We start from the raw sequence: 40,433 nt of genomic DNA on the forward strand, positions 1-40,433 counted from the left end.
CCGCTGCACCGTGGGGGAAAGTCCCGCCCGCCCGTCGGTCACGTCCCGCAGGGCCCGTACGATCTCGTCCCCGTCCGCGTCCTTGGTCAGGTACCCGCGCGCCCCGGCCCGCAGCGCGGGGAACAGCGAGTCGTCGTCGGCGTAAGTGGTGAGCACCACGATCTCCGTACCGGGGTGCCGCTCACGGATCCGGCGGGTGGCCTCGACACCGTCGCAACGCGGCATGCGCAGGTCCATCAGGACCACGTCGGGCGCGAGTTCGGCGGTCAGCGCGACCGCCTCCTCCCCGTCCCGGGCGGACCCGACGACCTCGACCCCGGCGAGCAGCCCGAGCAGCATCACGATCCCCTCACGCACCACGGCCTGATCGTCGGCGACCACCACCCGCACCGCCCGAGCCCCCTCCCGGGAATCGACGTCCTCCGGCCGGGACAGACCCACGGCCCTCTCGTCGGCGCTCATGCCGGCACTCGCAGCCGCACGGCGAATCCCGGCCCGTCCGGCCCCGCGTCCAGACTGCCGCCGAGCAGTTCGGCTCGCTCCCTCATCCCGACCAGTCCGTACCCGGAGCCGGACGAGCCGAGCCCGTACCCCTCTCCCCCGCCCTCGGCCGTGGAGGGTGGCCCGGAGTCACATATCTCCAAGGAGATCTCGTCGGTCTCGTAGGCGAACCGAATCCGGGTCCGTGCGCCGGGGGCGTGCTTGCGCACGTTCGTCAGGGCCTCCTGCGCGACCCGCCGCACCGCCTGGGAGGCCTCGGCCGGCAGGCTCCGGCGCTCTCCGCTGACATCGACCTCGGCACGGTCCTGCCGGGCCAGCTCCCGCAGGTACTCCTCGACTGGCACCATGTCACCGCGCAGTGCCGACAGCGCGTGCCGGGTCTCCGCGAGCCCCTCTCTGGCCATGGAGCGGGCCGAGGTGACGAGCTTGAGGACCTCGCTCCGGCCCGCACCCGCCTCGATCTGGAGCCGTGCGACCTCCAGGTGCACCATCTGGGCGGAGAGGCTGTGGGCGAGCACGTCGTGTATCTCGCGGGCGATCCTGGCTCTCTCCGCCAGCGCGGCCGACGCGGCCTCGGCCTCCCGGGCGAGCCGCTCCTGGGCGAGCAGCTGGAAACCGGCCCCGCGGGCGTGGGCGTCGAGCCGGAGCGAGTAGCCCGCGAGCAGCACGGCCCCGGTCGTGAGGCCGGCTCCCAGGATCCCGGTCTCGTCCGCCTCCACGAAGCCGGGGACGAGCACGGCCACGGTGGCCAGGGCGAAGGGCAGCGGCAGCCGTTCCATCGCCATGATCGAGACGACTATCCACATCACGGTCGCGGGCGTGGGCGCCCCGGCCGCGTAGGCCCCGAGGCCGCACAGGGCTATCACCCCGAGCAGCCCCAGCGAGGCCGCGGGCCGGTGGTCGAGGGTCGTGTGGTGGTAGCCGAGCGCCGCCGCCACACAGAGCCCGAAGCCGAGGGGAGGCAGCGGCGCGTACCAGCCGTCGAACCCTCCCGAGGTGTAGCAGCCGGCGAGCACCCAGACGCTCAGGGCCGTGATCATGCTGTAGTCCAGGATGATCCGGCCCCGGGGTACTCCCAGCCGGGTGAGCGCCTCCCGCGAGGGCCAGGAGCTCCAGGAGCCTTCCTGGGCCGTACCGGTCCTCGCGTCCGCCCGCTCGCGCTTCTCGTTCACGCCTGTCCCCCTCCGTCACCTCAATGCTACGGAGAGTCGAAGGGGGTGTGATCGGCCCGTGGGTGGAGCGTGTGGCTCCACCCACGGGTGGAGCGCCTCAGGCGTCGATGCGCGAGCGGTCGAGGGTCGCCGCGGAGCCGGTGATGAACTCCTTGCGGGGCGCCACGTCGTTGCCCATGAGGAGGTCGAAGACCTGCTCCGCCGCGTCCAGGTCGCCGATGTTGATCCGGCGCAGGGTGCGGTGACGCGGGTCCATCGTGGTCTCCGCGAGCTGGTCGGCGTCCATCTCGCCCAGACCCTTGTAGCGCTGGATGGAGTCCTTGTAGCGCACTCCCTTGCGCTGGTACTCCAGCAGGGTCTGGCGCAGCTCGTTGTCCGAGTACGTGTAGACGTACTTGTCCTGGCCCTTCTTGGGCTGGACGAGCTCGATCCGGTGCAGCGGGGGCACGGCGGCGAAGACCCGCCCGGCCTCGACCATCGGCCGCATGTAGCGCTGGAAGAGCGTCAGCAGCAGACAGCGGATGTGGGCGCCGTCGACGTCGGCGTCGACCAGGAGGACGATCTTCCCGTAACGGGCCGCGTCGATGTCGAAGGTGCGACCCGATCCCGCTCCTATGACCTGGATGATCGCCCCGCACTCGGCGTTCTTCAGCATGTCCGAGACGGACGACTTCTGGACGTTGAGAATCTTGCCGCGGATCGGCAGCAGGGCCTGGAACTCGCTGTTGCGGGCGAGCTTGGCCGTACCGAGGGCCGAGTCCCCCTCGACGATGAAGAGCTCGCTGCGCTCCACGTCGTCGCTGCGGCAGTCGGCCAGCTTCGCCGGCAACGAGGAGGACTCCAGCGCGGTCTTCCTGCGCTGCGCCTCCTTGTGCTGGCGGGCGGCGATGCGCGTCCGGGCGGCGGCGACGGCCTTGTCCAGGACGGCACGGGCCTGCGCCTTGGCGTCCCGCTTGGTCGAGGTGAGGAAGGCCTTGAGCTCCTTCGCGACCACGTTCGCCACGATCCGGCGGGCCGCGGACGTACCGAGGACCTCCTTGGTCTGCCCCTCGAACTGCGGCTCGGCGAGGCGGACCGTCACGACCGCCGTGAGGCCCTCCAGGGCGTCGTCCTTGACGATGTCGTCCTCGGCGACGCGCAGCATCTTCGAGGAGCGCAGCACCTCGTTCACGGTCTTGGTGACGGCCTGCTCGAAGCCCGAGACGTGGGTGCCGCCCTTGGGCGTGGCGATGATGTTGACGAAGGACTTGACCGTGCTGTCGTAGCCGGTGCCCCAGCGAAGGGCGACGTCGACGGCGAGCTCACGGGTGACCTCGGTCGGCGTCATGTGGCCACGCTCGTCGAGGACCGGGACGGTCTCCTTGAAGGTGCCCTGGCCGGTCAGGCGCTGGATGTCGCAGACGGCCTTGTCCTGCGCGAGGTACTCGCAGAACTCGCTGATGCCGCCGTCGAAGCGGAAGGTCTCCTCGCTCTTGCCGATCCCCGCGAGGTCCCGCTCGTCGCGGACGACGATGGTGAGGCCGGGCACGAGGAAGGCGGTCTGCCGGGCGCGCTGGTGCAGCGTCTCCAGGGAGAGCTTGGCGTCCTTGAGGAAGATCTGCCGGTCCGCCCAGTAGCGCACGCGCGTGCCGGTGCGGGTCTTGGGGACGCGCTTGCCCTTGCGCAGGCCGTTGCCCGGATCGAAGGGGCTGTCGGGGCCCTGCTCCGTGAAGATGCCCGGCACACCCCGGCGGAAGCTGATCGAGTGCGTGGCACTGTTCCGGTCGACCTCGACGTCGAGGCGGGCCGACAGCGCGTTGACCACGGAGGCGCCGACGCCGTGCAGACCGCCGGACGCGGCGTACGATCCGCCGCCGAACTTTCCGCCGGCGTGCAGCTTGGTCATGACGACCTCGACTCCGGAGAGTCCGGTCTTCGGCTCCACGTCGACCGGGATGCCCCGGCCGTTGTCCTGGACCTCGACGGAGCCGTCGTCGTGGAGGACGACCTCGATGTGGTCGCAATAGCCCCCGAGGGCCTCGTCGACGGAGTTGTCGATGATCTCCCAGATGCAGTGCATCAGGCCGCGGCTGTCGGTGGACCCGATGTACATACCGGGGCGCTTGCGGACCGCTTCGAGCCCTTCGAGTACGAGCAGGTGCCGCGCGGTGTAGTTGGAAGCGTCACGGTCTGCGGTCAGCAGCGCACTGGACGGCACGGACGTTTCGGCGGTCACGCGGTTCGCTCCTCGCTGAATTTGAAATCTGGCCCAGTGGGGGTAAGGCCCGGCGTCGGTCACCCGTCAGAGGGTACCGATGCCTGGTAGAGCCGTTGTTACGCCACCCTCCCCGATTCTTCATGCTAGACCAGCGTCGCATGGGTGTTCGATCCCTCGATGGGGTGACGTGAACATCACGTTCCCTTCCGCGCATGAACCATTTAGGCTCCGGGCACGTCCTCATGAACAACCGGCAACCACGCCGGGGGGACCGACCACCACAAGCAACGCGAAATCCGTAGAGCGACGCAATACGGCTCATTCGCCGCCAACCGGCAGCAGACAGCCACCTGCGAAGAAGTTTGAAGGAAAAGCCGCGAGCGGGAACGTTTTCGGCCTGGTTGGATGTTGACCCTGGTACGACAGCTCGTCGAGCTAGAGAAGAGGCGACGTGACTACTGTTCTGACCCCCGCGAGCCCCCTGACGGCCGCTGACCGTTGCGACCGCTGCGGCGCCCAGGCTTACCTGCGTGTCGTCCTGACCAGCGGAGGTGACTTGCTCTTCTGCGCCCACCACGGACGTAAGTTCGAGCCGGAACTCAAGAAGATCGCCGTTGAGATACAGGATGAGACGGACCGCCTGACGGACGTGCCGGCCCGCACGCAGGGCGACGACCACTGACGTCTCGCATCCACGACGAGCCCAGATCCGGCCAATGACCGGACAACGGGCGGCCACCACCCGCATTCCGAGGGGGTGGCCGCCCGTTCGCGTACCGCCACTGTCCGCCGTGGATCAGAAGCTCTCCGGCAGCACCGCCGAGACGCGGGTGTAGACCCCCGGGTTCTCCGCCTGCCCACAGCCGCTGCCCCAGGACACCAGGCCGACAAGGAGCCCCTTCGCCACGAGCGGGCCTCCGCTGTCGCCCTGGCAGGCGTCCCTGCCGCCGCGCGGGTCGCCCGCGCACAGCATCGTGTCGCCCCGATAGGGGACGCCGAACCCTCCCGGGTACGCGCGCTCGCACGCGCTGTCCGGCAGCACCTGGACCCGCGCCGTCCGCAGCGTGGAGGCGTAGGTCCCGTTGCCGGTCGTGTCGCCCCAGCCGTAGACGTCCGCCTCCGCGCCGGGCGTGTACGCCGCGTCTCCCGTGCGGGCGACGCCGATGACGTACGACTGCGGCAGCGCGCTCACCAGCGTCAGTACCGCGAGGTCGCCCGAGTTCGTCGTCGGGTCGTAGTCGGGATTGACCCAGGTGTCCGAGATCCGCACCTCCTGCCCGCCCTGCCCGCGCAGCGCGGCGCGGCCCGCGATGACCACGAAGTCGCGCACCTCCCACGGCTCGCCGCCGAGGACCTCACGTCCCAGGCAGTGGGCCGCCGTGAGCACCTTGGTCGGCGCCACGAGCACGCCGCCGCAGAACTGCCCCGCGCGCGTACCCCCGAACCGGTCACGGCTGGACAGCGCCACGACCCAGGGCGCTTCAGTGATCTGGGCCTGCCGGCCGCCCACCACGACGCTGTCGGCGGCCACGGGTGCGGCCGTGGCCAGCTGCCCCGCCGCCGCCGCGATCAGGCCCAGAGCACCCGTCAATGCTCGGGTGAGGGAACCACGCATGGAGCCTCCTGACTCTCCGGTGATGTCGCTTCACCCAGAGTCCAGCACACGGCCGCGCGGTGCATCCCGCGCGCAGCCGGAGGGCCCGGCTCCCCCTCGGGGAACCGGGCCCTTCCGCGTACCGCTCCTGACTCGCGTCCGCCACTCTCGCGGACTGCCGAGGTACGGATCAGTCGAGGTAGTCGCGCAGCACCTGCGAGCGCGACGGGTGGCGCAGCTTCGACATGGTCTTCGACTCGATCTGGCGGATCCGCTCGCGGGTCACGCCGTAGACCTTGCCGATCTCGTCCAGCGTCTTCGGCTGACCGTCGGTGAGACCGAAGCGCATCGAGACGACGCCGGCCTCACGCTCGGAGAGCGTGTCCAGCACGGAGTGCAGCTGCTCCTGGAGGAGCGTGAAGCTCACCGCGTCGGCCGGAACGACCGCCTCGGAGTCCTCGATCAGGTCGCCGAACTCGCTGTCGCCGTCCTCACCCAGCGGGGTGTGGAGGGAGATCGGCTCACGACCGTACTTCTGGACCTCGATGACCTTCTCAGGGGTCATGTCGAGCTCCTTCGCCAGCTCCTCCGGGGTGGGCTCACGGCCCAGGTCCTGGAGCATCTGACGCTGCACACGCGCGAGCTTGTTGATGACCTCGACCATGTGCACCGGGATACGGATGGTGCGGGCCTGGTCGGCCATGGCGCGGGTGATCGCCTGACGAATCCACCAGGTGGCGTACGTGGAGAACTTGTAGCCCTTGGTGTAGTCGAACTTCTCGACCGCGCGGATCAGACCCAGGTTGCCCTCCTGGATCAGGTCCAGGAAGAGCATGCCGCGGCCGGTGTAGCGCTTGGCCAGCGAGACCACCAGACGGAGGTTGGCCTCCAGGAGGTGGTTCTTGGCCCGGCGGCCGTCCTCGGCGATGATCTCCAGCTCGCGCTTGAGCTTCGGCGCGAGCTTGTCCGAGTTCGCGAGCTTGTCCTCGGCGAACAGGCCGGCCTCGATGCGCTTGGCGAGCTCGACCTCCTGCTCGGCGTTGAGGAGCGGGACCTTGCCGATCTGCTTCAGGTAGTCCTTGACCGGGTCGGCGGTGGCACCGGCGACGGCGACCTGCTGCGCCGGAGCGTCGTCCTCGTCCTCGTCGGACAGGACGAAGCCCTTGCTCTCGCCCTCGGTCTCCTCTTCCTCGCCCTTCCCGGGCGCGACGTCCTCGAGCAGCTCTTCGCCCTCGACGGCTTCGTCGGCGTCCTTCTTGGACGTGGTCTTCTTGGCCGCCGTCTTCTTGGCGACGGTCTTCTTGGCCACCGCCTTCTTGGCGACGGTCTTCTTCGCGGCCGCCTTCTTGGCGACGGATCCGGCCTCGTCGGCCGGGTCGTCGCCCTCTGCCGCGGAGGCCGTGGCGGCCGTGACGGTCGTCTTCGTCACGGTCGTCCTGGCGGTGACGGTCTTGGTGGCGGTGCGCTTGGCCGGGCTCTTCGCGGCGACGCTCTTGCGGGCGCGCTTCGGCGACTCCGCTGCACTGACCATCAGCGTCACACCCTCTTCCTCGAGGATCTGATTGAGGCTGCGCAGAACATTCTTCCACTGGGTTGGCGGAATCTGGTCAGCCTCGAAGGCCCGACGCACGTCATCGCCGGCGATCTGCCCATCAGCCTTTCCCCGCTCGATGAGCGCCATCACAGACTCGGACTCGGCGATCTCCGGCGGGAGCGTACGGGATGTGCTGGCCGACACGAACAACCTCTCGGAACGATGGAAACGGCTTCCGGCCCCGCCCTGGAGGGCTGGAGCCGACGACCGTCGACGGGGAATGTGCCGACGGCGCGGGCTGGACCGGGGAACTGCACAGCGCCTCCATCGGCTGCTGTATTCCTTCCTCGGCTGTCACCTCTTAGGTCATCGCACGGCTCGGAGGAGTGTTACGCCCAATCTTCGTGGCCCGAGTCACACCTCATGTGCGACAAACCACCGCAGAGGGATATATCAGCGTACATTCACGCCGCCGGAATCCTGGCACCGGCCGGGGAAACCCTTCCGGGCTCCCCGGGCGGTGCTCGGATCCGGCGGCGCGCGACGTCCACACCTCCGCGCTCCCGGCCACGGCCCGCGGGTCAGTGTTCGCGGGGGGCGGGAACGACGCGCTCCACCTCGGGGTGGACCGTGAGCAGGGCGCGCATGGCCGCCTCGGCCCCGAGGGCGTCGCCCGCGGCGAGCGCGTCCACGATCCGTGCGTGGTGCGCGAGACAGGCCTCGCTCGGGCGGTCGCAGCCCGTGACGGGACCGCCGGACACCTGGAGCGCCGCGCCGACGATGCCGGAGAGGTGCTCCAGCATGCGGTTCCCGGCGAGCTGGATGAGGAGCGAGTGGAACTCGGTGTCGGCGCGGGAGAACGTGATGCCGTCCCCCTGGGCGAACGCGTGGCCCATGATCTCGACCATGTCGGCGAGACGCTGCTGCACGTCCTCGCGACCGTGCCCGGCGGCCAGGCGGGCGGCCAGGGGCTCGATCGTCCAGCGGAGCTCGTTCAGCTCACGGCGCTGGTTGTCGCGCTGCGGGCCGAAGGCGCGCCACTCGATGATGTCGGGGTCGAGGAGGTTCCAGTCACTGACGGGCCTGACGCGGGTGCCGACGTTCGGGCGGGCGCTGACGAGCCCCTTGGCCTCGAGCACGCGCAGCGATTCGCGGACGACGGTGCGCGAGACCTCGAACCGCTGACCGATCTCCTCGGGGACGAGCGGACGGTCGGCGCCGAGATCGCCGGAGACGATCATCTGGCCGAGCTGCTGGACGAGCTGGCCGTGCAGCCCGCGCCCCCGGTTGCCGGCGCTGCGGCGGCCGACGCGGCCCAGGTCGGTGTCCACCCCCTCCCAGGAGGGCGGGCCCACGCGGCCGGCGGCGGGCGCCTCCGCGTAGGGGTAGCGGTCGAGATCGCCCGGGGCGCCGACGCCGGAGTCGACGGAGCGGGCGGCGGTCATCATGGTGTGCGCAAGGGTACTCACGCATCCTTTGTCGGCGCTGCTTCCGTGACCCTTGAGGTCTTTGGTGAAAAGCACACGAAAGGGTGATCGGCACCCCCTACACAATTGACGATTAATCGGACATAGCAGGCAGCTTTCAAGGGAGTTGACCGCGAACCGGAACCTTTAGGTCCGAAAGTGATCACCAACGCGCCTTGCGACGAAGGCCGGTGAACACATACGCACAGAGCAATCCGGTCAACGTCAGCGAGAGAGCCACTCCCGCGGGCTGCCCGAGCACCCGCAGCCCGCCCGCCAGCCAGCGATCCACCGCCGGGGACCACTGCGGACCGGCGAGTTCCCGGAGTCGCGAGGGCAGTCCGGCGGCCGACCGCACCGACGGTCCGGTCAGCACCTTCTGGAGCAGCGGGACGAAGGCGACCGGTACCGCGAGGACCGCCGCCACACCGGCCGCGGCAGCCCGGAAGACCCCGGCGCCGAGGACTCCGGCCCAGGCGCAGCCGACGATCAGCCCCAGCCAACTCGCACAGAGAGCCGGCCAGTTCTTCGGTACGGAGATCAACTCTCCGCCGTAGACGAACCGCAGAACCTCAAGATCCACCACGACGACGGCCGCACCGAGCACCAGGGCGACTCCCGCCGCCACGGCCAGTTTCGCCAGTAGCAGGCCGGGCCTGCGCGGCACGGCTCCCCGGCCCGTGGTGAGCGCGGGATAGCGGTACTCCTCGCCGAAGGAGAAGGCGCCGAGCAGTCCGGCCCCGAGCGCCGCGGGCGGCAGCGGGGAGAGCGCGGGCCAGCCGGCCACGACCGCGGGCAGGGCGGCGCTCCCGCCCCGTCCGAGGAGCAGGGCGATGGTCACGGAGCCGAGCAGGACGGCCGCGGCGACCAGCGGTGTGGACGGCACGCCCAGGAGGCGATGGATCTCGTACCGCAACGGCCGCAGGGGCGAGCGGGCGGGCCGCCGGGCCCCACCCCTCTCCCCGGCGGCGGGGGCACCGGTCACGGGATCAGTGGCTACGGGGTCAGCGGGTACGGGACCGCCGGCTTCGACCTCACGACCCGAGCCGGACTCCGGGCCGCCCTCTCCCGTCGTGGTACGCGGAACAGGCAAGGCGCCGGCGGTGTCGCCGGTCTCGGCGGCGAGCAGGTGGATCGGTACGCCATGCCGGAACGCCGTGTCGCCGACGGCCGCGCAGTCGCTCCCGTAGACGGACAGTCGGTTGCCGTCCTCGGCGACGACCTCCACCGGCCGACGGGCCGCCCTGGCCTCCTGGGTCACGACCGCGGCGAGCCGTGCGGCCTGCGGGGTGCGGACGGCGACGCGGGGGCGCAGCCGGGTACGGGCGAACTCGGCGACGTCCTGGTCGGCGACGAGTCGCCCGCCGTCGAGCGTGACGACCCGGTCGGCGTTGCGGACGGCGTCCTTGGGGTCCGCCGTGGTGTACAGCACGGTTCCCCCTTCGTCCGCGTGCGCCCGCAGCAGCTCGTACAGCCAGGCGCTCTCGGGTACGGAGAGGCCGGCACCCGGCTCGTCGAGCAGCAGCGTGTGAGGGTCACCCAACAAGGCGGAGGCGAGCCCGAGTCGGCGATCGGCCCCGATCGGCAGGGTCCCGATCCGCCGGCGCTCCAGGCCGTCGAGACCGACGGCCCGCGAGAGTTCCCCGGCCCGCGATGCGGGAACCCCCGTGGCGGCGCAGAGCATCCGCAGCTGGCCCCGGAGTGTGCGGGAGGGGTGCCCGGGGATGTCGCCGAGGAGGACGCCGACCTCGCGCGGAGGGTGGGCGATGCGGTGCAGCGGCCGGCCCCGGAAGTAGGTGATCCCGCGGCCCGGCTCGAGTTCGAGCATGAGCCGGAGCGCGGTGGTCTTGCCGGAGCCCGCGGCACCGAGGAGAGCCGTCACGGCACCCGGCCGGGCCTCGAAGGTCAGGTCGTCCACGGCGGGCGGGCGATCGCGGCGGGGAGTGCTGGTCAGTCCGATTGCCTGGAGCATCGCTTCTCTCGCGGTAGATGACACCGCTCCGCGGCAGGGCGGTGCTATCGCAGCAAGATAACGCTACATTTCGGACTTTCGGTGCAGGGTTGGCGCCCAGGAGCGCCGGAAACACCGGTCTGTCAGACCTCGGGGCGCAACATCGGCGGGTTGAGGAGAGTGGCCCCACCTGCTCTGAAGAGCTGGGCCGGGCGCCCGCCCTGACGAGTCGTGGTGCCACCGGCCGGCACGAGGAAGCCGGGCGTGCCGGTCACCTTCCGATGGAAGTTGCGCGGATCCAGGGCCACACCCCAGACGGCCTCGTAGACGCGCCGCAGCTCTCCGACCGTGAACTCCGGCGGGCAGAAGGCCGTGGCCAGGGAGGAGTACTCGATCTTGGAGCGGGCCCGCTCCACCCCGTCGGCGAGGATCCGGGCATGGTCGAAGGCGAGCGCCACCGGGCCGCCTTCCTTCTCGTCACCTGCCGCCTCACCGGAGCCCCCGGCGCCGGCGCCATGGGCCGCTCCGGCCTCCGCGGTCCCGGCGAGCACGTCCTCGCCGAGCAGCTCCTCGACAGGTGCCCACCGGGCGCTGTTCGCGTCGCCACCTGCCCGAGGCGCGGGAAGGTCCGGGGCGAGCGCCAGATGCGCGACGCTGACCACCCTCATGCGGGGGTCACGGTCGGGCGCCCCGTACGTCGCCAGCTGCTCCAGGTGCGCGCCGTTGCTCGGTACCGGCGGCGGGGCGGCCGGATCGTGGGCACAGAGGCCCGTCTCCTCGACCAACTCACGCGCGGCGGCACCGCTGAGGTCCTCGTCCTCCCGCACGAAGCCACCGGGGAGCGCCCAACGCCCCTGGTACGGCGCCTCTCCCCGTCGCACGACCAAGGTGCAGAGCGCATGGCGGCGCACGGTGAGCACGACCAGATCGACGGTCACGGCGAAGGGCGGAAAGGCCGACGGGTCGTAGGGAGGCATGCCGCGATCATAGTCGTCTTCCTGACGATAAGCACGCCCCTCGGAAGCATCCGCGCCGACTTCCACGCCCCGCCGCGAGGCTTCCGTCGTGTCTGTGCCCGGCATCCCGTCACACCCCCAGTTGAAGGCCCTCTGCGGCCTCCTCGACCATACCGAGACCGAGCCTGCCGACCCGCACGGCGAAGGGCTCACCCGCGACCACGAGACCCGAGAACCGGATCGCTCCGAGCGGCGCCGACCGCAGAGGATGCGTCGACACGGACCGACCCGGCGCGTCCGGCCGGATTCCGGCGAGGGCGAGCAGCGCGTGGACGGCTCCGGCGGCCGAGACGGCCGCCGGCCGGCACGCTGCGGGGTGCGGCACCGGCCGCCCGCCCGCCGTGCGCTGCTCCCCCGCGTACATCTCGGGCAGCCGGTACGTGAAGGCCTCCGCCGCGTCGAGCAGCCCACGGAGCAGTGAGGCGGCCTCCTTCTCGTGGCCGAGGGCGGCGAGTCCTGCCACGGCGACCGCCGTCTCGTGCACCCGCACCGCACCCGCACGGTGGCCGAAGGGGTTGTGTCCCGGCTCCTTGGCGCCCAGACCGCGCAGCCCCCAGCCGGAGTCCAGGGCAGGGGTGCCGAGCAGTCTGGCCACCTGTTCGGTCTCCGTCCTGTCCAGCAGCCCGTGGGCGAGTCGGCCGCCGCCCAGCAGCCCGGTGTCGAGAAGATGCGCGGCCCAGCCACCGAGATGGGGCCAGGTCCGGCCGTCCGGTCCACGGGCGACGGCAGGCCGACCGCCGGCCCGGTCGTCGAGCCAGAACTCCCGCCGGAAGCGCTCGCGCAGCGTCTCCGCCGCATCGCGCAGGGCGTCTCCCCCGGGCCTGCCGCAGGCGTCGAGCAGATCCGCTCCGAGCAGCGCCGCGCGATGCGCGTGTGCCTGCGTCTCGGCGCGCCAGGGCCCGGCGGGCCCCGGGTCCGGCACGAGCCCGCTCGCGCCGGCCGTCCGGCGCAGCCAGTCGAGGCAGCGCTCCGCCACGGGCAGCAGCTCTTCCAGGTCCGCCGCCGGGAGCCCCCAGCGGCGGGCCTCGGCGAGCACGACCGGACAGGCGAGGGTGGCCTCGATGCCGGTGCAGCGGGGTGGCAGGTGCGGGCCGGCGTCCCTGAGTGGCCCCTGGATGCGGCCGGACTCGGCTCCGGCGTCCGAGAGTTGGGTGCGCCCGAGAGCACGCAGGGTGGTGACGGCGAGCCGGGTGCCGAGGGGCAGGGCCATCCGGGCCGCCCAGAGCGCCTCGGCGGTGACGGGTCCGCAGCGCCATGGGACGCCTGCGGCGAGGTGGACGTCCGCCGGGTGCGCCGGGTCGCGCTGGAGCAGGGCCCGCAGGTCCTCGACGGAGGCGTGCAGCAGCTCCCCGGGACGGGTGTCGTCGCCCTCGGCGCGGGCTTCGGAGAGGACGTGGCCTCCGGGCCGCCCGGCACCGCCCGGGGAGCCGGTGGGACGACCGGACGAGCCGTCGCGTACCCGCAACCGGACCGTGAACGTGCCCCCGGCCGCCAGCTCGGCCTCCCAGCGGAGGACGCCCGCCGCCGCCAGGGCGTCCATGGGAGGCGGGTCCGCCGTGACGGTGACGGATCGTCCGCCGTCGCCGGTCCAGCGCAGGCCTGTGCCGTGAACGCTCGCGGTGAGCTCGGGTCCGGGCCGGCCGGACGCCACCGCGCCCAGGTCCGCGAGATCCGACCCCAGAGCGATTTCCACGGGGAGCCGGAGGGGGCGGGGGACGGCGCTGCGCAGGGTGATCCGTTCGGTGCCGTCGGCGCTCCGTGTGCGTTCGACGGTGAGCCCGGGATCGGGGCCCGGGTCCCCGGGGACACGGAGGACCCCGAGGAACACCGCCCGATCCGCGGCCGCCATACGGCCCTGGAGGGCGACCGGCTCACGCCCCGCCACGCGCAGGACGCAGCGGGAGAGGAGCCGTCGCCCCGCCGTGTACACGCCCTCGGGTCCCTCGCCGGTGAGCTGGCCGTGCCCGGCGCAGACGGCGAGGGCGGGCAGGGCCACGCAGAGAAGCGCGTCGTGCACCGAGGGGAGCTCCGCGGGCCGGGCCGCGCGCGGCGGCCCGGCGCCGGTCCCGGGGTGGCGCCCGGTAGGGCGTCCCTGCACGTGACCGATCGGGGGGCCGGTGGGGCGGCCTGGGGCCGGGACAGGGCTGAGGGCCATGGCGGGTACGGGGTGCTCTCTGTGCGGACCGGGCGGCCGGCGAAGTGTCGGCGGGTCGGTTCGGACGACTCCGCCAGAGAGCTGAACGCGCCGACGGGCGGCCGGGTCACGGTCGTCATCGCCCGCTCCTGGTGCCACGCTGCCCGCCGCGCCTCGGACTTCCGCTCCCCGGCTTGCCCGCGGCAGGCCCGCCGGGCCGGACGCCGGCCGCGGAACGGCGCTCCGCTCCACCGGTCTGGCGACCGGGCTTCCTCAGGGTCTGCCGACTGCTCCGCGGGCGGGCGACGTGCGTCCGGACCTGCGGTGACGCGCCCGGAGCGGCCTCGTTCGAGGCGATCCGGCTGTCCCGCTCGGTCCGCAGACAGGAGCGGAGCGACTCGGGGTCGAGCCCTTCGTTGCACGCCTGGTGCAGCAGCCGGGCGAACACGTACTCGGGGTCGATGTCGAGTGCGAGCCCCAGGGCGACCCGGGCGGTCGGCTCGTCGCCGGTGGACCAGGCCGTCCAGCCCGCGAGGGTGAGCGGTGCGGCGGCGTGCTCCTGGTAGGGGGCGACGCAGCGCCGGGCAAGCACGCGCCAGAGGCGCAGGGCGGCGGTGCCCTCCCAGCCCTCCATCCATTCGGCGGCGCGGTCCCGGGTGACCCGGTCCTGGAGACCGAGGATCAGCGCGGCCGCTTCGCCGGTCTCGACCAGGGCGTCGTCGGCCGCGTCGCTCTCGGCGGTGCCCGCGACGCCCGCCCGCACGGTCCTCGGGGCGCTCGGGCTGCCGGTCTGGCCGGTCGGCCCGGCCTCCCCCGTCGGATTGACGAACCGGCGGAGGACGGCCCGTGCCAGGCGCAGAGTCGTCTCGCGCACCTCCGTGCGCCCCCTGCCCTCGGCGTCCTCGAGGATCCGGGGGACGATCACGGCGGCGCTCGCGTCGAGTGCCGCTCGTTGTTCCTCCTCCCGGGGGCCGCCGGAAGGCTGGAACCGCCTCTCCATGTCCCGCAGGGACCCCCGCACCTGAACTCCGGCGTATGCCGCGGTCGCCGCCATCACCGACGTACCGCTGAGGGCGAGCGGGGTGCCGTCGGGCGGGCAACAGCGGGCGTCGGGGCAGCAGTAGGAGAAGTAGAGACCGTCGGAGATGCAGAGGGCCTCGTAGACGGGGATGTCGAGAGCGCCGCACGCCGTGCGCAGCCGCTGGGCGAACGGGCGCAGTCGCTCCATGACCCTGCGGCCCGTCTCACCCGCCGCGGGGTCCTGGCAGAGGAAGACGACGATGCCGTCGGGCCGGGTGCCGCTCCTTTTGCCTCCCTCGACGAGACATTCGGCGAGGTGATCGGCGGTGGACGCCCATTCGCGGGGGGAGCTGGGAATGCCCAGCCTGACCCGGCCTCCGAAGCGGCCGTGCTCGCCGTGGAGGGCGACCAGGACGACGGAGTCGGTGGGGTGGAAGCCCAGCACGAACGGCAGGGCGTCGGCCAGTTCCGCCGGGCCGCGCAGGGTGATCCGGGTACGGGTGAGGTCACTGGATTCGTGGTGATTCGCGTTCATGGTCAGGACGGTCTCGTGATCTACCGAAATCCGAAACCCCTGTGGATAACTCCCGGAACGGGGCTTCCGTCGATCTGTCGAGTTGTCCACAGGTCCGGCGCTCATTCGCGCGATGTCCGATGCATCGGGTTGCATGGAGTCATGACCCACGCAGACCCCCTGGAAGACCGCGCCGCACTCCGGACCGCCGCCGATGCCGTGCTCGCCCGTCTCGTCTCGGACCCGACAGGCACGGCGAGACTGCGCGAGGACCAGTGGCGGGCCATCGAGGCCCTGGTCGCGGACCGGCGCCGGGCCCTGGTCGTGCAGCGGACGGGCTGGGGCAAGTCGGCCGTGTACTTCGTGGCGACCTCGCTGCTGCGTGAGCGCGGCAGCGGCCCGACCGTGATCGTCTCCCCGCTGCTCGCGCTGATGCGCAACCAGGTGGAGGCGGCCGCTCGGGCGGGCATCCGCGCCCGGACGATCAACTCGTCGAACACGGAGGAGTGGGACACCGTCCAGGAGGAGGTGGCCGCCGGTGAGGTGGATGTGCTCCTGGTGAGCCCCGAGCGGCTCAACAATCCGGACTTTCGTGACCAGGTGCTTCCCCGGCTCGCTGCCGCCACCGGGCTGCTCGTGGTCGACGAGGCGCACTGCATCTCCGACTGGGGGCACGACTTCCGGCCCGACTACCGACGACTGCGCACGATGCTGGCGGACCTGCCGTCCGGGGTTCCGGTACTCGCCACCACGGCCACGGCGAACGCCCGGGTGACGGCGGACGTGGCCGAGCAGCTCGGTACGGGCGCCGGCACGGACGCCCTGGTTCTGCGCGGCGCGCTGGACCGGGAGAGCCTGAGCCTGGGTGTGGTCCGGCTGCCGGACGCGGCCCACCGGCTGGCCTGGCTGGCCGACCACCTCGGCGAGCTGCCCGGTTCCGGCATCATCTACACGCTGACGGTCGCCGCGGCGGACGAGGTCACGGCCTATCTGCGCCAGTGCGGGCACACGGTCTCCTCGTACACGGGCCGCACGGAGAACGCCGACCGGCAGCAGGCGGAGGACGATCTCCAGGCCAACCGGGTCAAGGCCCTGGTGGCGACCTCCGCCCTCGGCATGGGCTTCGACAAGCCCGACCTGGGGTTCGTGGTGCACCTCGGGTCGCCGTCCTCCCCGATCGCGTACTACCAGCAGGTCGGCCGTGCCGGGCGAGGTGTGGAGCACGCCGAGGTGCTGCTGCTGCCCGGGCAGGAGGACGAGGCGATCTGGCGCTACTTCGCCTCGGTCGCCTTCCCGCCGGAGGAGCAGGTGCGCCGCACGATCGACGTGCTCGCGCAGGCGGGCAGGCCCTTGTCCCTGCCCGCGCTGGAGCCCCTGGTGGAGCTGCGCAGGACCCGGCTGGAGACGATGCTCAAGGTCCTCGACGTGGACGGCGCGGTGCGACGTGTGAAGGGCGGCTGGGAGAGCACGGGCCGTCCCTGGGTGTACGACACCGAGCGGTACGCCTGGGTGGCACGGCAGCGGGCGTCCGAACAGCAGGCGATGCGCGACTACGCGGCGTCGTCGGGCTGCCGGATGGAGTTCCTGCGCCGTCAGTTGGACGACGAGGAGGCCGCGCCGTGCGGTCGTTGCGACAACTGTGCGGGGAGCCGCTTCGATCCGAAGGTCTCCGACGCGGCGCTGGACGCGGCCAAGGGCGAGCTGGGCCGGCCGGGTGTGGAGGTCGAGCCCCGGAAGATGTGGCCGACCGGACTCGCAGCGGTCGGGGTCGATCTGAAGGGTCGGATCCCGGCGGGCGAGCAGGCCTTCGGCGGCCGCGCTCTGGGGCGGCTCTCGGACATCGGCTGGGGCAACCGGCTGCGTCCGCTACTGGCCGACACCGCCGCCGATGGTCCGGTTCCGGACGATGTCGTGCAGGCGGTGGTGCATGTGCTCGCCGACTGGGCGAAGGGGCCCGGCGGTTGGGCCTCCGGGGCGCCCGACGCACCTGCCCGGCCGGCCGGTGTGGTCACGGTCGCCTCCCACCGGAGGCCTCGTCTGGTGGGTTCGCTCGGACAGCGGATCGCCGAGATCGGCAGAATGCCCCTGCTCGGAGCGGTGGAGTACGCGCCCGAGGCGGAGGACGTACGACTGTCCCGGACCAACAGCGCCCAGCGGGTGGTCGGACTGCAGCGCACCCTGACGGTCTCCGCCGAACTGGGTGAGCGGCTGGCCGCGGCGGGTGGGCCGGTACTCCTCGTCGACGATCTGTCCGACAGCGGTTGGACCTTGGCGGTGGCGACCCGGCTGCTGCGACGGGCTGGAGCGGAAGGGGTGTATCCGCTGGTACTTGCCGTCCAGGGGTGAAACGGGAGGGGAAACGGGGAGTGAACAATGGGCAACTGGGCAGGGATATGAAAGGCATACCGCCGCAATCCCGTCAGCGGCCTCAATTGCTCGTTGCCGCTCGCCCACGGGCCCGCAAGAATTGGGAAACCGCCTCGCACGCCCCGCCAGCGGTCCGGACGGGCTGTGCTGTGGTGCGCCCTCACCCGACCTTGCCCGCCTCGCGGGCGCGTATCCGAAGGGAGGACCGTGACCCTCGGATTCGCTCCGCCCACAGCCGCCTCGCTCAGATCGCCGTCCGAGTCCACCAACCGCCTCGCTCGGATACTCGAACCGGCCGAGTGGGCCGCGGCGGGGATCCCCCTGTTGAGCAATCCGCGTGAGGTCGTCGGCGGACTGCACTCACGCCACACGCCCACGCCCTCGATGGCGGTCCTGGCGATCCTGGACCACGAGGAACGGATCGCCGCCAGCGCCTCGTTCGTCCGTCGCCCCACCCCGGCGGACGGCTGGGAGTTCCGCAACGCACTGCTCGCACATCTGCGGCGGGTCATTCCGCACGACCTCCGCAGGCGCACACCGGTACGGACCGCGGTGCTGATGTACTGCCGTGAGGGCGACGAGCGCTGGACCGAGGAGGACGGGGCCTGGATGTGGGGCCTCCGGGACGCCTGCACTCTGCACGGTCTCCGCTGCGGCGCGTACATCACGCTGACCCGAGCCGGTTGGCAGGTGCTCGGTGAAGGCCGGGGCGGCCGCCGTCCGAGCTCCGATTCACTTCCCCTGCCGCTCGGCGAGGGGCAGGCCGAGCTCGGCCGGCTGACGCCGAGAACCGCGAGTGGCGCGACCGAGCCCCTGCGCCGGGCCGCCGCGCGCTGATCGCGCGGCGCGGGGCGTCGGCCCCCGCCGGACCCGGTGCGGTCCGGCGGAGGGGCGTTCGTCAGACTCCGGCGCCCGATCCGAGGAGCGCCGTGACGCGCTGCGGGTCACCGCAGACGACGAGCAGGGCTCCGGCGCGGGCCATGGCCGACGGCAGGGCCTTGGCGGCCGTCTCGTCGTCTCCGCCGTTGACGGCGACGATCACCACGGGGCGGGCGGTCGCCCGCTCCACGGCGGCGGCGTGCGCGAAGAACACGTCGTCACCGGTGTCCTGCTGAGCCCAGTAGGCGGCCTCACCGAAGGACAGCTCGTGCGTGGCCCAAGGGTGCGGGTCGCCGGTGGTGAGCACCAGGACCTCGCCCGGCGCCCGGCCGCTCTCCAGGAGCAGGTCCAGGGCCTCTTCGGCGGCGTCGAGTGCGCCGTCCGCGGAGGCCGGGATCAGCTGGAGCTGTGGCGCGGAGCGCTGATCGGAACGATTCTCCGGGGCGTTCGCCGGAGACGGCCCGGGGCCGGGGTGCGGGCGCGGCACCGCGGGCCTGGCAGGGCCGGGAACGGGGCGTCCGGGACGCGGTGAGGCCGCGGTACGCGGGCCGGGTACGGGACGGGGGGTCGACGCGGGGCGGCCGGCGGCCGCGGTGGCGCGGGGACCCTGGGCGCTCTCGTGAATCTGAGGCTCCTCGGGGATGAGAGGCATGAGTAATGGTCTATCAAACGCCGCTGCGTGAGGCACCGGCGGGTGGGCACACATGTGCACCCCGGTCGCGCGGAAGACCCGATCCTTGGACAGGGCCAGGGTCCCGCGACCGGAAGTTCAGAAGTCGAAGCCGAGTTGGCCCCCGCTTTCCAGCGCGACCGCCTCGGCGGAGAGGCGGACCTTTTTGAGGTGGCGCCACCTGGGCATCGCGTCCATGTACGACCAGGAGAGACGGTGGTGCGGGGTGGGCCCCAGCTCTTCGAGCGCCGCTTTGTGGACCGGCGAAGGGTAGCCCGCGTTGGCACCGAAGGCGTACGCCACGTAGCCCTCGTCGTCGACGCCCAGCTCCGCCATGGCGGCATCGCGCCGGACCTTGGCGATCACGGAGGCGGCGGCCACGGCGATGCAGGACTGGTCACCCTTGATCACCGTACGGACCTCCCAGGGGCTGCCGAGGTAGTCGTGCTTGCCGTCGAGGATCACCGCGTCGGGCCGCACGGGGAGGCCTTCCAGGGCCCGGACGGCCGCGAGCCGCAGCGCTGCGGTCATGCCGAGCTCGTCTATCTCCTGCGGAGAGGCGTCGCCCAGCGCGTACGCCGTGACCCAGTGCTCCAGTTCCGCGGCGAGCGCGGTACGGCGCTTGGGGGTGAGCAGTTTGGAGTCGGTGAGTCCTTCGGGCGCCCGGCGCAGTCCGGTGACGGCGGCGCACACGGTGACGGGGCCGGCCCACGCCCCGCGTCCGACCTCGTCGACTCCGGCAACGATCTTGGCGCCGGTGGTGGCTCGGAGCGATCGCTCGACGGTGTGGGTGGGTGGTTCGTACGGCATGGCGCCTGACAGGTTACGCCGGTAGGTGCCGGGTGCGATACCCGGATTCCCGGCGGGAGCCCGAGGGGGCGGCGCGGCGCACCCCCGGGCCCGTGCGCATCACCCCTCGGGGGGCTGCCCGCCCCAGGTCAGGCGCGCAGCAGCGGCACCATGATCCGGTCGATCAGATCGGCGATCTCACGGTCCGGCCATTCGCTCGCGCACACCTTCGAGCGATACATCATCATCGCGGGTACGACGTCGACCACCAGGTCGTTGTTCGCGTCCGCACGCACCTCACCCCTTGCGATTCCGCGGCGCAGCACATCCCGGAAGAGCCGGGCCGAAGGCTCGACCACCCCGGTGACGATCAGGCTGTGGAACCGCTCGGCGGCGTCGGAATCGCATTCGTGAAGGACGGCGCGCAGAGCGAAGCCGGGCTTGGAGTACATGACGTCCCGGACGCGGCGGCACAGCTCGTACAGCTCCTCCCGCACATTTCCCAGATCCGGGGCCTCGTCGAGGGCCGGAAGTCCGGCCTGGAGCGCGTCAGCGACGAGGTCTTCCTTCGAAGGCCATCGCCGGTACACCGCGGCTTTGCCCGTCTGCGCGCCGACCGCGACACCTTCCATCGTCAGACCGTTCCAGCCGACGCTGCCCAGCTGCTCGAGCGTGGCCTCCAGGATGGCCCGTTCGAGTACGGGGCCACGGCGTCGCAGTGCCACCCCTGCCGGCCGGGCGGCGGCCGTGGAGCGCGAAGTAACCATCAGGATCTCTCCGTTGAGGCAGTGTCATGTCTTCGGCAGTGCTCAGTGAACGGTTGCGTTCACTGCGGGGGACTCACTACCGTGATGAACAGTGAACGGGTGCGTTCACTAATTCTTCCGTGGGGGATCCATAGTGACAACTTCTCCGGTCGACACACAGACCAAGGACGGACCAGCTCGCGCCGGAGGACGGCCGGGCATCGCCTTGACGGTCATCGCCGCCTGCCAGCTGATGGTCGTCCTCGACGCCACCATCGTGAACATCGCCCTGCCGCACATCCAGGACGCGCTCTCCTTCTCGACCACCGATCTGTCGTGGGTGCTCAGCGCCTACACGCTGACCTTCGGTGGTCTGCTGCTCCTCGGCGGACGGGCCGGGGACATCCTGGGGCGCCGCCGGGTGTTCATGGTCGGCATCCTGCTCTTCACCTTCGCCTCACTGCTCGGCGGCTTCGCCCAGGAGCCCTGGCACCTGCTCGCCGCGCGGGCCCTGCAGGGTGTCGGCGGCGCCATCGCCTCGCCCACCTCGCTCGCGCTGATCACCACGACGTTCCCCGAAGGGCCGGAGCGGAACCGGGCGTTCGGCGTGTTCGCCGCCGTCTCCGCCGGTGGCGGCGCGATCGGTCTGCTCGCCGGCGGCGTCCTCACCGAATGGCTGGACTGGCGCTGGGTCCTCTTCGTCAACGTCCCGATCGGTCTGCTGATCGCCTTCCTGACCCCGCGCTACATCGCGGAGTCCGAGCGCCATCCCGGCCGGTTCGACATCGCGGGAGCCGCGACCTCGACACTCGGTATGGCGGCGCTGGTGTACGGCTTCATCCGCGCGTCCGAGAAGGGCTGGGAGGACGCGCTGACCATCGGTTCCTTCGTTTCCGCCGTCATCCTGCTCATCGCCTTCGCGGTCGTGGAGTCCCGCGCGAAGGAGCCGATCACCCCGCTCCGGATGTTCGCGGACCGCAACCGCTCAGGCACGTACATCATCATGCTCAGCCTGGCGGCCGCCATGTTCGGCATGTTCTTCTTCATCGTGCTCTGGGTCCAGGACGTCCTGGGCTACACCCCGATCCAGTCCGGACTCGCCTTCCTTCCCGTGACCTTCGCGATCGGCGCCGGCGCGGGGCTCGCCCAGCGGCTGCTGCCGGTGCTCGGCCCCAAGCCGTTCATGGTGAGCGGTGCGGCGATCACGGGCGCGGGCCTGTTCTGGCTGACGTTCATCAGCTCGGACAGCAGCTACGCGAGCGGTGTGCTCGGCCCGATGATCCTGTTCGGCTTCGGCATGGGCCTCAACTTCGTGACGCTCACGCTCACGGCCGTCTCCGGAGTGGCCCAGCACGAGGCGGGAGCCGCGTCGGGCCTGCTCAACGCCACTCAGCAGGTGGGCGGTTCGCTGGGCCTGTCCATCCTGGTCACGATCTTCGGCACGGCGAGCCGCGAGGAGGGCGAGAAGCAGATGCCCGACTTCCTCGCGAACTCGACGCCCGAGCAGCAGGCCGCGGCGATGAAGACGCAGGAGCTGCCCCCGCCGTGGGGCCACGAGGTGCTGACCTCGGGCATCTCCTCGGCCTTCACGGCCGCCGTCGCGATGGTGCTGATCGCGCTGGTGACGGCCGTCCTGGTGATCCGGGTCCGCAAGAGCGACCTGGAAGCCCTCAGCGGCCGGGCGGAGGCCGCCGGGCCGGTGACCTGAGAACGCGCCGATGGCCCCTGAACCCGGAAGGGGTTCAGGGGCCATCGTGCCGTTTCAGGCCGTCTCGACCGGAACCCACTCCGGCAGGTCCTCGGTCTGCCGCAGCCAGTCCGCCGGCGGCCCACCGGTCGCCGCCGCGGCCACCACGCCTCCGGCGATGGCACAGGTCGTGTCGACGTCGCCACCGACCTGGGCGGTCGTCCAGAACACCCGCTCGAAGTCACCGAGGCCGCGGGCCGCCGACCAGAGCGCGAACGGAACCGTGTCGTGTGCGCTCGTCCGCCGGCCGCTGCCGAGGACCGCGGCGACCGTGCCCGCATCGCCGTAGTCGAGCATGTCGCGCGCGCGGCGCAGTCCCGCCCCGACCGCACTGCGCGGCACCAGGGCGACGACTCCGTCGAGCAGCGCCTCCGGAGTGGGCGGCCCGGCCGGGTCGGCGGCAAGGGCGGCAGCGGCGGCGACGGCCATGGCACCCACCACGGCCTCGCGGTGCTGGTGGGTCGTGTAGGCGGAGATCTCGGCCTGGTGCGTCGCCTGCTCCGGGTCGTCCGCGTACCAGGCTCCGAGCGGCGCGATCCGCATCGCGGCGCCGTTGCCCCAGGAGCCCTGTCCCTGGAAGAGCGCGGCGGCCAGCTCCCGCCAGTCGCCCCCCTCGCGGATGAGCCGGAGCATGCGGTTGACCGCGGGGCCGTAGCCCCGGTCGAAGTCGTGGTGCTGAGCGAAGGACATGGCCAGGGCGTCCTGGTCGATCCGTTCGTGGCGGGCGAGGACAGCCAGGACGGAGCAGGCCATCTCGGTGTCGTCGGTCCACTGCCAGGGGCCGTCGGGCAGTTCGCGCCGCTTCAGCAGGGGATAGTTGGCGGGTACGAAGAACTGGGAGCCCAGGGCGTCTCCCACGGACAGCCCGCGCAGGCTGGCCAGGGCGCGGTCGAAGCGCCGGTCGAATGAGGAGTCAGCGGTCATCGGTCTGCCACTCTATCCGGTAGGGCCGTACGGTTCCGGGGTACGCCAGCGTTCGAACGGCCTGTCCAGTCGGTATCGCCCGTCCGCGTCGAGCAGGAGCATGCGGGTCTCGGCGTTGCCGGGGTTCGACAGCGACTCGAAGTCCGCGACCGTCCAGTGGAACCAGCGCATGCAGAACAGCCGCATGGTCAGCCCGTGGGTGACGATCAGGACGTTGGGCGGATGGTCGGGCGCCTCGAAGCTGCGGTAGAGGCTCTCCAGGAACGCCCCGACCCTGTCGTACACGTCCGCCCCCGACTCGCCCTGGGCGAAGCGGTAGAAGAAGTGCCCGTACGCGTCCCGGTAGGCCTTCTGCAGTCGTACGTCCTCCCGCTCCTGCCAGTTGCCCCAGTCCTGCTCCCGCAGGCGGGGCTCCTCACGCACCCTGACCTGCTCCGGAGGCAGCCGGAAGGCGCGAAGGGTCTCGTGGGTGCGGCGGTACGGCGAGACGTAGACGCTCACCGCCTCGTCGCCGAAGAGTTCCCGCAGCCGCTCCCCCGTCTCCTCCGCCTGTCGCCACCCGGTCTCCGTGAGCCGCAGGGCGTGGTCGGGCTCCCGTTCGTACACCGTGTCATCGACATTGCCCTCGGACTCTCCGTGCCGTACGAGAACGATGCGCCGCGGTCGTGCCATACCCCGACCCTAGATCGCCGGTCCTGGGCGGGCTCAACCGAGGAGGCGTCCGGAGTCCATCCGGCGTATGTGCCCGGTGAAGCGGTGGCGCAGCGCACGGTCGTGCGAGACCACCACAAGGGCTCCGGTCCACTGCTCCAGCGCGGCTTCCAGCTCCTCCACGAGCCCCAGGGCCAGGTGGTTGCCCGGCTCGTCGAGCAGGAGGAGGTCGGCGGGCCGGGCCAGCAGCCGGGCGAGCGCCAGTCGGCGGAGCTGGCCCGCGGAGAGACCACCGACCGGCACCCTCAGGTCGGCCGGGCGGAACAGTCCGTACGACAGGAGCAGTTCGGCACGCTCGTCCTCGGCGAGGGCGAGCCCGCGTCCGAAACAGGCCAGCAGCCGCTCCTCCGGGCGCCGGACGGTGACGTCCTGGGCCAGGTACCCGATCCGTCCGGCGCGCCGGACGTCCCCGGCGTCGGGGTCGACCGTCCCCGCCATGACCCGCAGCAGCGTGGACTTCCCCGCGCCATTGCCGCCGTGGACGAGCAGCCGCTCCCCCGCCCGCACGGTGAGCGTGTCCACGGAGAGACGGTCCGCGACCCGCACTCCGGTCAGGGTGACGAGCGCTCCCTCGGCTCCGCCCGCCAGGGGTCGGGCCGAGAAGGAGAGGGGTGGAGGCGGCTGGTGCACGGGCTCGTCGCGGAGTCGCCTCAGTCGCTCCCGGGCGTTACGGACCCGCCCCGAGACAGAGGCCTGGACGCGGCCTGCCGCCCGGTCGAAGGCCATCTTGTTGTTGTCCTTCATCTCCCTCCCGAGTGCGACTCCGTGCGCCGTGGTCGCGGCGTACGCCTCCAGCCGTGCCGTCTCCTCGCACCACTCCTCGTAGTCCTCCTCCCAGCGCCGCCGCGCGGCCGCTCGTGCCGCGCGGTAGCCGGCGTATCCGTCGCCGTACCGCACGAGCGCCCGCCGGTCGGCGTCCACCTCGACGATCGCGGTGGCGACGCGCTCCAGGAAGGTCCGGTCGTGGGAGACGGCCACGACAGTCCCGCGGTGCGCGAGGAGGGCGCCCTCCAGCCAGTCCAGCGCCTGCGCGTCGAGGTGGTTGGTGGGTTCGTCGAGCAGGAGCACTTCGGGGCCCGCCGCGACCGCGCAGGCGATGCCGAGCCGGGCGAGCTCACCGCCGGAGAGGCTGCCGAGTCTCCGCTCACGACCGGTGCCCGCGAGGCCCAGTCCGTACAGAGCCTTGTCGACCCGGGCGTCCGCCTCGTACCCACCCCGCAGTTCGTAGGCGGTGAGGAGTTCACCGTAGGCGTCGAGGTCCGCCCCGTCCGCCGTGTCGAGCCCGGCTTCGAGTGCGCGCAGCCGCCGTTCCATGGCGCGGAGCTCGGCGAGCGCGGCGTCGATCGCATCACCGACGGTGGCGCCGGAAGGCAGGTCGGGTGTCTGGGCGAGCATCCGCAGACCGCCGTCGGCGACGGTGACGACACTGCCCTCGTCGGGCTGCTCCACCCCGGCCAGGAGGCGCAGCAGAGTCGACTTCCCCGCGCCGTTCTCCCCCACGATCCCGATCCGCTCCCCGGGGCGCACGGAGAGCGAGACCTGATCGAGGAGCAGTCGTTCACCACGGGACACCACGACGTCGTGCAGTGAGATCTGAGTGGGCAAGGGCGCCTCCAGAAGTAGACCGTCAAACGCAACTTCGATTGCGTTAAGCCGAGTGTGGCAGACTCGAACCACTAACGCAACGGGAGTAGCAATTGAATGACTCGATCGAGGAGCGCCCGACCCCGGCCCCCGGCAACGCGCGCCCCGGCGGCCGCACCGCCCGCACCCGGGCGGCCGTCCGCGACGCCGTCCTGACCGGTCTGTCCGAGCACGGCTACCCCGCCCTGACCGTGGAATACGTGGCGGAGCACTCGGGCGTCCACAAGACGACGCTCTACCGCCGCTGGGGCAGCGTCGAAGGCCTCCTCGCCGACGCGCTCGACCTGGCGAACGAGGACGCCTGGACGCCACCGGACACCGGGAGCCTCTCCGGAGATCTGCACGCACTCGCGCACGAGGTCGTCGGCGCCTTCGGAGATCCGGCCGCAGGGGCGGCCCCCACCGCGTTCATCGGCGCGGCGTTCCAGTCCCCCCGGGCAGCGGAGGCCCTGCACACCTTCTACACCGAGCGCTTCCGGCGCTGCGAGGCCGTCGTCACCCGGGCCGTCGCCCGCGGCGAGGCACCGCTGGGAACCGACGCGAACGCGGTCGTCCAGGGGGTCTCCGCACCGCTGTTCCTGCGGCTCTTCGTCACCCGCGAACCGATCGACGGCGCGCTCGCGGACCAGACGGCACGCGTGGTTCTGGCGGGGGTCGAAGCGGGCGCGTACGTCGTCCCGGCGTAGCTTTTCTCAGCCTCGACGCGTCAGGCCTCTCAGACCCTGCGGGGGCCGATGGCCCGCTCAGACCGAACGGCCGGCCCCGGTCGCTCAGACCGAACGGCCGGCCCCGGTCGCTCAGACCGAACGGCCGGCCCCGGTCGCTCAGACCGAACGTTCGGCCCGGTCCGCTCAGACCGAACGGCCGGCCCCGGTCGCTCACATCGAGCAGCCAGCCCGGATCCAGTCAGACCGACGGCCGGCCCCGGTCGCTCAGACCGTCCAGGCCGGCTCGAGCTGCACCACGTCCCCGGCCAACGCCGCCACATCGGCCGCCGTCCTGGCCCGGAGCCCGAGCCGCTCGATCCGCTCCACCCGGTACTTCCCGTGCTCCGCGGCGGACTGCCACATCGACAGCACCAGGAACTCGCTGCCCGGCGCCTCGCCGAACAGGCCCCGCAGCATGCCGGGGGACCCGGCCATCGCCGGGTTCCACACCTTCTCCTGCATCAGCGCGAAGTGCTCGGCACGGTCCTCGTGGACACGGCAGTGCGCCACCCTCGCCACGTCGGCGTCGGAGAACTTCGGCTCGAACCCGGTCTTCACGTCGAAGCGGTGGTCGAACAGCTTGACCTGGACGTCTTTGTAGGTGCCCATCTGCGCGGCCGCCAGACGATCATGCGAACGCGCCATGAACGAGTCGTAGAAGGCGCGGCTCTCCCAGAACCCGAAGACATGGGCGACGTCCGGCCGAGCCCGGCTCCACCCGCCGCCCTGTCCCCGGAATCCCGGCTCACCGAGCAGCCCCGCCCATTTCCGCTGTCCCCGCTCGAACCCTCGACGGTCCATCACGGTGCAGCGAATCCACTTGACCAGCACCGCGCCATCGTACGGGCCCGGAGACCGCCCCGGCAGACCCCGTCAGTGTCCCGCCGGATGCATGCGCTCGAGCCCCGTGCGCTCCTCGTCGTCCAGTTCGATCCCGAACCGGCTCTCCAGCGTCGCGATCAACTCGTCCACAGGTACGGCACGTTCCTCCACGACACCATCCGTCCGTACCGTCGTCAGCGTGTCGCGCACCAGCGCCCTGCGCTCGTCCGCCCCCGGCCGCTGGGCCACGACCTGGCCGAGGAAGCGCGACTGCGGATGGCTGGAGCTGTAGTGGTTCATGACGGTGAAGTCACCCGGGTAAAGGGTCTGCGGGGAGAAGGCGTACAGGTCGGTCCACCCCTCCGGGCGCAGGGACCGCAGCACATGGATGCCCTCGTCCTCCACGACCGTCCCGAAGGTCCAGCCGCTCTGCTCGACGCGCGCCCCGTCGCCCAGGGGCACCGGCTCCAGCGGTCCCTGCCAGCCGAACCCCACGTCGGCGAGCCACTGTTCGTGCTCGATCGTGACGACGAGGAGCGCGTGCGTGACGGGCGGCAGCGTCGCGCCTCGCGAACGGTTCCGAGCCCCGCGGGCGGCCACCGTGAAGCCGATCCGTTCGAGCACCGCGGCGAACAGGGAGTTCTGCTCGTAGCAGTAGCCCCCACGGCGTCGCTCGACGAGCTTGGCCTGAAGGCTCTTCAGATCCAGCGGAACAGGTCGCCCCAGGGCGACGTCGAGGTTCTCGAAGGGCACCGCTCGGACGTGCGCCCGGTGAAGGGCCGTCAATGTCCTGAGGTCAGGCGCGAGTTCCCCGTCCCGCTCAGCCTCGTATCCGATTCGAGCCAGATATGCGTCGAGATCCAGCTCCTCACCACTCCACAAACCGTTCTCCCCCTCAACCCCCGGGTCCACTGTCGTAGCCCCATGACACCATGAGCAATCGGCCCACGACCAAGGGCTTTTGAGCGGGTGGACGGTTCGACGCGAGGCGTGCGCGGGGGCGCACGCGGAGAGGGGAAGCACCATGAGCGGACTCAACAAAGGGGTGGGCCGGGTCGAGGTCACGCTCAAGTGGGACCCTGCCCCGACGGGCGCGCCGGCCCACGACCTCGACATCGTCGCCGGTGTCTTCGACGCGGACGACCCTCACGGAGCCCCGGTCCAGCTGGTGCACTTCGGCAGTCGGTCTCCCGACGGCACGATCACGCTCCACCGGGACAGCCGCACGGGTCAGGGATTCGGCTACGACGAGGCCATGACCCTGGAGCTCGACCGCCTGGCACCGCGGTACGCGCGCGTGGTGGTGGGCGTCGCCATACAGCAGGGCGGCGGGCGGCGGTCCTTCGGCGACGTGGCGAACACGGGCGTACGGGTCCGCGAGGGCTACACGGACCTGCTGGTCCACGACTTCGCGGACGTGCCGGACGCCCTCGCGGCGACGGTCGTGGAGTTCACGCGGGACGGCGCCGACGGCTGGACGTACCGCCCGATCAGCCACGGCTTCGACGCCGACCCCCAGGTGTTCGGCACCGTGCTGGGTTCCATACGCGCCTGAAGCCCGGACGCACGCGCCCGGACAACAGCGCCCCCGCCCGGAGACGGCAAAGGGGACCGGCACAAGGCCGGTCCCCTTCATGAAGCGCCTACTCGATGTCAGCTGCAGCCGCTGGTCGAGCCGCAGCCCTCGCAGATGTAGCAGGAACCGGCGCGCTGCATCTTCGTCCCGCAGGAGAAGCAGAGCGGGGCGTCGGCGCTGATGCCGAGCTGCATCTCGACGAGCTCCGCCGAGGTGTGCGCCTGCTTCGGGGCCGGGACCTCGGTCCTCGGGGCCGGGGCCGCGACGGCCTTCAGCTCCTGGGCGCGGGGAGCGGACTGGGCCAGCGCCTCGACGTCGACCTCGTCCTCGTCGGACTGCTCGTACGAGCCGGTGTCCAGGTGGCGCTGACGCTCCTCGGCCGAGTGGATGCCGAGCGCGGAGCGGGTCTCGAAGGGCAGGAAGTCCAGCGCCAGGCGGCGGAAGATGTAGTCGACGATCGACTGCGCCATCCGCACGTCCGGGTCGTCCGTCATGCCGGCCGGCTCGAAGCGCATGTTGGTGAACTTCGAGACGTACGTCTCGAGCGGGACGCCGTACTGCAGGCCGACGGAGACGGCGATGGAGAAGGCGTCCATCATGCCGGCGAGCGTCGAACCCTGCTTGGACATCTTGAGGAAGACCTCGCCGAGACCGTCGTCCGGGTAGGAGTTGGCGGTCATGTAACCCTCGGCGCCGCCGACGGTGAAGGAGGTGGTGATCCCCGGACGGCCCTTGGGCAGACGCTTGCGGACCGGGCGGTACTCGACGACCTTCTCGACGGCCTCGCGGATCGTCGCCTCGGTCTTCGCGGTGACCTCGACCTTCTCCTCCTCCTTCTTCTTGGCGGAGAGGGGCTGGCCGACCTTGCAGTTGTCGCGGTAGATCGCGAGCGCCTTGACGCCCATCTTCCAGGCCTCGAAGTAGACCTCTTCGACGTCCTCGACCGTGGCCGTCTCCGGCAGGTTCACGGTCTTGGAGAGGGCGCCCGAGATCCACGGCTGGATGGCTGCCATCATGCGGACGTGGCCCATCGCGGAGATGGAGCGCTCGCCCATGGCGCAGTCGAAGACCTCGTAGTGCTCGGTCTTCAGGCCGGGGGCATCGATCACATTGCCGTGCTCGGCGATGTGGGCGACGATCGCCTCGATCTGCTCCTCCTGGTAGCCCAGGCGGCGCAGGGCCTGCGGGACGGTGCCGTTGACGATCTGCATCGACCCGCCGCCGACGAGCTTCTTGAACTTGACCAGGGCGAGGTCGGGCTCGAGGCCGGTGGTGTCGCAGGACATCGCGAGACCGATGGTGCCGGTCGGGGCGATGACCGAGGCCTGGGCGTTGCGGAAGCCGTTCTTGGCGCCGAGGCGGATCACGTCCTGCCAGGCCTCCGTGGCGGCGGCCCAGATCGGCGAGTCCAGGTCGTCCATGCGGACGGCCTTGGTGTTCTCGTCGGCGTGCTGCTGCATGACGCGCTGGTGCGGCTCGGCGTTGCGGGCGTAACCGTCGTACGCGCCGACGACCGCGGCGAGCTCGGCGGAGCGCTTGTACGAGGTGCCGGTCATCAGGGAGGTGATGGCACCGGCGAGGGCGCGGCCGCCGTCGGAGTCGTACGCGTGGCCGGTCGCCATCAGCAGGGCGCCGAGGTTGGCGTAGCCGATGCCGAGCTGGCGGTAGGCGCGGGTGTTCTCGCCGATCTTCTCGGTGGGGAAGTCGGCGAAGCAGATGGAGATGTCCATCGCGGTGATGACGAGCTCGACGACCTTGGCGAAGCGCTCGACCTCGAAGGACTGGTTGCCCTTGCCGTCGTCCTTGAGGAACTTCATCAGGTTCAGCGAGGCGAGGTTGCAGGACGTGTTGTCCAGGTGCATGTACTCGCTGCACGGGTTCGAGCCGTTGATACGGCCGGACTCGGGGCAGGTGTGCCAGTGGTTGATCGTGTCGTCGTACTGGATGCCCGGGTCGGCACAGGCCCACGCGGCCTCGGCCATCTTGCGGAAGAGCGACTTGGCGTCGACCTCCTCGATGACCTCGCCGGTCATGCGGGAGGTGAGACCGAACTTCCCGCCGGACTCGACGGCCTTCATGAACGTGTCGTTCACGCGGACGGAGTTGTTGGCGTTCTGGTACTGGACGGACGTGATGTCGTCGCCGCCCAGGTCCATGTCGAAGCCCGCGTCACGGAGGGCGCGGATCTTCTCCTCCTCCTTGACCTTGGTCTCGATGAAGTCCTCGATGTCGGGGTGGTCGACGTCGAGGATGACCATCTTGGCCGCGCGGCGGGTCGCGCCGCCCGACTTGATCGTTCCGGCGGACGCGTCGGCGCCGCGCATGAACGAGACCGGGCCGGAGGCGTTGCCGCCGGAGGAGAGCAGCTCCTTGGAGGAGCGGATGCGGGAGAGGTTCAGGCCGGCGCCGGAGCCGCCCTTGAAGATCATGCCCTCTTCCTTGTACCAGTCGAGGATGGACTCCATGGAGTCGTCGACGGCCAGGATGAAGCAGGCGGAGACCTGCTGGGGCTGAGGCGTGCCGACGTTGAACCAGACCGGCGAGTTGAAGCTGAAGATCTGGTGCAGGAGGGCGTAGGCCAGCTCGTGCTCGAAGATCTCGGCGTCGGCGGGCGAGGCGAAGTAGCCGTACTCCTCGCCGGCCTTCGTGTACGTCTTCACGATCCGGTCGATGAGCTGCTTGAGACCGGTCTCGCGCTGCGGGGTGCCGACGGCCCCGCGGAAGTACTTGCTGGTGACGATGTTGACCGCGTTCACCGACCAGAAGTCGGGGAACTCGACGCCACGCTGCTCGAAGTTGATCGAGCCGTCGCGCCAGTTGGTCATGACGACGTCACGGCGCTCCCACGCCACCTCGTCGTACGGATGCACGCCGGGGGTGGTGTGGATGCGCTCGATACGCAGGCCCTTGCTCGTAGTCTTGGCTCCCTTGGAACGAGAACCACGTGCCGGACCGCTCGCCGTCTCTGTCATGCCGCCTCCCATATACGGGCAAAACACACTTTGGCACCCAGAAAGTCCCAGGGCACCGTCTTCTGTACGTCGTTCTGTACTGCTGCCACGAACGCCACGGGGGTCGCTCGGGGCACGTCTGCCAGGCCGCTCGGCGGCCGGCCGCCGGGCACGCGGCCCGGACCGCCGGTCAGTCGGCGGCGGTGGCGGGAACGGGGACCTCGGGGGTCGCACCGGTCCCGCGGTTCTCAGCGGGAGGCCGCACGCGGAGTTCCGCGATGGCGGCCTCGAAGTCTTCGAGGCTGTCGAACGCCTTGTAAACGGACGCGAAGCGCAGGTACGCGACGAGGTCGAGCTCCTGCAACGGGCCGAGGATGGCCAGACCCACGTCGTGGGTGGTCAGCTCGGCGCTGCCGGTGGCGCGCACCGCCTCCTCGACCCGCTGGCCGAGCTTGGCGAGGGCGTCCTCGGTGACCGGTCGCCCCTGGCACGCCTTGCGTACGCCGGAGATGACCTTGGTACGACTGAAGGGCTCGGTGACACCGGACCGCTTCACCACCATGAGCGAGCACGTCTCCACCGTCGTGAAACGACGGGAGCAGTCGGGGCACTGGCGACGGCGCCGGATCGACGTCCCGTCGTCGGTGGTGCGACTGTCTACGACGCGGCTGTCGGGGTGCCTGCAGAAGGGGCAGTGCATTGGTTCCGACCCTCCCTCACGGCACGACTGGTGAACCTCGCCCGACCGTCAAGGCCCTGCGAAGCGACCACCAGCATAGGCGATGCGGGCACCCCCGGCAGACCGGGGACCACTACCCCTGGGTGGCCGGTGTCATCCAACCACTAGATCTTGGGTTGGCGGCGATTCCGGGCGTTCCGCGTGTCGCGACGCGTCCGCTCCCGGGATTCAGCCTCTCCGGGTGCGACACTGGGAGGGTGCACCGCGCGCGACCCAGCGGCGAAGGCTACCGTAACGACTGAATTGGGACGGCGGCGCGAGAGTGCTCATACACCCGCATGCGTACACGCGTAAGGCAATCTGCGAATTTTCACTCGAACGTGTGTTTGGCGCAACCTTTCGAAAGCCACTACCGTTGTGCCAGCCAGGGAGACCATTCGAGAGGGGCCGACGACGTGACCACCACCGCAGACAGTGCCACCATCACCGCCCAGGACCGCTCCCAGGGCCGACTCGAGCCGGTGCACGCCATGAACGACACAAGCATGAACGGTGAGGACCCCGGGCGACCCGCCCGCGCCCTCCCCGGGCGACCTCCAGGCATCCGAGCCGACAGCTCCGGTCTCACCGACCGGCAGCGCAGGGTCATCGAAGTCATCCGCGACTCGGTCCAGCGGCGCGGCTACCCGCCGTCGATGCGCGAGATCGGGCAGGCCGTCGGCCTGTCCAGCACGTCCTCGGTGGCGCACCAGCTCATGGCGCTGGAGCGCAAGGGCTTCCTCCGCCGAGACCCGCACCGGCCCCGGGCGTACGAGGTGCGCGGCTCCGACCAGCCGAGCACCCAGCCGACGGACACCACGGGCAAGCCCGCAGCCTCGTACGTGCCCCTCGTCGGCCGGATCGCGGCCGGTGGCCCGATCCTCGCCGAGGAGTCCGTCGAGGACGTCTTCCCTCTCCCCCGGCAGCTTGTCGGTGACGGCGAGCTGTTCGTCCTCAAGGTCGTCGGCGACTCGATGATCGAGGCCGCCATCTGTGACGGCGACTGGGTCACCGTCCGCCGTCAGCCCGTCGCGGAGAACGGCGACATCGTCGCGGCCATGCTGGACGGCGAGGCCACGGTCAAGCGCTTCAAGCGCGAGGACGGTCACGTCTGGCTGCTCCCGCACAACGCGGCGTACCAGCCCATCCCCGGCGACGAGGCGACCATCCTCGGGAAGGTCGTGGCGGTACTGCGGCGGGTCTGACTCACCTCGCCGGCTCTGACCGGGCCCCGGGACCCACTGCGCCGGTTCCGGGGCCCTGCCGTGTCCCTGTCGAGCCAGGGTACACCGGGCTCGACAGGGTGACGCCTCAGGCCTCCGCCGACTTCGACGCGGCATCGATGGCGGCAAGCGACTTCCGTACCTGATTGCGGTCGGTCGTGTACCAGAAGTCGGGCAGCGAGGCCTTCAGATAGCTGCCGTACCGGGCCGTCGCCAGCCGGGGGTCGAGAACCGCCACGACACCCCGATCGCCCGTGGCCCGTACGAGCCGACCGGCGCCCTGTGCCATGAGCAGGGCCGCGTGGGTCGCCGCGACCGCCATGAAGCCATTGCCCCCGGCCTCCTCGACGGCCTTCTGCCGGGCACTCATCAGCGGGTCGTCCGGGCGCGGGAACGGGATCTTGTCCATGACGACCAGCTGGCAGCTGGCCCCCGGGACGTCCACGCCCTGCCAGAGCGACAGCGTGCCGAAGAGACAGGTCTTGGGGTCGGCCGCGAAGTTCTTGATCAGCTCGCCCAGCGTGTCCTCGCCCTGGAGCAGGATCGGCAGCTCCGGAACGCGGATCCGCAGCTCCTCCGCCGCCTGCTGTGCCGCGCGCATCGAGGAGAACAGGCCGAGGGTCCGCCCGCCGGCCGCCTGCATCAGCTCGGTCAGCTCGTCGAGCATGTCGCCCCGGTCCCCGTCCCGCGCGGGGCGGGAGAGGTGCTTGGCGACGTAGAGAATGCCCTGCTTGGGATAGTCGAACGGGGAGCCGACGTCGATCCCCTTCCAGACGGGCAGGTCGTCACCCGTGGTGCCCTCCGGAGCGAGACCCAGCGACGCTCCGACACCGTTGAAGTCGCCGCCCAGCTTGAGCGTCGCCGAGGCCAGGACCACGGACCGCTCCGTGAACAGCTTCTCGCGCAGCAGGCCCGAGACGGAGAGCGGCGCCACCCGCACCGACGCGCCGAAACGGTCGTGGCGCTCGTACCAGACGACGTCGTACTCCGAACCGTGCGTGATCCGCTCCGCGACACCGTGGACGGTCTCCACCGAGGCCATGGCCTGCTTGCGCACCGCGTCCTCGTCCTGCACCGACCGGTCCCGGGTGGAGCCCAGCGCCGTGATCACCGCGCGGGCGGCGTCACGCAGCGCCATCAGGGCGTACGCGAGGTCCTCCGGGATCTCCTCCAGGCGCCCCGGAAGGGCCAGCTCCATGACCCGCTCGAAGCCCTCGGCGGCGGTCTGCAGCTGGTCGGCGACCTTCTCGTCGACCAGTTTCGCGGACCGGCGCACGGCGCGGTTGACCTGGCCGGGGGTGAGCTCGCCGGTGGCGACCCCGGTGACCCGGGAGACCAGCTCGTGGGCCTCGTCGACGATCAGTACCTCGTGCTGCGGGAGCACGGGGGCACCCTCGATGGCGTCGATCGCGAGGAGGGCGTGGTTCGTGACGACGACGTCGGCGAGCTTGGCCCGCTCGCGGGCCGACTCGGCGAAGCACTCCGGCCCGTACGCGCACTTGCTCGCGCCGAGGCACTCCCGGGAGGAGACCGAGACCTGGGCCCAGGCCTTGTCGGAGACGCCGGGCGTCAGATCGTCCCGGTCGCCGGTCTCCGTCTCGTCCGACCAGTCCCGGAGCCGCATCAGGTCCTGGCCCAGCTTGCTGGTGGGCGCGGCCGCCTCGAAGGGGTCGAAGAGACCGTCCTCCTCGTCCTGCGGGACTCCTTCGTGGAGCCGGTGCAGGCAGAGGTAGTTCGACCGGCCCTTGAGCATGGCGAACTGGGGGCGGCGACGCAGCTGCGGGTGCAGCGCGTCGACCGTGCGCGGGAGGTCACGCTCGACGAGCTGGCGCTGGAGCGCCAGGGTGGCCGTGGCCACCACCACCCGCTCGCCCTGGGCCAGCGCCGGCACCAGGTAGCCGAGCGACTTGCCCGTGCCGGTGCCGGCCTGGACGAGGAGGTGGGAATTGTCGTCGATGGCCTCGGCCACGGCCTCGGCCATGGTGACCTGGCCGGGCCGCTCCGTGCCGCCGACGGCGGTGACGGCGGCGTGGAGGAGGTCGGGGAGGGATGGCTTCGTCATAGCCCTTCCACCCTACGGGGCGCCACTGACAGCCAAGGCACGCGCGCGTGTCACGCGAGCGGGTTGGGCACGGTCCCGTGGACGGCCGCGTGGGGTCGCTCGGGGCGGTCCCGGTAGCCGTCCAGGTGCAGACGGTTGCGGTTGAGGCAGAGCCGCTCGATCCGGGGGGTGAGGAGGTCGAAGAGCTCGAACCGTTCCTTCAGCTCGGGGAAGCGCGCCTGGTGACGCACGATCTCCGCACGGACGAGGGACCAGAAGTCCTCTTCCGGCACGCCGAGTTGTTCCTCGCAGAGCGGTGCCAGATAGCGGAAGACACCGACGAAGAGCCCCGAATGGATGAACTGGACGAGGAAGTCGGGCTCCTCGGTCAGGAGGACGGCGCGCACGTCGTCCGGCAGGGTGTCGTGCTCGGGAAGCGGCTGGGCGCTGATGTTGACGTCGTCGACGAAGTCCTTGATCGCCAGGCGTACGGGCACGTCCTCTCCGTCGTAGACGACGATGGCGTTCTCGCCGTGCGGGGAGAAGACCGTGCCGTAGCGGTAGAGGAAGTGCAGCAGCGGAGGCAGCAGCGCGGCGAAGAGGCGCTGGAGCCAGACGGCCGGAGCGAGTCCGGAGCGCTCGACGAGTTCGGCGACGAAGGCCCGGCCGACGGGGTCCGTGTGGAGCAGGGAGGCGAGGGTGCGGGCCCGCTCGCCCGGGGGCAGCCGCAGCGGTTCGCGCCAGATCGCGCCGAGGAGTTCCTTGTACTGGTACGGGACTTCGGGCAGCCGGTCGTACAGGGGGTGCTCGACGGTGACGGAGGCTACCTCGCCGAGGAGGATCACCCCGCACTCGTCGCGCAGGAACGGGTCGGCGTCGCGGAGGCCGTGGACCCAGGCGGTGACGGCCGGGGCGGCGAGGGTGCGTTCGGTGGGCAGGCCGCGCCAGACGAGGGTGTTGAGCACGGACAGCGGGAGTTTGACGGTGTGCCGGTCGGGGCGGCTGGTGTTGAGGAAGGTACGGACAGACTGCTGCGGCAGCCGTAGGTCGCCGTCCGCGAAGAGCGGGACGACGGTCCCGGCGGCGATGGCCGGGGCGTAGAGCGGAAGCAGGACCTCGTCCCACTGCCAGGGGTGGACGGGCAGCAGGAGATAGCCGTCCGGTTCGTGGCCGCGGGCGGTCAGTTCGGCGCGGAACGCGGCGTGGACCTCGGGGTCGAGCTCCTGGGCGTAGAGACGGTCGGGTGTGCCGAGCCCGGACACGCCGCGGTAGGCGGCGAGGCGGTTGCTGACCGCGATCCACGGCAGCCGCGTCGCGCGGCGGGCCTCGGGTGCCCACTGGGCGGCATCGGTCGCGGAGAAACCGATGCGGCCCTTGTTGAGGACGAGCCAGGGGTGGCCGGTCTGGTGCCCTTCGAGCTCGGCGTAGGAGAGGTCGGCGAGCCGGGCGGCGGAGAGGGCGGTGTGGTCGAGGCGGGCGTCGGCGGCCAGGGTGGCGGAGAGCTCGCGGATGAGGTGGCCGAGGGTGGCGCCGTCGAGCCGGAGGAGGCGGCGGGCCCGGACCAGGAAGTCGAGGACGTCGGTCAGGGGCCGGCCCTCGTGGGTGATCGAGCCGGGGGCGACGTACCAGCTGTCGTAGGCGCCTCGGCGGGCACGGAACGTGAGGGTGGTGCCGTCGTCGAGCCGCAGGGTGTGGAGGTCCGGTTCGCCTGCCACCGGTGCGGGCTCGACGATCTCCTCGTAGGCGAACTCGGCGAGGGCCTTGGCGAGGAGCCGGGAGGAGGCCCTCGTCCATGCGGCGGCGTTCAGCTCGGGGGGCGCGAGCAGTTCAGGGGACGTGGGGAGTGCGGGCGCCGGCGACGGTTCGGCCCGGGAGGAAGGGGCGGGCGCTGTGGCGGACTGGGTGGGCTGTGCGGAGTCGTGGGGTGCAGGGGACATCGACACGAGGACTCCTCGGAGTGGGAACCGCTGTGGGTCGGGCGGTGTATAGAAGACAGAGGGTTGTTCACAGAACGTGACGGAGGGCGCGGTCACGCATCATGAGCGCCGCTCGCTTGTCAGGGAGGTCGACTTCCGCCGCATAGCGGAAGCCGCCGCTGAGGAAGGCCGAGACGGAGGGGGTGTTACGGATGTCGGGTTCGGCGACGACGCGGGTACAGCGGGGACGGTGGTCGAGGACGAGATCGGCGACGGCGCGCAGCAGTGTGCTGCCGACGCCGCGGCCCCGGTCGGTGACGCCTCCGATCAGCAGATGGATACCGGTGTCGTGGGGGCGCGCCGGGTAGTGGCGGGCGAGCGGGTCGAGGTCGGCGCGGTAGATCTCGAAGTAGCTCATGGGCGTGCCGTCGAGCACTCCGAGGCAGGGGACGCTGCGGCCGTCGCCCTCGAGTTGGGTACGGATGTGCTCGGCGGTCACGGTCTCGGGTCCGGCCAGTTCCCAGAAGGCGGCGACGGCGGGGTCGTTCATCCATCGGGCGACGAGCGGCAGGTCTCGTTCGAGACGCACGGGGACGAGCTGGAAGACCCCGGCGGACGTGTGGGCCGGGGTCCAGGAGGCGACGGAGTCCAGCAGGTCGCCGTCGAAGAGTTCGGCGTCGATGTGGCCGCCTTCGAGGAGGGTGACGAGCTCGTCGAGCCTCAGGTCGAGGGTGTCGTCACCGGGCGGGTCGGCCGGTGGGCGGGTGGGTGACACGGTGTCGCTCTCCTCTCGGCGGTGCGGTCGGGGCGTGGGTTCTCCGAAGGCGGGTTCAGGCGCGAAGGGGGTTGGTGACGGTGACATAGACGGACTGGGTGTCGACGGGTCCGACGAGTTCGTCCATGCCGTGCAGGCGGGTGAGGAGGTTGGCCTTGCTGCGGAGGGTCGCGGCTTCCAGGAGGCGGTGCGGCAGGGGTGAGCCGAGGCTGGTGGCGGAGGTGAGGAAGCTGCGGAAGGCCGCGAGCAGGACGCGCTCGTCGGCGAGGTGCTGGGCGCCGAAGGCGCCGATCAGGCCCAGGACGTTGTTGATGCCGAGGTAGTAGGCGAATCGCTCGTCGGTGACCTGGTCGGAGACGAAGGTGTCGCTCGCGGCGCCGATGCCGGGGAGGCGGCTCTCCAGCTCACTCCGGTGGGACTCGCGGAAGTAGTAGCCCTGGTTGTCCCGGTAGCGCCCGCCGACCGGCCAGCCGTCGGGGTCGAGAAGCACCAGGGTGTTCTGCTGGTGGGCCTCCAGGGCGATGCCGGCGTGTCCGTCGAGCCAGAGGACAGGGCGGACGACCTGGTCGAGATAGCGGAGGAACCACTCGGCTGCGACAGCCGTGGTGGGACGGCCGGTGCGGAGGGCGAGGCGGCCGATGACGTCGGCGAGGCGGGAGCGCATGGCACTGGTTCCCGGCCAGGGCCGGGGGGCGGTGAGGGAGGCGATGCATACGGCGTCGTCGCCGGGCCCGAAGGGGTTGTGGCGAATCATCAGGTCGAGGCCGGGGACGGGGGCGCCGTCCGGGGTGTCGACGGCGAGCCACGCGGGGTCGCGGACGATGTCGAAGCCGGGGTGGGCGGCCTGCCATTCGTCGACGAGGCCGGTTCGGAGCAGCCGGTGGACCTCGACGCCGCGGTGGAGTTCCTTGCGGAGGTTCTCGCGGCGCGAGTTGGTGATGCGCAGGCCGAGGGAGAGCTTGAGCATGGCCCGCGCGCCGGGGCGGTGCACGGTACGGACGGAGGAGGTGGGGTGCCACGGGCTGCCGTGGAGACCGAGGTCGTGGAGGAGGCCGGCGTCGAGGAGTGCGCGGATGTCGGGGCGGTGCAGCAGCTCTCGGGCCTGCCAGGGGTGGACGGGCAGGGGTGCGGTTCCGGCGGGGAGCGCGAGCCCTTCGGCGAGGCCGATGGCGAGTTGCTCGGCGCTGACGGGACGGCCCTGTTCGGTCCAGCCGGAGTCGGAGGCCAGGAGGGAGGCGTCGACGGCGAGCCAGTGGAGGGGGAAGGAGCCGTGCAGTTCGGGTGAGTAGAGCCGGGCCTCCGCGTCGGAGAGGCCTTCGCGGCTCTTGGGCGTGGGGTGGAGGGGGTGGCCGAGCAGCAGGGACTGTTCCGCGGCGAGGAAGAGGTCGGCGTCCGGGTGCGGTTGAGGCGAGCGGCGGCGCTCGGTGAGGAAGTCGGCGGTGCGACGGGCCGAGTCGGCGACCCTGCCGACGAGTTCGGTGCCCTCGGGGCGGCCGGTCTCCCGGCTGAGCAGGGCGGCCACGGTCACGGCGTCGACGGCGGGGGCCGTGGCGGGGAGGCCTTCGAGGGCGGGCGCGCCGAAACGGTGCCAGCCGGTGGGCGACCAGTAGCGGACCGGGACGAGGAGGGCGGTGCCGCTGGCGTCGAGGGGGATGCGCAGGGTGGTGGAGCCGGGGGCCGGCAGGTTCTTCTCGCGGACCCAGCAGCGGAGGAGGTTCTCGACGGTGGCCGCGTCGGCGGCGCGCTGCGGATCCGGGTCGTCCAGGGGGTCGGCGCCGACCGGGAGGTGCGGGTTTGGGGCGGCGTCGCTCAGCGGGTCGGCTCCCGTGGCCGGGCGGTGCGGTCGTGGGTCGTACGGGCCGATGTGCTGGCGCGGGACCGTGACATCGGCGTGGCGGGGTGCGGCGGCGCCGGGCTCCGTGACATCGCGCTCCGTGGCGCCGGGGACCGCGGAGCCGGGGTCCGTGGAGCCGAGGTCCGTGGAGCCGAGGTCCGCGGAGCCGGGGACGGTACCGCCGAGGTCCGTGGAACCGGGGACCGTACCGCCGAGGGCTGGGGCGCGGAGGTCACCGTTGCCGAGGTCCGAGGGGCGGAGGTCCCCGTTGTCGAGGTCCGAGGTGGGGAGGTC

Annotated in this window: 31 protein-coding genes; 7 read left to right on the forward strand and 24 right to left on the reverse strand. The window is 71.4% G+C overall.

Annotation, left to right across the window (positions count from 1 at the left end; genetic code table 11):
* The 3 genes from AOK00_RS19990 to AOK00_RS20000 form a co-directional block, all read right to left on the reverse strand.
* Window positions 1–462: response regulator (locus tag AOK00_RS19990; RefSeq protein WP_301554217.1), on the reverse strand; the 462-nt coding region annotated here is incomplete at its 3' end.
* Window positions 459–1,673 (reverse strand): sensor histidine kinase, encoded by a 1,215-nt coding sequence (locus AOK00_RS19995; RefSeq protein WP_055601668.1) that lies wholly within the window; start codon window positions 1,671–1,673, stop codon window positions 459–461. The genes AOK00_RS19990 and AOK00_RS19995, both read right to left, overlap by 4 nt.
* 97 nt (window positions 1,674–1,770) lie before the next feature.
* On the reverse strand, window positions 1,771–3,888 hold the full coding sequence (locus tag AOK00_RS20000; RefSeq protein ID WP_055601669.1) for a DNA gyrase/topoisomerase IV subunit B: 2,118 nt from the start codon (window positions 3,886–3,888) through the stop codon (window positions 1,771–1,773).
* Window positions 3,889–4,321: 433 nt separating this feature from the next.
* On the opposite strand from AOK00_RS20000, the gene AOK00_RS20005 reads away from it, so the two are divergent.
* Window positions 4,322–4,552, forward strand: coding sequence for a DUF7455 domain-containing protein (locus AOK00_RS20005; RefSeq protein ID WP_015036683.1), 231 nt, complete (start codon window positions 4,322–4,324; stop codon window positions 4,550–4,552).
* Between the two features lie 114 nt (window positions 4,553–4,666).
* On the opposite strand, the gene AOK00_RS20010 is transcribed toward AOK00_RS20005, so the two are convergent.
* The 7 genes from AOK00_RS20010 to AOK00_RS20040 form a co-directional block, all read right to left on the reverse strand.
* Entirely contained in the window at window positions 4,667–5,485 is an 819-nt protein-coding gene (locus AOK00_RS20010; protein WP_055601670.1) for a serine protease, read from the reverse strand.
* 169 nt (window positions 5,486–5,654) lie between these two features.
* Window positions 5,655–7,202 carry an RNA polymerase sigma factor gene (locus tag AOK00_RS20015; RefSeq protein ID WP_055601692.1) on the reverse strand — a complete coding sequence of 516 codons (1,548 nt, stop codon included), beginning with the start codon at window positions 7,200–7,202 and terminating at the stop codon, window positions 5,655–5,657.
* Between the two features lie 377 nt (window positions 7,203–7,579).
* On the reverse strand, window positions 7,580–8,467 hold the full coding sequence (locus AOK00_RS20020; protein ID WP_079042089.1) for a FadR/GntR family transcriptional regulator: 888 nt from the start codon (window positions 8,465–8,467) through the stop codon (window positions 7,580–7,582).
* Window positions 8,468–8,627: 160 nt separating this feature from the next.
* Window positions 8,628–10,436 carry an ABC transporter ATP-binding protein gene (locus tag AOK00_RS20025; RefSeq protein WP_055601672.1) on the reverse strand — a complete coding sequence of 603 codons (1,809 nt, stop codon included), beginning with the start codon at window positions 10,434–10,436 and terminating at the stop codon, window positions 8,628–8,630.
* A 122-nt stretch (window positions 10,437–10,558) separates the two neighbouring features.
* Complete coding sequence (locus tag AOK00_RS20030) at window positions 10,559–11,392, reverse strand: NUDIX hydrolase (protein WP_055601673.1); 834 nt, start codon at window positions 11,390–11,392, stop codon at window positions 10,559–10,561.
* A 109-nt stretch (window positions 11,393–11,501) separates the two neighbouring features.
* A complete protein-coding gene (locus AOK00_RS20035; RefSeq protein ID WP_055601674.1) occupies window positions 11,502–13,586 on the reverse strand; it encodes a glycogen debranching N-terminal domain-containing protein in 2,085 nt (694 codons plus the stop codon).
* Between the two features lie 115 nt (window positions 13,587–13,701).
* Entirely contained in the window at window positions 13,702–15,120 is a 1,419-nt protein-coding gene (locus tag AOK00_RS20040; RefSeq protein ID WP_055601675.1) for a DUF4192 domain-containing protein, read from the reverse strand.
* A gap of 141 nt (window positions 15,121–15,261) precedes the next feature.
* Between AOK00_RS20040 and AOK00_RS20045 the strand changes: the two genes are divergently transcribed.
* Window positions 15,262–17,445 (forward strand): RecQ family ATP-dependent DNA helicase, encoded by a 2,184-nt coding sequence (locus tag AOK00_RS20045; RefSeq protein WP_055601676.1) that lies wholly within the window; start codon window positions 15,262–15,264, stop codon window positions 17,443–17,445.
* A 228-nt stretch (window positions 17,446–17,673) separates the two neighbouring features.
* On the forward strand, window positions 17,674–18,303 hold the full coding sequence (locus AOK00_RS20050; protein ID WP_055601677.1) for a hypothetical protein: 630 nt from the start codon (window positions 17,674–17,676) through the stop codon (window positions 18,301–18,303).
* A 61-nt stretch (window positions 18,304–18,364) separates the two neighbouring features.
* Here AOK00_RS20050 and AOK00_RS20055 read toward each other — a convergent pair whose 3' ends face one another.
* The 3 genes from AOK00_RS20055 to AOK00_RS20065 form a co-directional block, all read right to left on the reverse strand.
* Window positions 18,365–18,997, reverse strand: coding sequence for a hypothetical protein (locus AOK00_RS20055; RefSeq protein ID WP_079042090.1), 633 nt, complete (start codon window positions 18,995–18,997; stop codon window positions 18,365–18,367).
* A gap of 117 nt (window positions 18,998–19,114) precedes the next feature.
* The gene (locus tag AOK00_RS20060) at window positions 19,115–19,825 is read right to left on the reverse strand and encodes a ribonuclease HII (protein ID WP_055601679.1); all 711 of its coding nucleotides are present in this window, start codon (window positions 19,823–19,825) and stop codon (window positions 19,115–19,117) included.
* Between the two features lie 128 nt (window positions 19,826–19,953).
* On the reverse strand, window positions 19,954–20,571 hold the full coding sequence (locus AOK00_RS20065) for a TetR/AcrR family transcriptional regulator (RefSeq protein WP_055601680.1): 618 nt from the start codon (window positions 20,569–20,571) through the stop codon (window positions 19,954–19,956).
* Between the two features lie 133 nt (window positions 20,572–20,704).
* On the opposite strand from AOK00_RS20065, the gene AOK00_RS20070 reads away from it, so the two are divergent.
* A complete protein-coding gene (locus AOK00_RS20070; RefSeq protein WP_055601681.1) occupies window positions 20,705–22,258 on the forward strand; it encodes an MFS transporter in 1,554 nt (517 codons plus the stop codon).
* Between the two features lie 54 nt (window positions 22,259–22,312).
* On the opposite strand, the gene AOK00_RS20075 is transcribed toward AOK00_RS20070, so the two are convergent.
* The 3 genes from AOK00_RS20075 to AOK00_RS20085 are packed head-to-tail and all read right to left on the reverse strand — an operon-like array spanning window position 22,313 to window position 25,537.
* Window positions 22,313–23,221: an ADP-ribosylglycohydrolase family protein gene (locus AOK00_RS20075; RefSeq protein WP_055601682.1), complete on the reverse strand. Its 909-nt coding sequence runs from the start codon at window positions 23,219–23,221 to the stop codon at window positions 22,313–22,315.
* A 12-nt stretch (window positions 23,222–23,233) separates the two neighbouring features.
* Window positions 23,234–23,893, reverse strand: a complete 660-nt coding sequence (locus tag AOK00_RS20080) for a histidine phosphatase family protein (protein ID WP_055601683.1) — start codon at window positions 23,891–23,893, stop codon at window positions 23,234–23,236.
* Between the two features lie 33 nt (window positions 23,894–23,926).
* Window positions 23,927–25,537, reverse strand: coding sequence for an ABC-F family ATP-binding cassette domain-containing protein (locus AOK00_RS20085; RefSeq protein ID WP_055601684.1), 1,611 nt, complete (start codon window positions 25,535–25,537; stop codon window positions 23,927–23,929).
* A gap of 92 nt (window positions 25,538–25,629) precedes the next feature.
* On the opposite strand from AOK00_RS20085, the gene AOK00_RS20090 reads away from it, so the two are divergent.
* Entirely contained in the window at window positions 25,630–26,262 is a 633-nt protein-coding gene (locus AOK00_RS20090; RefSeq protein ID WP_055601685.1) for a TetR/AcrR family transcriptional regulator, read from the forward strand.
* A gap of 246 nt (window positions 26,263–26,508) precedes the next feature.
* Here AOK00_RS20090 and AOK00_RS20095 read toward each other — a convergent pair whose 3' ends face one another.
* Together AOK00_RS20095 and AOK00_RS20100 are read right to left on the reverse strand one after the other, a co-directional pair.
* Window positions 26,509–27,114 carry a YdbC family protein gene (locus tag AOK00_RS20095; protein ID WP_055601686.1) on the reverse strand — a complete coding sequence of 202 codons (606 nt, stop codon included), beginning with the start codon at window positions 27,112–27,114 and terminating at the stop codon, window positions 26,509–26,511.
* 42 nt (window positions 27,115–27,156) lie between these two features.
* Window positions 27,157–28,017 (reverse strand): arylamine N-acetyltransferase family protein, encoded by an 861-nt coding sequence (locus AOK00_RS20100; protein ID WP_055601687.1) that lies wholly within the window; start codon window positions 28,015–28,017, stop codon window positions 27,157–27,159.
* Window positions 28,018–28,129: 112 nt separating this feature from the next.
* On the opposite strand from AOK00_RS20100, the gene AOK00_RS20105 reads away from it, so the two are divergent.
* Window positions 28,130–28,660, forward strand: a complete 531-nt coding sequence (locus AOK00_RS20105; RefSeq protein ID WP_055601688.1) for a TerD family protein — start codon at window positions 28,130–28,132, stop codon at window positions 28,658–28,660.
* A 98-nt stretch (window positions 28,661–28,758) separates the two neighbouring features.
* Here AOK00_RS20105 and AOK00_RS20110 read toward each other — a convergent pair whose 3' ends face one another.
* A complete protein-coding gene (locus tag AOK00_RS20110) occupies window positions 28,759–31,653 on the reverse strand; it encodes a vitamin B12-dependent ribonucleotide reductase (RefSeq protein WP_055601689.1) in 2,895 nt (964 codons plus the stop codon).
* Window positions 31,654–31,822: 169 nt separating this feature from the next.
* The gene (nrdR, locus tag AOK00_RS20115; RefSeq protein WP_030325324.1) at window positions 31,823–32,332 is read right to left on the reverse strand and encodes a transcriptional regulator NrdR; all 510 of its coding nucleotides are present in this window, start codon (window positions 32,330–32,332) and stop codon (window positions 31,823–31,825) included.
* A gap of 434 nt (window positions 32,333–32,766) precedes the next feature.
* Between nrdR and lexA the strand changes: the two genes are divergently transcribed.
* Window positions 32,767–33,555, forward strand: coding sequence for a transcriptional repressor LexA (lexA, locus tag AOK00_RS20120; RefSeq protein WP_030325322.1), 789 nt, complete (start codon window positions 32,767–32,769; stop codon window positions 33,553–33,555).
* Window positions 33,556–33,661: 106 nt separating this feature from the next.
* Here the strand turns inward: lexA and AOK00_RS20125 are convergent, their stop codons facing one another.
* The 4 genes from AOK00_RS20125 to AOK00_RS20140 form a co-directional block, all read right to left on the reverse strand.
* On the reverse strand, window positions 33,662–35,635 hold the full coding sequence (locus AOK00_RS20125; RefSeq protein WP_055601690.1) for an ATP-dependent DNA helicase: 1,974 nt from the start codon (window positions 35,633–35,635) through the stop codon (window positions 33,662–33,664).
* Between the two features lie 50 nt (window positions 35,636–35,685).
* On the reverse strand, window positions 35,686–37,551 hold the full coding sequence (locus tag AOK00_RS20130; protein ID WP_254047425.1) for an IucA/IucC family protein: 1,866 nt from the start codon (window positions 37,549–37,551) through the stop codon (window positions 35,686–35,688).
* Between the two features lie 67 nt (window positions 37,552–37,618).
* The gene (locus AOK00_RS20135; RefSeq protein ID WP_055601691.1) at window positions 37,619–38,305 is read right to left on the reverse strand and encodes a GNAT family N-acetyltransferase; all 687 of its coding nucleotides are present in this window, start codon (window positions 38,303–38,305) and stop codon (window positions 37,619–37,621) included.
* Between the two features lie 55 nt (window positions 38,306–38,360).
* The coding region (locus AOK00_RS20140) for an IucA/IucC family protein (protein WP_437441429.1) at window positions 38,361–40,433 on the reverse strand (2,073 nt) is incomplete at its 5' end.

Origin of the sequence: Streptomyces aureus (assembly GCF_001418135.1) — a bacterium.
Classification (GTDB): Bacteria; Actinomycetota; Actinomycetes; order Streptomycetales; family Streptomycetaceae; genus Streptomyces; species Streptomyces aureus_A.

Excerpts from the sequence above, each read along its gene's own strand:
- AOK00_RS20010 (WP_055601670.1), bottom strand. The coding sequence starts at position 5,485 with ATGCGTGGTTCCCTCACCCGAGCATTGACGGGTGCTCTGGGCCTGATC.
- AOK00_RS20025 (WP_055601672.1), bottom strand. The coding sequence starts at position 10,436 with ATGCTCCAGGCAATCGGACTGACCAGCACTCCCCGCCGCGATCGCCCG.
- AOK00_RS20030 (WP_055601673.1), bottom strand. The coding sequence starts at position 11,392 with ATGCCTCCCTACGACCCGTCGGCCTTTCCGCCCTTCGCCGTGACCGTC.
- AOK00_RS20035 (WP_055601674.1), bottom strand. The coding sequence starts at position 13,586 with ATGGCCCTCAGCCCTGTCCCGGCCCCAGGCCGCCCCACCGGCCCCCCG.
- AOK00_RS20040 (WP_055601675.1), bottom strand. The coding sequence starts at position 15,120 with ATGAACGCGAATCACCACGAATCCAGTGACCTCACCCGTACCCGGATC.
- AOK00_RS20045 (WP_055601676.1), top strand. The coding sequence starts at position 15,262 with ATGACCCACGCAGACCCCCTGGAAGACCGCGCCGCACTCCGGACCGCC.
- AOK00_RS20055 (WP_079042090.1), bottom strand. The coding sequence starts at position 18,997 with ATGCCTCTCATCCCCGAGGAGCCTCAGATTCACGAGAGCGCCCAGGGT.
- AOK00_RS20060 (WP_055601679.1), bottom strand. The coding sequence starts at position 19,825 with ATGCCGTACGAACCACCCACCCACACCGTCGAGCGATCGCTCCGAGCC.
- AOK00_RS20065 (WP_055601680.1), bottom strand. The coding sequence starts at position 20,571 with ATGGTTACTTCGCGCTCCACGGCCGCCGCCCGGCCGGCAGGGGTGGCA.
- AOK00_RS20075 (WP_055601682.1), bottom strand. The coding sequence starts at position 23,221 with ATGACCGCTGACTCCTCATTCGACCGGCGCTTCGACCGCGCCCTGGCC.
- AOK00_RS20080 (WP_055601683.1), bottom strand. The coding sequence starts at position 23,893 with ATGGCACGACCGCGGCGCATCGTTCTCGTACGGCACGGAGAGTCCGAG.
- AOK00_RS20105 (WP_055601688.1), top strand. The coding sequence starts at position 28,130 with ATGAGCGGACTCAACAAAGGGGTGGGCCGGGTCGAGGTCACGCTCAAG.
- AOK00_RS20110 (WP_055601689.1), bottom strand. The coding sequence starts at position 31,653 with ATGACAGAGACGGCGAGCGGTCCGGCACGTGGTTCTCGTTCCAAGGGA.
- nrdR (WP_030325324.1), bottom strand. The coding sequence starts at position 32,332 with ATGCACTGCCCCTTCTGCAGGCACCCCGACAGCCGCGTCGTAGACAGT.
- AOK00_RS20125 (WP_055601690.1), bottom strand. The coding sequence starts at position 35,635 with ATGACGAAGCCATCCCTCCCCGACCTCCTCCACGCCGCCGTCACCGCC.
- AOK00_RS20130 (WP_254047425.1), bottom strand. The coding sequence starts at position 37,551 with ATGTCCCCTGCACCCCACGACTCCGCACAGCCCACCCAGTCCGCCACA.